Raw genomic sequence first — 56,023 nt, forward strand, 5'->3', positions numbered from 1 at the left:
GTGGACCGCGAGACGATCCAGGAGGCCGTGAAGATCGCATCGGTGATCCAGGCGGTCGGCACGACGCTGGACGCGGAAGCCGTTCTGGCCGAGTAGCCACCACCGACGGGCCGTCCACCCGACACAGGCGAAAAGGTCCGCCAACCCGGGTCGGCGGCCCTTCTCGCCTGTTCGGCGCCCGTCGCGGTCAGTCCTTGGCGGGAGGCCCGTACGGCGGAGTGGGGGCCGTGTCCAGGGCCGTCGCGCCGTGCGGCGGGAGCGTGTGGCGCAGGGCCTGTTCCTGGCTGTACGCGCGGAGGTAGCCGACCACCGTGTTGGTGACGGCGACCAGCGGGACCGCCACCACCGCGCCGCCGATGCCGGCGACGAGACCGCCTGTCGCGACCGTGAGGACGACGGCGAGCGGGTGCACCCGCACCGCGCGGCCGAGAATGAACGGCTGCAGCACATGGCCCTCGATCTGCTGCACCGCGAGCACGACGAGCAGCACCATCAGGGCGGTGAACACGCCCTGGGTGACCAGGCCGACGATGACCGCGAGCGCTCCCGAGACGACCGCGCCGACCAGCGGGATGAAGGAGAAGAGGAAGATGAAGACGCCGAGCGGCACGGCCAGCGGCACGTCGAGGAAGTAGATGCCGAGGCCGATGAAGATGGCGTCGATCATCGCCACGATCACCGTGCCGCGCACATAGGCGGTGAGGGTGCGCCAGGCGCGCGGTCCGGCACCGGAGACGCCGGGGCGGGCCTGCGCGGGCACCAGTTTCAGCCACCACTCCCAGACCCTCTTCCCGTCGTAGAGCAGGAAGAGCGTCGAGAACATCGTGAGCAGCATGCCGGTGAGGACCTCGACCATCACGGTGACGCCCTGCAGACCGGCGGAGGTGATCTCCTCGGTGTTGGTGCCGATCGTGTCGCTGAGGTTCTGGGCGATGTCGTTGATCTGCTGCTCGGTGACGTGGAACGGGCTGTCCAGCAGCCAGCGCTTGAGCTCCTCGATGCCGTCCCTGACCCGGTCGGAGAGGTTGTCGAGGTTGTCCATCACCTGCCAGACGACGAACCAGCCGATCAGCCCCATGATGACGAAGCCGAGGATGGCGGTGACGGCGGTGGCGAGCCCGCGCGGGAGGCCGAGGTGACGCAGCCGGGCCACGGTCGGCTGGAGCAGCGCGGTGATGAGGAGCGAGGCGACGAAGGCGAGCACGACCAGCTGGACCTCGCTGATCACCTTCATCAGCACCCAGAGCGTGCCGGCGAGGACGAGCAGCCGCCAGCCGGCCTCGGCCGCCACCCGGATACCCCAGGGGATGGCCGCAACCGGATCCGGCCGGGCGGCGATCGCAGGCGCGTACGAGGGGGGCGCGGGTACGCTCTCCGGCTCCGCCGGAGGGGCGGCCGGACCGCCCTCGGGCCGGCCCGGGCCGCCCTCGGCCGCGGACGCCTCGGCCTGCGCCCGTCGTTCCTGCAGCCGCTGCCCCATCCGGGACAGGCCGGCGCCGACCCGTTCCAGCCAGCCTGGCACTCTCGACATGATCTTCTCTCTTCCCCCCGACCACTCCCCCGGGAGTCACGGGCTCCCGACGGTACACGCACGGAGCCCCCCACCGTAGGACGGTGAGGGGCTCCGGACAGTTGAGCGCCGGCCTGCCGGCCACTGGCCTAGTACCAGTGGTTGGCCTGCCAGAAGTTCCAGGCGCCACAGGGGCTGCCGTAGCGCTCGTTCATGTAGTTCAGGCCCCACTTGATCTGGGTGGCCGGGTTGGTCTGCCAGTCCGCGCCGGCGGACGACATCTTGGAACCCGGGAGTGCCTGGACGAGACCGTACGCGCCGGAGGAGGGGTTCTGGGCCTGGTAGTTCCAGCTGGACTCGTGGTCCACGATGTTGCTGAAGCACTGGAACTGGTCGCCGGGGATCATCTGGCGGGCCATCGCCTGGACCTCGGCGATGCTGTAGGAGGACTGCACCGCGAAGCTGGTGGCGTCACGCGTGGCCGAACGGCTGGCGCGCTCCTCGGCCTCCTTGGCCTCGCGCTCCGCCTCGGCCTTCTCGTCGGCCGCTTCCTTCTTCGCCTGAGCGTCCTTGGCGGCCTGGAGACGGGCCGCTTCCTCGGCGGACTTCTGCGCTGCCGAGTCCGCGGCGGCGGCCTGCGCCTCCGCCTGCTGCGTCAGCGACGAGACCTGTACCTGGGCCTGCTGTCCGACGGGGATGTCCGCCAGGAGCGTCGTATCGGCTGCGGCCGCCTCGAAGTTGTCGTTCGAGGGCTGGGTGTTGCCCGAGGCCACGCCCACGACGGCGCCCACAGTGGTGACCGCGGTGGCCGATGCCACCGCGAATCCCCGGACCGAGATCCGGCTCACACGGTTTCCTTCCAGCATCGCCCGCTTAGGTGACCTCGCGGGCGAAATCGTGCCCCTGACGCTGGTCCCCCCACTGACGGTCACGGGGGACACGGGCCCGGTGGGCGACTCCCCTGGGGAGAGCGCCGCGTGGTTCTTCGGGCGGCATACGGCGGACGAGTCTTGAGTTGTGTGGTGCGACATCCCTGGAGATGCACGTGTGCCGTATGCGGGGCCTGACGGAAGCAAAACTTTGCCCGAACCCGATGCCGCAAGGCAATTAATCGTTACGTGTGAAAGCTCACACCCCTTTCGTCACAGGAGTTTTGGCGAAAGGGGCGCGCAGCACGGCGCCGCCCGGCTAAGCTCTCGCGCTTTGCCGGGCGGCGCCAACCCGAAGGAGGATATACGGCGTTGAATCGCCTCAGATCTGCCCGTCCTCCAGCATTTCGGTCACGAGCGCCGCGATCTGGGAGCGCTCGGAACGGGTGAGCGTGACATGGGCGAAGAGCGGATGACCCTTCAGTTTCTCGACCACGGCGACGACTCCGTCGTACCGGCCGACCCGGAGGTTGTCGCGCTGGGCGACATCATGGGTCAAAACGACCCGCGAATTCGCCCCGATCCGGGACAACACGGTCAGCAGGACGTTCCGTTCCAGTGACTGTGCCTCGTCGACGATGACGAACGCGTCGTGCAGGGAGCGGCCGCGGATGTGGGTGAGCGGCAGCACCTCCAGCATCCCGCGGCCCAGCACCTCCTCGATGACCTCGCGTCCCGCCACCGCCGAGAGGGTGTCGAAGACGGCCTGCGCCCAGGGGCTCATCTTCTCGGCCTCGGTGCCGGGCAGATAGCCGAGCTCCTGGCCCCCGACCGCGTACAGCGGCCGGAAGACCATCACCTTCTGGTGCTGCCGGCGCTCCAGGACCGCTTCCAGACCGGCACACAGGGCCAAAGCGGACTTTCCGGTGCCGGCCCGGCCTCCCATGGAGACGATGCCGACGTCCTGGTCGAGGAGGAGGTCGAGGGCGATGCGCTGCTCGGCGCTGCGCCCGCGGATGCCGAACGCCTCCCGGTCCCCGCGCACCAGGCGTACGTTGCCTTCGGCGGTGACCCGGCCGAGCGCCTTGCCGCGCTCCGACTGCAGGACGAGGCCCGTGTGCACGGGCAGTCCGGCCGCCTCCGGCACGTACAGCGTCTCCTCGCCGTACAGCAGGTCCACCTGTTCGGCGGAGAGGGACAGTTCGGACATCCCGGTCCAGCCGGAGTCCGTGATGGCGAGTTCCGCGCGGTACTCCTCGGCGAGGAGGCCGACGGAGGAGGCCTTGATCCGCAGCGGGAGGTCCTTGGAGACGACGGTGACGTCGTACCCCTCGGCCTGCAGGTTGCGGGCGACCGCGAGGATCCGCGAGTCGTTGTCGCCGAGGCGGTAGCCGGCGGGGAGGACGCCGGGATCCGAGTGGTTGAGCTCCACGCGCAGGGTCCCGCCGAGGTCCCCGATGGGGAGCGGTGCGTCGAGGCGGCCGTACCGGATGCGGAAGTCGTCCAGCAGGCGCAGCGCCTGACGGGCGAAGTAGCCGAGTTCCGGGTGGTTCCTCTTGGCCTCCAGCTCCGTGACCACGACGATCGGGAGCACGACTTCGTGCTCGTCGAAGCGGGCCATGGCACCGGGGTCGGCAAGCAGGACGCTGGTGTCGAGAACATAGGTGCGCCGGTCGTTGAGGCGGCGCTTTGTGCTGGTCACCACGGAAGGACGTACCCCCTCGGATCAGGTCGGGGTGCGACTGCGACAACGTCGCGGGGGGATGGGGCCGGGATCGGGCCGCGATGCGCGGGCCGGACACCGGCCCTCCGCGTCGTCCGCACACGTCCTGCACGGTCGTCCTGGTGCAAAGGGCCTCCCGGGCGAGCGGACTCCATGCCACTCGCTCTGGGAGGGATATTCCCTCGAACACGCGCCGCCATGCCATGGCATATGACGACGCGTGGGTGAACAGGCCTTGACCGAGTCCGCCGGAGGGCCCGTCAGGTGCCGTAGCGCCGGTGGCGGGCCGCGTAGTCGCGCAGTGCCCGCAGGAAGTCGACCTTGCGGAAGGCCGGCCAGTGGACCTCGCAGAAGTAGTACTCCGAGTGGGCGCTCTGCCAGAGCATGAACCCCGACAGGCGCTGCTCGCCGCTGGTGCGGATGACCAGGTCGGGGTCGGGCTGGCCACGGGTGTAGAGGTGCTCGGAGATGTGGTCGATGTCCACGATCTCGGCCAGCTCCTCGAAGCTGGTGCCCTTCTCGGCGTGCTCCAGGAGCAGCGAGCGGACCGCGTCGGCGATCTCCTGCCGGCCGCCGTAGCCGACGGCGACGTTCACGAGTATCCCGGTGTGGTCGCGGGTGGCCTGCTCGGCCTCCTTGAGCACCGACTGGGTGCGCGCGGGCAGCAGGTCCAGGGTGCCCACGTGGTGCACACGCCAGCGGCCGTCGGCGGCGAGGGCGCGCACGGCGTCCTCGATGATGCCGAGCAGGGGCACGAGCTGTTCCTCGGGTCGGTTCAGGTTGTCGGTGGACAGCATCCAGAGCGTGACGACCTCGACGTCGGTCTCGGCGCACCAGCCGAGCAGCTCCTGGATCTTGCTCGCGCCCGCCTTGTGACCCTGCTCGGGGGTGCCGCCGGACGCCTTCGCCCAGCGCCGGTTGCCGTCGAGGATGACGCCGATGTGCTTGGGCACCTGGGCATGGTCGAGGCGGCCCTCCACCCGGCGTGCGTAGAGCCTGTACACCAGGTCGCGCAAGTTCACCGATCTCACCTCTCGATTTCGTGCGGGCCCGTCCGTCCCCGACAGGGGGTGCCGGACGCCGGCCCCGGGGGAATGCGGCACAGCTCGACCCCTGAGCGTCGCGGCCGTCCCCGAAGCCGCCACATTACTGGGCGGGGGTCACGGCGGCCCAACCCGGTCTGTCACAAGTCCGTGATAAGGAGTGAGACGTGACTGAAACCCCCTCCTACCACCCGGCCGGCGACCGCTACGACTCCATGGAGTACCGCCGCACCGGCCGCAGCGGGCTCAAGCTGCCCGCGATTTCCCTGGGCCTGTGGCACAACTTCGGCGACGACCGCGCGCTGTCCTCGCAGCGCGCGATCCTGCGGCGCGCGTTCGATCTCGGTGTGACGCACTTCGACCTGGCGAACAACTACGGCCCTCCGCCCGGGTCGGCCGAGCTGAACTTCGGCAAGATCTTCGCGCAGGACTTCGCACCCTACCGTGACGAACTGGTCATCTCGACCAAAGCGGGGTATCTGATGCACCCCGGGCCGTACGGCGAGTGGGGCTCCCGCAAGTACCTGCTGTCCTCGCTCGACGCCTCGCTGAAGCGGATGGGCCTGGACTACGTCGACATCTTCTACTCGCACCGCTTCGACCGGAACACCCCCCTCGAGGAGACGATGGGCGCCCTCGCGTCCGCCGTGCAGCAGGGCAAGGCGCTGTACGTGGGCGTGTCGTCGTACAGCAGCGAGCAGACCGCCGAGGCCGCCGGGCTGCTGAGGGAGATGGGCGTGCCGGCCCTGATCCACCAGCCGTCGTACTCGATGATCAACCGCTGGACCGAGGAGGACGCGCTCCTCGACACGCTGGAGGCGGCCGGCATGGGCTGCATCTCCTTCGCACCGCTCGCCCAGGGCCTGCTCACCGACAAGTACCTCAAGGGCATCCCGGAGGGTTCGCGGGCCACCCAGGGCAAGTCCCTGGACCCGAACCTCCTCTCCGAGGACGTCGTGCGGCGGCTGCACGGGCTCCACGAGATCGCCCGGCGGCGCGGTCAGTCGCTGGCGCAGCTGGCGCTGAGCTGGGTGCTGCGGGACGAACGGATGACGTCGGCCCTGATCGGCGCGTCGAGCGTGGCGCAGCTGGAGGAGAACATCGGGGCGCTGGCCGGCTCGCCGCTGTCCGAGGAGGAGTTGAAGGAGATCGACTCCTTCGCGGTGGACACCGCGGGGACCAACATCTGGGCCGCCCGGAGCTGACCGAAAGCCGCCTGCCGGGGCGGGAAGAGAAAACGGGCCGGTCCGTGGGGGGATACGGACCGGCCCGAGGGGGGGTTTCCACCATAACCCTTCGTAAGGACTGGCGGGTGCAGCGACAGGCCGCAATTACGCTCCGAAAACACCGGACAGCGCTGCGAGCACGGGATCGAGCCGTTCCCTGTACTCCCCAAGGGGGACCCGCGCCCGAGGGCGCCCGGTTGACGGCCACCCCACCGGCACCTCAGGCCGCTGTCGTGCCGCGCTGTTTGAGGGCGATGATCTGCTCCATGAAGGTGTCTCCCCATGCGCCGAGCGGCAGCAGTGCGGTGTTCAGCGCCTCGCCCAGGCCGGTCAGTGAGTACTCGACGCGCGGCGGAACCTCCCGGTAGACCTCGCGGTGCACCACCCCGTCGGCCTCCAGCTCCCGCAGCTGCTGGATCAGCACCTTCTCGCTGACGCCCGGCACCTGCCGCCTCAGCTCCCCGAAGCGGGTGGCGCCGTGCGCGTGCAGCGCCCACAGGATCAGCGGCTTCCACTTGCCGCCGACCACGTCCACGGCCGCCTCGAGCCCGCAGCCGTAGGCCGTCCTGCCCTTGGCCATCGCCAACTCCTCCCCGTCACCGCCCGCTTGCCGGACCGTGTGCCGGACCGTGTGCCGGACCGGCCGTACGCTACGGCAAGGCGGACAGCCCTTGTCCTATTCCCGGCCTACGGTCCTGTCATGACGACCACACCTCGGGTGACCTGGGCCCCGGCCAACGCGCGGCGGATCGAGCGGCAGCACCTGGACCGTCCGGCCGACGGCTCCTCACCCGCCGCCGTGACCGGCGCGATGCTCGCCGCGCACGCTCAGGTGCTGTCGTCCGCGGAGCTGTCGGTCGCGCTGCGCCTGGCGGGCGCCACCCGGGCCGATGTGCGCGACGCGCTGTGGTCGGAGCACGCGCTGGTGAAGACGCACGGGCCGCGCGGCACCGTTCATCTGCTGCCGGCCACCGATCTGCCGATGTGGACGGGCGCACTGTCGTCGGTCCCGCCCGGCCCGAGCCCGATGCCGCCCGACGTGCGGCTGTCGCGGCGCCAGACCGACGAGGTCGTCGCGGCGATCGGGGACGCGCTCACGGGCACCGCGCTGACGGTGGACGAGCTGACCGACGCGATCGTGGCGCGCACCGGGCCGTGGGCCGGGGAGCGGGTGATGGAAGCCTTCCAGGACAAGTGGCCGCGCTGGCGCCAGGTGATGCACACGGCCGCGCACCGGGGGGTGCTGTGCTTCGGCCCGAACCGGGGCCGCAGAGTCACCTACACCAACCCCGGGGTCACCCCGATGGCCGGCCCGGCCGCGTCGGCGCGGCTCCTGCGGCGGTTCCTGTACGCGTACGGGCCGGCGACCCCGGCGCACTTCGCCAGGTGGCTGGGGGCGCCGAAGGCGTGGGCGGCGGACGTGTTCGCCTCGCTCGCGGTGGGAGGGGAGATCGAGGAGGTGCTGTTCGAGGACGAGCCGGCGTGGGTGGCCGGGGGCGACACCTCGTTCCCGGACGGGCCGGCGCGCGGGGTGCGGCTGCTCCCGTACTTCGACGCGTTCGCCATCGCCTCGTACCCCCGCGAGCGGCTCTTCCCCGGCGCGGCGTACCAGCGGGCGCTGGCCGGCGGGCAGGCGGGGAACTTCCCGGTGGTCCTGGTCGACGGGGAGGTGGCGGGGGTGTGGCACCACCGCCGCTCGGGGCGGCGGATCGCCGTGACGGTGGAGCCGATCGGGAAACTCGGCGCGAGGCAGCGGCGTGAGCTGGCCGGACAGGCCGAGCGGGTGGGTGAGGTCCTGGAGGGGACGGCCGCACTGACGGTGGGGCAGGTCACCGTCGGTCCGCACGCGTGAGCCGGAGCAGGGTGATGCCGTCGCGCCTGGCGACGAGTTCGTAGCCGTGCTTCTTCCGCGCGGCGGCCAGTTCCGCCTCCTGCTGCTCGACCGGGTAGGGCCAGTGGCCGGTGCGGTACGGCCAAGCCTCCGGGGCCTGCCGGTCGTGGATGATCCACTCGGCGGTCGGCGGGGGGAGGCGCTTCCTGTCGTACTCGTACAGCCGCCCCTCCACCGGGAAGGTCGGGAAGAGGACCACGGTGCAGCGCGAAGTGAGCTGCGGTACCAGCCGGTTGGAGGCGGCGACGGTCGCCCCGTCGGGGATCTCGGCGAGCAGGGCCCGGGCGGCCTCGATGTGCGGTGTGGTGCGCCAGGTGGCCCGCTGGAGGAGCTGGGCCAGCGGGAAGGACGGCAGCATCACCAGCGTCACGGCCAGAACGGTGGCGAGGGAGGCTCTGATGTGGCGGGCCGCCAGGGGATGGTCGCCGCCGCGCCAGCGGCTGAGCGCGTCGATCAGCCCGGCGATGACGATCGGCATCAGGACGGCGCTGTAGTGGAAGGCCGTGCCCCAGTGGAAGCCGTTCTGCGACATCATCCGCCAGGCCAGGGTGGGTACGGCGAGCAGCGAGAGCGGTGAGCGCAGGGCGAGCAGCGCGGAGGGGGCGAAGACCAGGACGAGGGTCATGGCCTTGATGTCGGGGCGCAGGGCGTCGAGCGGGGCGTGGGCGAGGGTGGAGAGCAGTGAGTCGTAGCCCTCGGCGAGGTTGCCGCCGTGGGCGTAGCCGCCGCCGGGGTGGAACGCGGGCAGCAGCAGCTTGATCTCCGCGGCGGCCGCGACCAGTCCGGCGGCGGCGGTGACGGCGCCGAGCCGGTGCGGCCCCTTGATGGCGATGTACACGCCGACGGCGGCGAGGGTCAGCCCGAGGTCCTCCTTGACGAGCAGGAGAGGGGCGGCCCAGGCGACGGCGGCGCGCCAGCGCCGGTGGGCGAGGGCTTCGAGGCACCAGGCGAGCAGCGGTACGGCGAGGGCGACTTCGTGGAAGTCGAAGGCGGCGGCCGATGCGATGCCCCAGCTCAGCCCGTACGCGGCGGCGACTGCGTGGGCGGGGCGGCGGCCGAGGGCCCGGGCGGCCCAGCGGGCGAGCGGGACGACGGCGAGGGCGAGCAGCGCGGACTGGGCGACGAGCAGGCACTGCGGGGACGGCCAGAGCCGGTAGAGCGGGGCGAGCGCGGCGAGGAGGGGGTGGAAGTGGTCGCCGAGCAGGTTGAAGCCCTCGCCGCGCAACGGGACGAGGGGGGCGCGGAATTGCGCGTAGGCGCTGATCGCCTGTTCGAAGATGCCCAGGTCGTAGCCGGTGGTCCGGAGCAGGGCGTGGCGGCGCAGGGCGACGGTCGCGTAGAGGGCGAAGAGGACCGCGGCCCACCCCCAGGGGAGGAGGGCCGCGGGGAGCCGGCGGATGGCCGGTGTTCCGGCGGGGCCTTTGGTGGGGGCCGGGACAGCGGTCCGCGCCGCCTCCCGGGCCTCATTGTCAGGGAATGTCCGCATACGCCCGCATGCTAGGGGGTGTCCGGTGGATCAGGCTGGATCAGGGAGCGCCCGCCGCGGAGCGGCCGAAGTCACTGCCGCGGCTTCGGACCCGAGGCGGAGGAGCGAGTCGACGCGAGGGAGGTACCTCCCCGGCCTTGGAGGCCACGGAGGAGCCGGCGCGCGTCGCGAGCCCGGCACGAGCCGGCGGACATCCCCGAGGGCGCGACCGCCCGGGCGGTCGGCGAGGTCGGCGCGGTCGGCGAGGTCGGCGCGGTCGGCGGGGTCGGCGCGGTCGGCGCGGTCTCGGGAGGGCCGTCTTCCTGGTGGCCGGCGGCGTCGCGGCCGGTCCGGCCGTCGGACACGGGCCGTTACGCGGGTACGGCGGCCAGCGCGCCGAGCAGGACGCCCAGGAACGCCCCGCCGATCATGAACGGTCCGAACGGGATGGCGGTCTTGCGGTTCGCCCGGCGCAGCACCACGAGCCCCAGCCCGTACACCGCACCGAACAGGAATCCGGCGAAGGCCCCCGCGAAGAGGATCCCCCAGCCGTACCAGCCGAGCGCCACCCCGAGGGCGAGGGCGAGTTTCACATCGCCGAAGCCCATGCCGTGGGGGTTGACGAGGAAGAGGACGAAGTAGGCGGCTCCGAGGGCGAGTCCGCCGAGCAGCGCGTCCGTCCACGAACCGGCGTGCGCGGGCAGCAGCGCGGCGCCCCCCAGCAGGGCGGCGGCAGCGGCGGCCAGCGGCAGGGTGAGCCCGTCGGGCAGCCGGTGCACGCGCAGGTCGACGGCCGCGAGCAGAACGGCGAAGGGCGCCACCAGCAGCCACACCGCGAGTTCGGGACGGGACCCGGTGGCGGCGGCGAGCGCGGCGCACGCCGCCGCGGTGACCACCGGGGTGGCGACGGCCGGTGCGACGGTACCGGCCGTGGACGCACCGCCCGGCTCCCCGCCCGGCCCGCCGGCGCCCGCCGGGACGGCGACCGCGCACGCCGCGCACCGCGCGGTGCCGAGCCAGCCGCGGGCGGGCCCGGTGAAGGGGTGTCCGGCCGGGCAGCCGTCCCGCCAGGCCTCCTCCGGCTCGACGGACAGCCGGTACGCGGCGCGCGGCACGAGCAGCCCGGCGGCGGCGCCCCACAGGGCGGCGAGGGCGATCAGCGTGGCGTACACGAGGCAGACCATAGGTCGGCGCGTCCCGCCGGTCATGGGCCCGTGGGCCCACTCCCGTGCGTCCGGGGCCCACGCTACGGTCGTCGCCCATGGGGAAATGGCGAAGCGGCACGGGCCTGTTGAGCGTTCCGGGCCGGGACGAGCCGGTACCGGTCGAGATCGCCGCGTCCTTCGGGACGCGCCGGCGTGGGCTGCTGGGGCGGGACGGCATCGAGGGCGCGATGCTCCTCAGCCCCTGCAACAGCGTCCACACCTTCCGGATGCGCTTCACCATCGACGTGGCGTACCTGGACAAGGAGCTGCGGGTGGTCGACGTGGTGACGATGCGGCCCGGCCGCCTCGGGCTGCCCCGGCCGCGGGCCCGTCACGTGCTGGAGGCGGAAGCCGGTGCGATGGAGCGGTGGGGACTGCGGCCGGGCGTGCGTCTCGCCGTCAGCTGAGCTTGGCGGCCTGGGCGGTGATCAGCGCGGGCGGCGTCCGCGGCGTGGCGGGTCCCTCCAGGTTCGCGGTGTAGAAGGTGGCCACCGTGGCGCCCGAGCGGACCACATGGAACACCAGCGGAACCGGATCGCCCTCGAAGTCGGCCGTCACCTGGTAGGCGAGGCTGTCGTCGCCCGCCCGCACGGGCGGCAGTTCCCGCACGCCGCGGTATGTGGACGGGCCGCTCGTCGTGCGGGTGGTGAAGCCGTCCCGGCACGCGCCGACCGCCGCCCTCAGCCGGCTGAGCACCGTGGCCGCGGCCCGCGCCCCGTGCGAGGTGAGGAACTCCGAGACGGCCGGCCGGCTCTCCGCGTTCGCCCCGGTGATCTGCCGGTACGCGGCGGCCCGCAGTCCAGGCTCCGGCTTGCCGTTGATCAGCGCGGTGAGGGGGAGGCACTCGGCCTTGTCGGGGATCTCGCCCCGGGCGGGCGGCGGCTCCATGACGGTCACGGTGTAGCCCGATACGTCGGCCGTGGCGAGGACGGCCTTCTCCAGCTCGGCCCGGCCGAGGACCCGGCCGCCGCCGGACGCGGGCGCGGCCTGCGGCGGAGTGGCTCCGGGTGGTGCCGGTGCCGCGGTACCGGGGGTGGCGGTATCGGGTGTCACGGCCGCCGGTGGCCGCGGGCTCGCCGGGCCCTTGTCCGCCCGGGCCCCGCCCGCGTTCTGGCCGCCGCACCCCGACAGCACCACCGCGAGAACGGCGGCGGCCGCCGCGATCGTCGTACGCCTGCCACACCTGCTCATGTCCGGACGCTAACAACGTGGTTCGCACCCGCGCATGGGCCCACGGGCCCAATCCCCGCCGGTCGCCGGCGCGCTACGGCGGCCCCGGCCCGAGCAGCGTGAACGCCCCGTACGCCCCCGAGGCGAGCGCCAGTGCCGCCAGCACCAGGACCAGGACACGGTCCCGCAGCCGCGCCAGGGCGACCGCCGCCGGGAGCAGCAGCGGGAACGCGGGCATGATCAGGCGGGGCCGGGAGCCGAAGTAGGCGGCGCCGACGAGCGAGACGACGACCACCGCGAGGGTGTAGACGAGCACGGGCAGCGGCTGACGCTGCTTCACGCACAGCCACACCACCCAGCCGAGCAGGACCAGCACCGCGCACAGCCCGACCCCCGCGAGCGGATGCGGCCCGGTCAGGTTCTCGCCCACGAACCGGGCGAGCGCCACGCCCCCGTCGATGCTGTTGCCCCAGGCGGCCTGCACGTCGAAATAGGCGGTGGCGCCGCCTTCCCGCACGGCGACGAACACGACGTAACCGAGCCAGCCCAGCGGCGCGAGGAGCACCCCCGCGGCCGTCCGGACGTCCAGCCGCCGCTCCTTGACGACCGTCACCACCGCCGTGACCCCGATCGCCGCGATCAGCGCGGCGGCCGACGGCCGGGTGAGCCCCGCCAGCACGGACAGGACGCCCGCCCAGATCCACCGGCCGCGCAGCACCGCGTACAGCGACCAGGCCGCGAGCGCGGTGAACAGCGTCTCCGTGTACGCCATCGACTGCACGAACGCCGTCGGGTACACACCCCACAGCACGGCCAGCACCACTCCGGCCCGCCGCCCCGCGCACCGGGCGCCGACCTCGTAGATCCCCCAGGCGGCGGCGAGCGACGCCGCCCAGGAGACGAGCAGCCCGGCCGTCGCGGCACCGACCGGCAGCACCTCCGACAGGCCCCGCTCCAGAGCCGGCAACAGCGGGAAGAACGCCAGGTCGGAGTGGACACTGCCGTCGGGGAGCCGGACCTCGTGGCCGTACCCCTGCTCGGCGATGCGGACGTACCAGACCGCGTCCCAGCGCCCCTTGAGCCGGTGGAAGGCGTCCTCTCCCGCCGCGGCGGCGGCGATCGCGAGGACCGCCACGCCCACCAGACGCACCGCGGCGTATCCGCCCAGTGCCACGGTGTGGCCGGACGCCGTCCGGACACGGGCCTGCTGATCCTGCTGTGGGGACATGCGATCGATTATGTCGACGGGCCGTCCCCACTCGGCCACGGCACCCGAACGGGCCGGCGGTGCCACCACCAGCCGCGGTCCAGCACCGCCGAACCGGATTTCGTCAGCGCGCCCAGCAGGGCCCCGCCGTCGTCCCGGGTGTGCTCGCGGAATACGGCGTCGGCCTCGGCCGCGGCCCCGGCGAGCGGCGCACGAAGCTCCGACGGAGCGGAGACCAGGTGCTGGGCCAGCCGGTCGCGGCAGCGCAGGTCCTCCAGGTACAGCTCCGCGGTGTAGAGACCCGTGGGCGCCCAGTCGGCCGCCATACGGCGCACCAGCCGCTCCCAGAGCAGCAGCGTCTCGCGTGCACGGTTGGCCGGGCTGTCGGCGGGCGCGGCCCGGTCCGGGTCCGTGGCCGCGACGAATGCCTCGGTGGTCGGCACGGCGATGCTCTCCGCGTGGAAGACCTCGGGCAGCAGGTGGACGCGGGCAGAGGGCAACTGCGGGACGGGCGCTTCGACCGCGTCCACCGTGTAGACCGGCTCGGCGTCGTCCGAGGCATACACCCGGGCGCGGGTCACCGTCCCCTCGGGCGTGGCGGCCCAGTACGCCGAAGGCGCCAGCAGATCGGTCGCCGGATACAGCACCGTCGTGCCGATCACTGCCGCGAGCCGCCTCGCCGCCGTCGGCTCGTCCGGCGGGCCGGGCACGGCGTCGGTGACCGAAACGTCCCAGGACAGGGCCAGGTCGCCGGTCATCGTCTCGTACCCGCAGAGCACCGCCGCTTCCCAGTCGCGGTTCTCCTGGTCACCGTCCTGGTCGGCGACGTCGACCCGCGCGGGCGGAACGCCGAGCACCCTGGCCAGCGCCGCCGCCATCGCGCCGGGCGCCGGACGGTCCACGGTGAGGAAGTTGTAGATCACTGATAGGTCCCGTCGTACACCTTCTTGGCCTTTTCCACGACCTCAGGATGGTCCTTGAAGCGGGGATGGTGCTTGAACGCCTCGACCTTGGACAGGTCGCCACCCGCTTTGGCGATCTCCTTCAGTGCCGCGTACTCATTGCGGTCCATCTCGACGAGTCCCGTGCCGGAGACGGGGAAGGTACGGCCATTCGGTTCGACCCGGTAGCGGCGGCCGTTGATCTCATAGGTGTTCCTGTCCTCGAGCAGCTTCGCCCTGCCCTCCGCGATGCCCTTGATGTCGTCCTGCACCGCCTTCTCGTTGCCCTTGAGGATGACGGTGTTCTTCTCGCCCACCTTCCCGTGCTTCGCCCCGGCGACGGTGTGCCGGTCGTGCGGCGGCTTCAGGGTCTTGCCGGCCGCAGGACCCTTCACGCCCGGGGCCGTCTCCCACTCGCACTGGTTGTTGTGCACCAGTGCGTACGCGGACGGGCCGAACCCGACGTAGTACGCGTGCAGGCCGTCGACCGTCAGGTCGTGGGTGACCTGACGCCGGGTGAACCGGGTGACCGCGACGACCTCCAGCGTGCCGCCGCCCGGAAGCCTGAGCGTGTCCCGGGCCGAGATCTCCCCCGCCTCCGCCCACCGCTTCTCGCCGGTCAGCCAGAACGGGTGCGTGTCGGTGGCCGTGACCGTCCCGGCGGACGTCGTCAGACGCGTGAAGTGCTTGTCGTCGTGCGTCGTGAACGTGCGGGTGACGGTGCGCGGCACGGTGAGCCCGCTGACGGGATCGGTCGCGACCACCGTGTCCCCGATGCGCACGGACTCGATCGGCACACCGATCCCCCCGGCGACGAGCACCCGGGTCCCGGGCGGGAAGCTGTGGCCGACCGGACACGTGATCGGTTTGTTCTGTTTGTCCGGGTCCCACTTCTTCTTCGCGTCGTTGAGCCGGTCCTGCGCCTCGGCAACCTTCTTGCGGTTCCTGACCAGCCCGGTGAGCCCGTCGTACAGATCGCCGCCGTGCTTCTTGAGCTTGCGGACCAGCTCGACGGCCTTCTTCCACTTCCACGGCGCGCCGTACTTCGCGGCCAGCTTGCCCACAGCGCCGCCGATCAGACTGGTCAGAACGTTGATCAGCGTCTCGGTGCAGGCGCCCGTGTCGCCCTTGGTGATGCAGTCGACGGCGTCCGTGATGCCGAGTTCCTCGGCGAGGATCTTGGCGAGCTCCTTGGCGGCCTCGATCGCCTTGTCCCGGTCGGCCTTCTCTGCGGCCTGTGCGTCCTGGAGGGCCTTGAGGGCCTGCTCGTACTCGATCTGGGCGGGCGTCCTGGTGTCACCGTCGGTGCCGTCGCCGGTGTCGGTGTCGGTGTCGACATCGGCGTCGCCCTCACCATCGCCGTCGCCGTCGGCGACCGGCTGTCCGGGATCGCCGCCTCCGGGGTCGTCCTGCGCCCGCGGCTCACCGCCGCCCCCGCAGTTGCCGCCCCCCGTGACGCGGCACACCTGCGTACGCAGTTCCTCGGCGATCGTCGGGCCGAGCCCCGTCGCCAGCAGCGCGCCCACGATGGCCACGACGACGGCGACGAGCCCGACGTACTCCAGTGTCGACTGCCCCGCCTGCGTCCTGCGCAGCCCCAGCAGTCTCGTCCCGGTACACGGCATCCATGCCCGCACCCGACGACGAACCCGACGTACGACCCCCGGAGACAACATACGGGCGACGCTAGAAGCCGCCGCGGCCCCAGTCTTGGGCCCGCGGGCCCAGGCCCGGGCTCAAATCCGCCCGCCCGGGCCCGTGGGCCCTCCACATCCGCCGGTGCAACCGCTGCCGCCGCTGCCGCCGGCCCGTCAGCTCCCTTCCGCGCCACGCTGGAAGGAGACCTCCACGCGGCGGTTCTTCTTGCGGCCCTCCTCGGTGCTGTTGTCGGCGATCGGGTACTGCTCCCCATAACCCCGGATCTCGTACGTGATCCCGGCCGACGCCAGCTCCTTCGACAGCACGTTGTGCACGGCCTCGGCACGCTGCTTGGACAGCACATCACCATGCGCGGCGGACCCGAGGTCGTCGGTGAAGCCGAAGACCCGGACCTTCTTGGCGTCCTGCTTCTTGATCTCCGCCGCGATGGCGGCGATCCGGGCGTTGGCCGTACCGGACAGGGCGGCACTGTCCTTGCCGAAGAGGACCTCCGCCTGCAGCGCGAACTTGATGTCCGCGTTCGTGTCCTCGCGCCGCTCCTCACCGGCGAGGTCCTCGACCACCGACTTGATGTCCAGCACCTTCGGCGCGGCGAGGGTCGCCCCGTCGGGCAGCTTCAGGTCCGAGTCATTGGGATCGACCTGCACGGGCGGCGCGGCGGACGGCGAGGGATACGGACTGTCCTCCGCGAACGCCTGACCGGCCGGCCCGAGCACGAGAACGAGCGCGCCGCTGAATGCGGCCACCGTGAGGCGGGTGGTGACGGCCCTCATCAGGAGATCTCAATCGGCGCGTTGGGGAAACCGGGGAACTGGAGGGCAACCGTCGTGGTGGTCTGCGGTGGCGCGGGGAACTGGGCGAAGAAGTCCATGCTCTGACCGGCGGCGATGCTGGGCTTGTAACCACTGGTGGTGAGTGGGCGGTTATCTGTGTCGCGCAGCACGTAGTAGCGCTTCTTCTCCTTCGAGTCCACCAGGGTCATCGCAGCCATTGATCGCCCTGTTCGCGCGACCTCGGTTTCCTGACCACTCCACTGCACGGGCGTGGTGTACAGCGAGCTGCCGTTGTTCTTCAGACGGCCACTCACCGTAACGAATCCACCGTCGTCACGCTTCACTTCGTGAATGACCATCTCAACGTCCTGGTCACCCTTGAGCGTGGCTAGGACCTTGCTCGTATCCGGATACGTCTTCCCCGGGTCGGTCGGTGCTCCAGTGTTGGCGGCAGGAGCCGAAGACTTGGCACTGTTGTCCTCCTTGGCCTTTGCGCCCTCGTCACCACCACAGGCGGCCGCCGTGAAGGCGAGGCTCACTGCCAGGAGGACAGCCACGCCAGTCCGGCGCACGGTCCCTACGTGCCGATTTCCCATGATCACTATTCCTCTGCGTTCGTCATTTCGCGGTGGGTCAGTCCTCGGCCAGCCTGACGCTGAAAAGATCCGACATCTCGGGCAGCAATTCCAGGTTTTCCGGATCGATGCTCCACGTTTCGCCGTCGCAGACGATTTCACCCGGAGAGACGGGCTGCTCTTCGCCCTCGTCCCCGTCATCCGGCGGGTCACCCTGCTCGTTGGCCTCGAAGGTGCAGCGTGGTTCCACCAGGGCGGTCGCAACGGCTTGCGCGTGCATGTCTTCCGTGCCGTCGATAACGCTGTCGCCCATCGACTTCTGCGACCTGACCTCGACGGTGAAGCCCCACCGCCCACCGCTCGCCCAGCCGCAACCGTCGCCGGAGATCTGGGCCTTGTTCTGCGCCGCGAAACGACCGGCGGCGGCACAGCCGTTCGCCGTGCCGATCACATCACCGTTGAAGACGTCGTCGAGGTAGTCGGGGTCCAGAATCCCCGCCAGGAAACCGTCCTCGAACTGGTCCCGGGACTCCCGTGCGGCAGCCAGCGCTGCCGCGTCGGCGGCGGACTGGGCACCATTGCGCGTGACGTCGGCCTGCCCGAACGCGAAGAAGACCAACGCAAGAAAGAGCAGGCCGACCACCGCCATGATGTACAGCGGTGCGGCCTGCCCTGACTCCTTACGAGTGGAGAATGAGATCACCCGCCGAGTACCTCGTTGATCTTCTCCGTGAACGTGTTGGCGATCTGCTCGCCCATCTTCGTGTTCATCACGGCCACCACGATCGCCACCACCAGAATCGTGATGCCCACGTACTCGATCGCGCCCTGGCCCCGGTCCCTGCGGGCCTTCATCTTCTCGACGCGGGTGTTGGCCCAGTGGCCCACGTAGACCTGCGTCGCGGCGACGGCCTTCAGCGTGGCGTCCTTCATCATGGTGTGGCCCTCCGTGTTCGGCGTGAGTCCTGGTGCCGTTCGCGGTACCGGCTTCCTCCTGGCCGGTCTCGCTGGCGGCAGACAGAACGTACGGCGGGCGCACGGTCGCCCACATGGGCCTGCGGGCCCAACTGCGGGCCCATTCGCGGGAGTGGGCCTGGCGGGTCATGCCGGGCCTCCTCGGTTCGCGGCGTGCCAGATGGCGATGGCCTCGCCCCGGCTGGTGGCGTTCAGCTTGGCGAAGATGCGGTTGATGTGGTTCTTGACCGTCTTCTGGCTGATGAAGCATGTGGCGGCGATCTGCTGGTTCGTCATGCCCGACGCGATCAGGTCCATCACCTCCACCTCCCTGTGGCTCAGCTCGGTGAGCAGCCCCGAGGAAGAATGTGCCACATTCGCTTGCGAAAGCGAAGGGTTTCGGGAAAGTCGTTGACCGCCCAACTGGGGGGCGCTTACGGCAGACTGCGGCGCGGATGCCGGTGATTCGTATGCGCCCGTGAACGCCTCGCCGAGGCCGTCCGGCAGTCCGCGGGGGCCGTCCGGGTGTGCGCCGTCGCGGACCGTGGCCAGCAGCGCGCCGGCCGCCGTGGGGGTGAAGTGGGCCCGGCCCTGTTTGATGTCCCGGACCGCGTCGACGAGCTGGTCCGCGGTGAACTCGCCGTGGACCAGGTAACCGCCGGCGCCCAGGCGCAGGGCCTCGTGGACGATCGCGCTCTCGCGGCTGTAGGTCATCATCAGGACCGGTGCGAGCCGGACCAGGTGCGGCAGGGCCGAGATGCCGTCCACACCGGGCATGCGGACGTCCAGCAGGATGACGTCCGGGCGGTGCCGCACCGCCGCGTCGTAGGCCGCGCGGCCGTCCCCCGCCTCCGCGACGACCTCGATGTCGTCACGGCCGGACAGCAGCACGGTGAGTCCGGCCCGGACGACCGGGTTGTCGTCCGCGACCACCACCCGGAGCGTCGGAGCGGCGGGCATCGGCGGGAAGTCTCCCGACGCCGACGCCGGTGTGTGATGCGACGACGTGTGCTGCGAGACCCGGGACTGCGCCTGCGTCCATTGCTCTCCCGAACTGCGCGAGATGTCGTCCGGCATGGGTGCGGCCTCCTCTCTCGTCTCTCTCGTGTCATGTGGTCATCTGTTCTCTGGTCATCTGGTCTCTGGTCACCTGCCGATGGGCTGCTGGGGGATGTACGGCAGGCTGGGTGTCGGCTGAAGGGCCCGTACGGGGATCTCCAGCCGTACTTCGGTTCCCCGGGCCGCTCTGCCCCGGCCGATGCGGATGCGGGCGCCGATGGAGGCGGCGCGTTCGACCATGCCGACGAGGCCGAAGTGGCCGGCCCGCTTGAGTTCGTCGAGGGTCGTGCCGGCGGGGAGGCCGCTGCCGTCGTCGTAGACGCTGACGCGCAGGACGTCGCCGACGACGCCGGCCGAGACGTCGAGGTAGCCCGGGCGGGCGTGGCGGTGGGCGTTCTCCATGGCCTCGGAGGCGATGGTGAGCAGTTGCCGGGCGACCACGTGGGGGACGGGCGGTGGCGCTGCCTGCTCGCCGATGCGGCGGAAGGTCGTGCGCAGGCCGTGGCGGCGTTCGAAGTCGGCGGCGCGGGCGGCGAGTTCCGCGGTGACGTCGACGCCGCTGCCGTCGAGGCCGGAGTCCCGGCGCAGGTCGGAGAGGAGTTCGCGGGACTCGGCGGCGGCGCGGCGGGCGGAGCGGGCGACGAGTTCCGCCTGGTGTTTGACGGTGAGCGGGTCCATGCGGTCGGCTCCGGCGGCGAGCCCGTCGGCGGCGAGGGCGACGCCGTGGAGGGTCTTGGCGACCGAGTCGTGCATGTCGCGTGCGAGCCGGGCGCGTTCCTGTTCGACGGCCTCGTGGACGGCGAGCCGGGCCCGGGCCTCGGTGAGGGCCTGGCTTGCGGCGCCGAAGCCGAGGACGAGGCCGCGCAAGGTGCTGCCCACCGCGCCGGTGATGAGGCACAGACCGGGCAGGAGCAGGGCGCCCGCGTTCAGGGCGGCCCGCTCGCTGACGGCGTAGGCGGCCGCCAGGACGAGGGACTGGCAGACGGCGAAGAAGGCGGCGCCGCGCCAGCCGTAGACGAGGCCGGCGAGGAGGGGGGTGCAGATGGTGACGTAGGCGAGGGTCGATTCGGGTGAGGCGGTGACGAGGAGCAGGGCGCCGAAGACCATGTCGACGGCGAGGAGCGCGGGGTGGCGGAGCAGGACGGGGCCGAAGCGTTCCCAGTCGCGCAGCAGGGCGTAGGACACCATGAAGGTGACGGTGACGGCGGCGACGACCAGCCAGGTGCCGAGGCCGGGGGCGACGTCGCCGAGGGAGAACGGTACGGCGAGCGCGATCATCGCCATGCGGAAGCCGAACACCTGGCGGCACATCGCCTGGAGGGCGTTCACCTGGATGGGCAGGGACGGCGCGCCGTCCGGGGGTCCGCCGCCGGCTGCGCCGCCGGCCGGCAGGGCGGCCGGTGCCGCGGCTTTTCTGTCCATGATCGCGGTCATCTCCTCAGCTGCCGCCGAACATGTCGTCGAAGTTGACGCCCGAGGCGTAGTAGAAGCCGACCGCGATGAGGATCATCGTGCCGGGCAGCATGAAGCTGGTGACGATGAGCGTCGCCTTGGGGACGGCCTTGGCGGCCTTGCGGCGGGCGTTCTGGGCGTCGGTGCGGCGCATGTCGTCGGCGATCTGGATGAGGGTGTCGACGATCGGCGCGCCGAGTTCCTCGCCCTGCTGGAGGGCGGAGACGAACATCGACACCTGTTCGGACTGGTTGCGTTTGCGGAGCTGTTCGAAGGCGTCGCGGCGGCTGACGCCCATGTCCATCTGGCGGAGGGTGATGCGCAGTTCGTCGGCCCAGGGGCCCGCGTACTTCTCGGCGACCCGTTCCAGTGCCTGGCGGAATCCGAGACCGGCGGAGACGACGACGGCGAGGACGTCGAGGAAGTCGGGCAGGGTGCGTTCGATGTCGTCCTTGCGGCGGCTGATGGCGGACCGGATGATGACGTCGGTCCAGAAGTAGCCGTAGACGAAGAAGAGGACGGCCAGTACGAGCTGGCCGTTCATCAGCATCGCGAGTGCGGCGAGGGTGCCGAGTCCGGTGTAGACGGCGCGACGGGCGGCGTACCGGTCGACAGTGAGTCCGCCGGGGTTGCCGGCCATGTCGAGCCTGCGGCGGACCTTGTCGACGCGCTTGGGGCCCATGAGGCGCAGGACCCGGTCGGCGTGGCGCATGCCGATCCGGTCGATGGCGGAACCGGTTGCGGTGGTGCGGGTGGCGCCGATCTCCAGGGCGATGGCGAGGTCACCGGGGAGTTTGGCGTCGGCGCGGTACATGCGGATGCCGTGGAAGATCCCGTACACGGCCAGTCCGGTGACGGCGGCGAGCAGCAGTTCCATGAGCCGGGTCCTCCTTTCAGATCCGGACGCGGGTGAGTCGGTTGATCAGGAAGAAGCCGAGGGCGTAGAGGCCGGCGGAGACGATGACGGCGACCTTGCCGGCGAAGGCGCCGGTCATGTCGTCCAGGGCGCCGGCCCGCATCGAGTTGATGATCATCAGGAAGCCGAGGCCGAGTACGGGGACCATCACGGCGGTGACCCTGACCTGGGAGAGGAGGGTGCTGACCTCGCGTCTGGTCTCCTTGCGCTCCTCCAGGGTCTCGGTGAGGTTGCGCAGGGAGGAGACGATGGTGCCGCCGGCCCGGTTGGACAGGATGAGGGTGGTGACGAGGACGGTCAGCTCGCGCGAGGGCAGCCGTTCGACCAGGTCGTTCAGTGCGTCGTCGAGGGAGCGGCCGACGGCGAGCTGGTCGGCGACGCGTTTGAGTTCCTCGCCGGCCGGGTCGTCGAGCTCCTCGGCGGCCATGGCGATGGCGGTGCGCAGGGCGAGGCCGGCCTGGGTGGCGTTGGCGAGGACCCGGGTGAGCTCGGGCAGCTGGTTGATGAAGCTCTCGGTGCGCTTGAGCAGTTGCCAGTTGAGGAAGGCGTTGGCGCCCCACAGGCCGATGACGGCGGCGATGAGGCCGAAGAACGGGGCGAAGACGGAGGCGACGACGAAGTACAGGGCGAGGAGTGCCGCGACGACGTAGACGACGTACTCGCCGGGGGTGAGGTCCAGGCCCGTCGCCGCGATCTTGCGTTCGATGCGCCGTCCGAGGGCCGTCCTCCGCAGTCGCCGGTCGACGCCGGCGAAGCGGCGGCGCCTGCCGGGCAGGGCGAGCGGGCCGGTCTGGGACATCCGGTCCACGAGGGCTTGTTGCTGTGCCTTGCCCGAGGTGTAGACGTGCACGCCGATGACGGCGCTCAGACAGGCGAGCAGGGTGACGCCGATCGTGAGGAGCGGGAGGTTATCCATGTCGGGTGTCCATGTCGGGGGCCTTCGGAGCGAGGGGGACGGGGGGACGGGCGGTGGGGGACGGACGCGGGGCGGGCGGGCCGCGGTGGCGGGGTGGACGAGGGTCAGGCGGCCGTCCTGCGCAGGGCGAGCTGTTCCTCGCTCTGGGCGACTCCGAAGGCGGCGGGAATGGCCTCGCTCTTCATGTAGAGGCGTTCGGCGACGCGGCGGGGCAGAGGGAAGTACTCGAAGTTGCCGTAGATCCGGCCGTCGACGGCCATCGGCTGGGCGTTGAAGCGGCAGACGGTGACGATGCGGTAGTCCTCCCGGCCGTGGGAGTCGACGATGGCGATCTCGGTGATCTTGCGTGCGCCGTCGGCGTTCCTGGTGAGCTGGACGATGACGTCGACGGCGCTGTTGATCTGGTCCTTGATCGCGACGAACGGGATCTCGACCTCGGACATGGAGCCGAGGGTCTGCAGACGCATCAGCGCGTCCTCGGCGCTGTTGGCGTGGACGGTGGCGAGGGAGCCGTCATGGCCGGTGGACATCGCCTGGAGCATGTCGAGGGTCTCGCCGCCGCGGACCTCACCGACGATGATCCGGTCGGGGCGCATGCGCAGGGAGTTGCGTACGAGGTCGCGGATGGAGACATGGCCCTTGCCCTCGACGTTCGCCGGGCGGGACTCCAGGGTGATGACGTGGGACTGCTGGAGCTGGAGCTCGGCGGAGTCCTCGATGGTGACGATCCGCTCGCCCTCGGGGATGAGCCCGGACAGGGCGTTGAGGAGCGTGGTCTTGCCGGTGCCGGTGGCGCCGGAGACGATCACGTTGAACCGGGCCCGGACGAGCCCGGCCAGCAGCAGCATCATGTGCTCGTCGAGCGACCCGAGGCTGATCATCTCCTGCAGGGTGAAGGCTCTCGGGAAGCGCCGGATGGTGAGGATGGGGCCGCTGAGGGAGAGCGGCGGGATGATGACGTTGACGCGCTCACCGCTCGGGAGGCGGGCGTCCACCATGGGGTTCGCCTCGTCCACCCGGCGGTTGACGGTCGACACGATGCGCTCGATCGTCTGCATGAGCTGTTCGTTGGACGAGAAGCGCAGGGGCAGCTGCTCCAGCCGGCCGCCGCGTTCCACATAGACCTGGTCGGGGCCGTTGACCATGATCTCGCTGATGGAGGCGTCTTCGAGGAGCGGCTCCAGGATGCCGAGGCCGAGTGCCTCGTCGACGACCCGGCGGATGAGCTGCGAACGCTCGACGGTGGAGAGGACCGGGCCCTCACGGCTGATGATGTGGCCGAGGACCCGCTCGAGGCGGGCCCGGCGCTCGGCGGCCGCGAGGGCCGACATCTCCGCGAGGTCGATCTCCTCGAGCAGCTTGGCGCGGTAGACCCCGACGAGGTGGTCGCTCTCGCTGTGACCGCTCGCCGGCTCGGGGCTGCTGATGCGCGCCCGCAGGCTCATGTCCTCAACTCCCTGTTACTGGTCGTACGTGACGGGCATGGTGGCGCTCTTGGTGACGCTGCCGAATTCGAGGCCGGGCACGAGGGACGGGATGCCGACGACGGCCTTGACGGTGACCTCGTCGCCGGATCCGGACGTGGTGAAGTCCGCCTCGAGCCAGTCGCTCATCGCCGACCTGCCCGCCTCCCGGGCGGTGCGTCCCTCTTCCTGCGACACCGCGCGCGCCGCGGCCCGCGAGGCGCTGCCCGCCTGCTGGGCGGCGTAGACCGCGATCCCGAGCTGGGCGACCGCGACGGCGACGAACAGCAGCAGGCCGAGCATGCCGACGTACTCGACGGCGGCCTGGCCGCGGTCCTTGCGAGGGGTACGCATGGTCACCACCCCCGGACGGGCTCGATCGGTGCGGACGCGTCGCCGGTGATCTCGATGGGTACGTCGAAGCCGCCCGGGAAGAGCAGCGGGACCTGCAGACGGGCCTGGGCCCGGTACATGTCGCCGTTCTCGCCGCAGTCGATGGTGGATGCCCATGACCCCGGCAGGTCCTCCCGGGCCGCCGTGTCGCAGGCCGCTCCCGCGCCCTGGTCCGCCACCGCTCCGGCCCGTGCTCCCTTGTCCGCCGCGTTGCCCGCCAGCGAGAAGGTGTAGCCGACCAGGGCGGCCTGCCAGAGCAGGGCGAGGGTCACCAGGATCAGTGGCAGTGTTCCGGTGAATTCGACGACCGTCTGCCCCCGGTCGTCACGTCGTGCCGTTCCTGGAAGTCCCATGGTTCAACGTGCCCCCTCGGCCCGATGAGTTGCCTGCAGGTGTCGCTCGTTCACTTGTTTCTGGTACGCAGAATGCCGATCGAACCGCGGTCGCCTCGGAACTTTCCCGGTTTCTCCACGCCCTCGGGTGCCTTGACGAGCCCGAGTTCGCCCGCCAGTCCCCAGATGGCCTGCTTCACCGAGGACTTGGCCTCCAGGTCCTGCATCCGGCCGGCGTCGACGGCCGACTGGAGTTCCTTGAAGCCGGCGGGGACGGCCACCCTGGCGACGCGGGTGCCGGTGATGCGTTCGACGAGGGGCGGCTGGATCTCGGTGTTCCGGGTGTGGCGGTTGACGACGGTCACGGTCTCCTCCGCCTTGCGGATCTGGAGCCGGTCCCAGAGCCTGACCATCCGCTTGGCCGCCCGGATGGTGACCACGTCCGGGGTGGCGACCAGCAGGGTGAGGTCGGCCATCTCGATCGCGGCGGCGTTGGCGCTGTTCATATGGGTGCCGCAGTCGATGACGACGATTTCGTAGCGGTGGCGCAGGGCGCTGACGATCTGGCGTACGGCCCGGTCGTTGACCTCCTCGCCCCGTTCTCCGTCGCCGGGGGCGAGGAGCAGCCCTATGCCGGTCTGGTGGGAGAAGAGGGCGTCCTGGAGCACGCGGGGGGAGATGTCCTGGATGCCGGCCAGGTCGACGACCGAGCGGCGGAACTGCACGTCCAGGTAGGAGGCGACGTCGCCGGCCTGGAGGTCGAGGTCGGCGAGGGCGGTGTTCATGCCGGACGCCCGGGCGGCGAGAGCGAGCTGGACGGCCATCACGGTCGTACCGACGCCGCCCTTGGCGCCGCTGACGGTGACGACCGTGCCGCCGGGGCCGGTGTACACGTCGCCCGAGCCGTGGCCGAGGTGGCGGCGGACGCCGACCGACCAGGCGGCCGCGGCCTGGACGCGCTGGGCGAGCTCCTCGTACGACATCGGGACGACGACGAGGCCGCGGGCGCCGGCGTCCATCGCGGCGGAGTAGAGCCCGGGGCTGCCGTCCGCGGTGACGAGGACGACTCCGACCGCGGGGAAGCGCAGCGCGACCTCCCGGATCAGCTCCAGGGCCGGGACCGGTCCGATCCGCTCGTGGACCAGCACGACCTCGGGAAGCTCGTCCAGGGACTCGGCGGCGAGCCGGGCCAGGGTGTCGAGCAGTGAGGTCGAGTCACCGACCGGCCCGCCCGGCTCCACGTCGGGGAGCTGGCTGAGCAGGGTGGTGATGGATCGGGCGGCGTCGGCGTCACCGACGGCCGGGAGGATGCGTGTGGTCATCCGGCCCTCACTTGTTCTTGTCTTCTTCGAGGGTGTACGTGCCGTCGCCGGGGCGCAGGGTGGTCGGGCTGCCGTCGGCGAGCAGGGCCAGCCGGACGTGGACGGCGAAGGACTCGGCGAAGGCGACGCGCTGGGCGTCGGTGGTGTTGAGGGCGAAGGTGATGGGCACGGCTTCGGTGGCGCGGCTGCCGCGGTCGTCCTTGCGGGGCTCCAGCGGGGTGAGCCGGCCGACGTCGATGACGCGGGCGTTGGACACGATGATGCGGGACTCGGCGAGGGCGCCCTTGCCCTTCCCCTCGTCGTCGAAGGTGGCGAAGATGTTGACGAGGGAGCCGGGGGTGATCTTGCCGGCGACGCCGGTCGCGGCGTCGATCATGATGGCGATCTCCTGCTGGCCGTTCTCCAGGGCCGGCCGCTTGACGATCATGTCGTCCTGGAGCAGTGAGCCCTTGCGGAGCTGGGTGACGGCGATCTTGCCGTCCAGCACGCCGAGGTCGGTGACGGCGTTGGCGGAGAGCCACCGCTTGGGCATCGTGACCTTTTCGAACTGGTTCGGCTGCAGGGCGGTGTAGGGGGCCACATCGGTCCTGACCCGGTACGCGGCGACTTCGGGACCGACCTTCGAATTCACGTCGCTGATCACCGAAAGCACGCCGGCGAACGCGCCGAAGGCGCAGAGCACGGAGAGGAGGAGAAGAATGATGCCGCGGCGTTGCCGTGAATTCATAGGAGGAACGACCTCGTTGGGGAGACGGTGGCTGACGGGCGGACGATCGGTCAATCAGAGCGGTGCTGTGCGCGGCGTCGACCCCGGGAGTGCGCCGCTTCCTTGTGCGCCCCTTGAGGCGGCGGATTACGACCCGTGGTGCATGGCCGTTCCCTGGTTCATGACACCGGGCGGGTACGTTCGGTTCTCGGCCGGGGCGAGTGGGGCGGAGCAGAATCCGCAGCGATCACCGATGAGTTCGATTCCGCACCAGGTGCACACCTCCCGCCGTACCGAGGAAACCAGTTGGTAGAGCACGGAGATGTCGGGCAGGAAGGCGGCGAACTCGATCATCTTGGCCGTTCCCCACCAGCCCGGGGAATACGCCGGGAGGGGTGCTTCCTGTACGCCCTGGACGCGCCAGGCCGGCGCGAGGGCCGAGGTGACCCAGTCGGAGGGCGACTGTCCCTTGGCGAGCATGAGCTGCGTGCCGAAGGCGGGGCCGGCGAGTTCGTCGCCGGCGCCGATCCGGACGAGCTGGGGGGTGGGGTTGGCGAGCACACCGAACTGCGAGCCGGGGACCCAGGACTTGGCGTGGGACTTGAGGCTGACGGGCACCCGGTCGAGCCGGGTCACCGAGTGGAGCAGCGCGCCCGCGTAGATGTAGTGCGAGAGCAGCCGGGCGGCGGAGGCGACGACGCCGGCGCTGAAGTCGCAGACGGACAGCTGCCGCAGTTGGCGGACCAGTACGGCCACGCCGAGCGGCGGCAGGTCGAGTTTGAGCAGCGCGATACGGTCGCTCTCCAGCACGGACCGGACGGTGTGCAGGCGCCGTTCGTGGGCCACCGGGATGGAGGAGGGGTACAGGGCGACGACATAGCCGTGCTGCTCGACGAGGACCTGCATGTCGGCGAGTGCGGCGTCCAGCGGCTGGGCGTCGGGGGCGTGCAGCAGGGCGGCGGTGGGCGTCTGGCGATCGGTGGGCGGCAGCACCAGATCAGCACTGGTGACAGCTATTGCGGTCGGCACGCTGGTTCCCCGTTCAGCTCCGGCCTACCGGGATACCGGCGACCGCAGTTACCTACTCTCCGTGCTCGTGCCCCAGCACTTTATCCACGTCCTACGAGGCAGAGAACACCTTTCAGGGAGCTCGACGGCAACGTGCACGCAATGCCCACGGATCAATTCGGGCGAAGCGGCCACGAGTTAACTCCTGTACCAGCACGGCACTTTGTCGAAGATCGACTCCGGTTTCCTCCCGAGCTCTTTCCATCCGCGCATGCCATCTACGGAGTGACGTTTCACCTGCGGAGTTCCGATTGAACTCCGGTGGGCCCACCCGCGGGACTGGGCCCGGATTGGGGCCCCAGGACCCACGCACCGCCCCCGCCCTTTACGTAATCTCCGCTTCCGGTCAGCCGAAAGAGTGACTTCAACGGGGGCTTCTGATGGGCCGAGTGCGTCGAATACCCGACCGGGGCGCCACCACCTCGGAGTACGTGGGCGTCGTGGTGGTCGCCGTCGCGATCGTCGGTGCGCTCATCGGCACCGGCGTCGACGCCTCGATCGCCGCCCGGTTCCGCTGTCTGCTGAGTTTCGGCGGCCCGTGCGGCCCCGGGGGTGAACCGGCGCAGGCGGGACCGAAGACGGACGCCGACTACGAGCCACCGCTCTGCCAGATCTCCGCGATCTCCGACAAGGCGGGGTCCAAGGCGAAGGTCCTGATCGTCGAGTGGGGCGAGGAGTACGGCTTCCAGCAGCAGACCTTCCGCGCCAACACCGACCAGAACGGCGACGGAAAGGTCGACGACGGCGATCAGCTGGTCATGATGACCTTCACGGACGCGGCGTCCGTGGCGGCCAAGAAGGACTGGAAGCCCGGCGCCAAGATCGGGAAGTTCGGTGCGGACAAGGTCGAACTGGGCGCCGGCATCAAGGTCACCAACGGCGACACCTGGGTCTTCCGGAGCGAGGCCGAGGCCAAGGAGTTCCGCGACGACATCGAGCGGCTGAAGACGTACGAGCTCGCCAACCGGCACACCAACGCGCGCGGCGGCGGTCTCGGCAGCAGCGTCCTCTATCTGTTCGGCAAGGGCCCCATGGCCGAGGAGGAGAAGCTGCGCGACCGCATCGAGGAGAAGCTGGGGAACCGCCACATCGGTCACGGCAAGATCGCGCTGGAGACCAGCGCGGCCGGCGGCCTGAAGATCGGCCCCGGCGACGAGAGGAAGCTCGGCGCCACCCTCGGCGGCACCTTCACGTTCTCACCCGAGGCGACCTGGACCGACAACGACTTCAAGGGCACCAAGTCGTACACGTACAGCGCGTCCCTCGAGTACGGCACGAAGGTGGGCTACGAGGCGGGGCCGGTCGGCGGGGAGTCGTCGGCGTCCACCACGCAGACCGGGACCATCACCGTCACCCACGACAAGAAGACCGGGGAGCTGGTGCGCATCGACATGACCCGGACCGTGGAGAAGGGCGCGACCAAGGACGGCGCCAAGGCCGGCGGCGACAACGGCAGGGAGAAGAGCGACAAGCGCGGCGGCAGCGGCGGGGTGAAGGGCGGAGACCACCCCACCGGTATCGAGGTCGTCACCCACTCCGTCGTGCTGAAGCCGGGCGCCGAGGGGGCGGCCGGGCGGAAGGTGGCCCAGGCGTGGCTGGACGGCAATGGGAAGTACGGCGCGCCCTTCGCGTATATGTTCGACGACCGTGCGCCGACGACCAGGCCGGGCGACGACGACCCGTTCGGTCGGCTGCTCTTCGACGAGGGCCTGTCCAGCCGGACGGCGTACACGGGGCGGACCGAGGCGGCCGAGTACGGCTTCGAGCTCAATCTGGGGCTGAGCCTGGGCTTCTCCGTCTCCACCGAGAAGAAGGAGGAGACCCTCGACAAGGCGCAGTTCCTGGGGGCTCCGAACGGAAACAGCCGGGCGTACGTGCCGTACAGCTACTGTGCGAACTGACCCCGGGGACAGGAGTGCCATGAGTGGGCAGAGCAGGGCCGGGTGGCTGGTGGCGGCCGCCGTGTTCACCGCCGTCGGCTGCGGCTCCCGGGCCGCCGACGGGAAGGTGCCGGAGGGCTGGGGGACGCTGCGGACACCCGCCGTCTCGGTGGCGCACCCGCCCGCCTTCGAGGAACAGGGCGACGCCGGGCGCAGCAGGCACAACGCGGCGGCCGCGACCCGCACCGACGGCGGCCGCACCACCGGGATGATTTCGGTGCAGCTGGGCTTCACCGACGCCGACTCGGCGGAGGAGGCGGCGATCGCCGCCGAGGCGGGCATCGCCCTGGGGTCGACACTCGGCGAGCAGAGGGACGTCGAGGTCGCGGGCCCGGAAGGGGCGCGGGCGGCGCGCCGGATCGACTTCGCGTTCACGGAGGAGGGCACCCGGTACGCCGGGGTGATCGTGGCCGGTCTGGACGCGGACAAGAAGGCGTACGCGGTGCGGGTCGACGTGGTGAAGGGCACGCTCGGCGCCCAGGACGTGAACCGGATCGTCGAGTCGATCACGGTCGCGGAGTAGGCGGGCGGCGTGGAGGTGCGCGGCGGTGACCATCCGCTCCGGCTGACGGGGGGCGAGGGATGAGCGCGCGGTACGGCCGGCCCCACCCGTCCGCGGGGCCGGAGGGGGGACGGGGCGCGGCGGTGTTCGCGCTGACGCGGGCATGGGCGGCCGGGATCGTGGTGCTGGTCGTCACGGAGTACGTGCAGGCCACGCTGGTGTACGGGCACCTGGCCACCGAGGCGCGACTGGAGTCGTTCTCGGGTCGGCTGACGCTCATTCACCTGCCGAACGCGGTGTGTGTGGCGCTGGCGGCATGGGCGGCGGGCCGGCTGCACCGGGAGCCGTTCCGCGAGGTGCCGGGATGGCATCTGGCGGCGGCCCTCGGGGTGCCGGTGGCGGCACAGGGGATGAACATGGCGCTGCAGTGGGAGGAGCTGGCGGCGGAGGGGCTGCTGATGTCCAACGCCGTGCTCGCGGTCGGGTGTGTGGCGGGGTACGCGGCGGACCGGCTGAGCGACGAGTCGTATACGAGTGGCCGTCAGAGGTCTTGACAACTCGATTGGTCTGGACCAGTTTTACGCCAGCGGTGGCCACCGTTTCCGTACCTCCCCACAACTCCCCCACCGGAGGCAGCAAGTGGACCGCTCTCGCAGACGCCGATGGCTCGGCGGAACCCTGGCACTCGCCGTGGGTTCCGGCCTGGCGCTCACCGGCGGGTCCGGCAGCGCGCACGCCGCCGACATCAATGTCGCCAGGAACGCCGGCTTCGAGGCCGGTCTCGCCAACTGGACCTGCTCCGCCGGCAGTGGCGCCGTCGTCTCCTCGCCGGTGCACGGCGGGACCGCCGCGCTCAAGGCCACCCCGGGCGGGCAGGACAACGCCCGCTGCGCGCAGACCGTCACGGTGAGGCCCAACTCGTCCTACACGCTCAGCGCCTGGGTGCGGGGCGGGTACGCCTACCTCGGCGCGAGCGGCACCGGCACCACCGACGTGTCGACGTGGACGCCGGACTCCGCCGGCTGGAAGCAGCTGACCACCCGCTTCACCACCGGAGCGAACACCACGTCGGTGACCGTCTACACCCACGGCTGGTACGGGCAGGGCCCGTACTACGCCGACGACATATCCGTCTTCGGGCCCGACGGGGGCGGTGGCGGCGATCCCGACCCGGTGGTGCCCGCGGCCCCTGCGGGGCTCACGGCCGGCCCCGTGACGTCCTCGTCGGTGGCGCTGAGCTGGTCCACCGTCTCCGGCGCGACCGGATACAACGTCTACCGGGACGGCACCAAGGTCCAGTCGGTCACCGGCACCTCGGCCACCGTGACCGGGCTGGCCGCCGACACCTCCTACGGATTCCAGGTCAGCGCGACCAACGCGGCCGGCGAATCCGCGAAGTCCGCCGCCGTGACGGGGCGGACCGCACCCGGCGGGACCGGCCCGGGCCCGGCCGTCCCGCGGCACGCGCTGACCGGCTACTGGCAGAACTTCGACAACGGCGCGACCGTCCAGAAACTGCGGGACGTCCAGGCGCAGTACGACATCATCGCGGTGTCCTTCGCCGACTCCACCGCCACGCCCGGCCAGATCGTCTTCCACCTCGACCCGGCCGTCGGGTACGCCTCGGTCGCGGACTTCAAGGCGGACATCGCCGCCAAGAAGACCGCCGGCAAGTCGGTGATCATCTCGGTCGGCGGTGAGAAGGGCAACGTCACCATCAACAGCGACGCGTCGGCGACGGCCTTCGCGAACAGCGCGTACGCCCTGATGCAGGAGTACGGCTTCAGCGGGGTCGACATCGACCTGGAGCACGGGATCAACTCCACGTACCTGACGAAGGCACTGCGCCAGCTGTCCGCGAAGGCCGGGCCGGGCCTGGTCCTGACCATGGCGCCGCAGACGATCGACATGCAGAACACCGGGACGGAGTACTTCAGGACGGCGCTGGCCGTGAAGGACATCCTGACCGTGGTCAACATGCAGTACTACAACAGCGGTTCGATGCTCGGCTGCGACGGCAAGGTCTACTCCCAGGGGTCCGTGGACTTCCTGACCGCCCTCGCCTGCATCCAGCTGGAGGGCGGCCTGGACGCCTCCCAGGTGGGCCTCGGTGTGCCGGCCTCCACGCGCGGCGCCGGCAGTGGGTACGTCGACCCGTCGGTCGTGAAGAACGCCCTGGACTGTCTGACGCGCGGCACCGGCTGCGGCTCCTTCAAGCCGTCGAAGACCTACCCCGCGCTGCGCGGGGCCATGACCTGGTCGACGAACTGGGACGCGACGGCGGGCAACGCCTGGTCGAACGCGGTCGGCCCGCATGTGCACAACCTGCCGTAGCGCATCCGCCCCGGCGGTCACGCGCCGGCGACGTCGCCCCGGCGTACCCGTCGCCGAAGCTCACATCGGCGGGCGGTTCGCCAGGTAGAAGTGCAGGACGGGGCCCAGCTCGGCCAGCCACTGGTCGAGCTGGGCCCGCTTGCGCGCGACGATCCGGCACTCGTACAGCATTCCGCCCGGGTGCCGGACGGCCACCATGAGCACATGGCCGTGCGGAGCGGGGGCGGCGTGCACGGTCGCGATCCCCGCCCAGGGCAGGTCCACGGTGTAGCCGCCCACTTCCAGGGCCACCCCGGACGGGTCGACGATGACGGAGTTGTGCTTGTCGTGGGCGACGAACTCCGGGCCGCCGAAGACGGGCTGCGGCTGCTGCTGCGGTACGGGTATCGGGGGGCCGAAGCCCGGCGGTGGCATGGTCATGCTGCCAGTATCCACCAGGGCCGTTCGCCCGCTCAGCCGCTGTCGGCGACCCGCTCCAGTGCCGCGTCCGTGCAGCTGTCGGCGTCCTCCTGCTCCATCAGCACCGGCTTCTCCGGGGTGCCGCCGACCACCAGGTACTGGGGCCGGGCCGGGCGGTCGTCCCAGAGGCCGCCGGCGGCGAACCCGAGCCTGACCCTGAGCTCCTCGCCGCCGCCGGGCCCGTCCTCGTCCCAGGTCCCGGAGCCGTCGAAGCGCCGATCGGGCGGATCTCCGCCTGCGTCGACGTCGCCGAGGTCGACGGGCCAGTTCCGCACCCCGGCGGCCGCCTTCCCCTCCTTCCCCGGCGGGGACAGCGTGATCTCCATCCCGTGGGGGCCACGGTAGGTGCCGTGCAGGAGGACCGCCGCCCCGCCGTCGAGGGGCCGCGGGCACTCCCGACCCAGATGGGTGACGGAGACGCAGCCCACGGGGACGAGCACCAGCAGGGCGAGGCCGAGAGAGATCTTCCGGGTCCGGGTCCGGAGGAGCCGGCGGGGCACGTTCGACATCTTCACGAGATCACGACCCCTTCGGATCCAGCCGCTCGGTCCAGGTGATCGTCTCCTCGATGTCCCGGGCGGGTCCGGTCTCGTGGTTGAACTTCTTCTGCCACGTCTGGTAGCCCGGCATGAAGGACTCCATGTCGGTGTCATTGGTGAGCGTGTACTGGACGATCAGCTTCCCGTCGTCGTCGATGCCCTTGACCTCGTAGTCGACGTCGTAGGAGCCGAGCAGGGACTGGGCCTCGTTGGTGTCGCCGCCCCACAGGTTGTCGATTCCCGACAGGCCGGCCATGTCCTTGGCGTAGGTGCCCACCTGGGTGAGGAAGCCGTCCGACGAGATCTTGTGTTTGACTCGGCCGACGCCGTTGCCGTTCTCCCACTCCTTGAGGGTGTCGGCCCTGATGTCCTTCATGCTGTCGCTCTGCCGGAGCTGCTCGGTGAACTTGTCACCCATGGTGAAGTGCTGGTCGTTGCCGCCGGTGCCGGTGACCCAGTCGGTGAGCAGGCCGCGCGGCGTGGTGTCGTTCCGCCCCGGATAGGCCTCCCACCCCTGCTGGTCGCGTTCGAGCGCGTTGATCCGCTCGATGCTGATGTCGCCGGTGTGGTCCACGTCGGAACGGACCTTCCCCCCGTTGAACCACCGGTCGATGCCGATGTTGTCCTGGGCGGTGAGCGCCAGGCGCTGGTCGACGAGGGAGCCCCGGCGGAGGATGTCGTTGATCTCCTTCTGCGCCTCGTCGATCTCCTTCTTCTCGTCCTTCTCCGGGCCGCCCACCTCGCACACGCCGTCCGAGACGACCTTGGAGAGGGCGCCGTCCTTCCCGACGTGCATGCCCTTGGCCCAGGCCCTTTCCACCGCGCCCTTCAGTTCCTTCTGGATGGCCGCCAGCTCGCCGGCACCGTCCTTGAGAGCGGCTTCCATCGCCTTGGCCACCTTGGCGGCGGCGGCCAGCTGGCGTTCGATGTCGTCGATCTGCGCCCAGGCATACGGGGCGGCCATGCCTTCCCAGTAGCCCTTGTCCTTGAGCAGCTTGAGGACCTCGTCCCGCATGCGCCGGGACAGCCCGTCGATCTTCCCGGTGACCTCCCCCCACTTCAGGGACAGCGTCGTCAGCTTGCCGAAGTCGGAGGTGAGGAGGTCCTGGTAGAGCTCCGGCATCAGAACCCCCACCTGTCGTAGACGGGGTTCTGGCCGATCCCCGGCCCCGGACGGAGACCGAGGCCGCCGGTGCCTCCGTTGCGGCGGAACCGGTCCTCCAGGCCCTGTTCATTGCCCTTGTAGTCCCGGGAGGCCAGGGTGAGGCTCTCCGAGATGTTGGCGATCCAGGCGCTCACCAGCCCGGCCTGCTCCTCCCAGTGCCGGGCCGAACTGATCAGCGCGGCACCGGTCTCCAGCTCTCCCACGGCGTTCCTGGCGGCGACCGTGTCGGTCTCCAGGGAGGCGGCCGCCTTGTAGAAGACGTCGTAGATCTCGTCCGCCTTTCCGGCGGCCGTCTCCAGGACCTTGGCCTCGATCTTCACATGTTGCGCGACCGGCCCGTGCACTCCCGGCGGCTGTGACCGCGCGGGCGGCTGCGGGGCTCCCGGGTCGTAGATGTTCGGCGCGCCGGGACCCGCCCCCAGCCCGCTGGGTGCGATCATCCCCGGTGCTCCCGGCGGCGCCCACAGGACGCTCTCCGGAAGAGCGTCCTTGCCTTTTGCCTCTTCGCTTGCCATGTGTTCCCCGTTTTCTTCCCCGTGGCCGTGCCGCGCACCCCGAGGTGCACGGCACAGCGGCTCGTCCATGGACTGGACCAACTGCCCACGACCCTACGGGAATCGAACAAGGAGTGGATCACCAAGGCAATTCGCGCACCTGCTGCACGCACAGCACCACGAACAGCACCCCGGCCAGGATCAGCATGCCGTTGCTGACCCAGCCGTTGCGCCATTCACGCGGGGTCCGGGAGGAGTTGAGCAGCCACACCAGGGTCAGGGCGAGGAACGGCATGAAGAAGGCACCGATCACGCCGTAGACGATCACCAGGCCGAAGGGCTGGTCCAGGAAGAGCAGGCTGATCGGCGGGAAGGTCAGCCACAGCAGGTAGGCGCGGAAGGGCAGCGACTTTTCCCGGGCCACCACGTTCGTCGCGTCGCCGCCGCCGCTCCCGCGGAAGTGGGACACGAAGTCGGCGAACATCAGGCTCACGCCGTGCCACACGCCGATGAGGGAGGTGAAGGAGGTCGCGAAGAAGCCGATCAGGAACAGCTTGGCGGTCGCCGCCCCGTAGCGGCTCTCCAGGATCTCGCCCAGGTCGAGCAGCCCCTTGTCGCCCTTGGCGAGCGCGACACCGGAGGAGTGCAGCAGCTCGGCACCGACGAAGAGCATGGCGACGACGAAGATGCCGGTGGTGATGTAGGCGACGCGGTTGTCGAGCCGCATCACCTTCATCCAGCTGGTGTCGGTCCAGCCCTTGGCATTGACCCAGTAGCCGTACGCCGCCAGGGTGATCGTGCCGCCGACGCCGCCGATCAGACCGAGGGTGTAGACGAGCGAGCCGTCCGGCAGGACCGGGGCGAGGCCGGCGACGGCGGAGCCGAGGTTCGGAGTGACCCGGATCGCGAGGTAGACGGTGACGGCGAACATCACGCCGACCAGGACGGTCATGACCTTTTCGAAGACCTCGTACCGGTTGAACCAGACGAAGCCGAGCCCGGCCAGACCGCACAGCACGGCCCACCACTTGAGGTCCATGAGGTCCGGGAACAGCGCGCCGAGCGGGAGGGCGCTGGAGGACATGGCGGCGGCGCCGTACACGAAGCCCCAGACGACGACATAGCCGACGAAGTAGACCGTGGTCCACCGGCCGAGGCTGCGCCAGCCGTCGAAGAGGGTGCGGCCGGTGGCCAGATGCCAGCGCCCGGCGGCCTCGGCGAGGGAGATCTTCACGAGGCAGCCGATGACGGCCGCCCAGAGCAGGGTGTATCCGAACTTGCTGCCCGCGATCAGCGTGGCGACCAGGTCGCCCGCGCCGACGCCGGTCGCGGCGACGACGATGCCCGGTCCGATGGAGCGCCAACTGGCTCTGCGCATTGGGGTGTCCGTGGTGCTGGAGGTGTTCGCGGTGCCTGCGGTGCCCGTGGTGTCCGCGCTGTCCGCCGTGTCTGCCATGCCTGTCCGCCTCTCCACTCGTCCCCTGATCAGATGCGGTGACCCGGTCACCAAAGCGGTTGCCGGGTGATCGCGCAAGGGGCCACGCGCCGGGAGGGAGCGCGCCCCCGTGGCCCGAGTGGGACCCTTGACGAGTGCATGCCACGGCCTCACGATGCCTCGCACGGGGACACCCACCCCGTACCCCCCACCGCAGGAGACAGCATGCGCCTTCGCATACGCGGCAGAAGGTCCGCCACCTTCACGGCCTTACTGGCGCTCGCCGTCGCGGCGCCGCTCACCGCCACCGCGACGTCCCCGTCCGCGTCCGCGGACGTCCCGGCCGCTCCCACGGCCACCGTGGAAGAGGTCGTCCGGCAGTACGAGATCCACGGACCGTCCACCCCGGCGGACCGCACCGCCCTCGCCGCCACCGGCGCCTCGGTCGACGAGGCCGACGATCACGCGGTCGTCGTCAGCGCCAACACCGAGCAGGCCGGACGGCTCCGGGCCCTCGGCTACAAGCTCGAAGCCCTGCCGGCCCCGCCGGCCCGCACCGGCGGCAAGGCCGTCGGCGCGATGGACTTCCCGCCCGCCGACTCCCGCTACCACAACTACGCGGAGATGAACGCGGAGATCAACCAGCGGCTCCAGCAATACCCGAACATCATGAGCCGCCGCGTGATCGGCAAGTCCTACCAGGGCCGCGACATCGTCGCCATCAAGATCAGCGACAACGTGGCGACGGACGAGAACGAGCCCGAGGTCCTCTTCACCCACCACCAGCACGCCCGCGAGCACCTCACCGTCGAGATGGCGCTCTACCTGCTGCGCGAGCTGGGAGCCGGCTACGGATCCGACGCGCGGGTCACCAACGCCGTCAACAGCCGTGAGATATGGATCGTGCCGGACCTTAACCCGGACGGCGGCGAGTACGACATCGCCACCGGCTCCTACCGCAGCTGGCGCAAGAACCGGCAGCCCAACGCCGGCTCCTCGTCCGTCGGCACCGACATGAACCGCAACTGGAACTTCAAGTGGGGCTGCTGCGGCGGTTCCTCGGGCTCCTACGGCTCGGAGACCTACCGCGGCGCCGCGCCCGAGTCGGCGCCCGAGGTGAAGGTCGTCGCCGACTTCGTCCGCTCCCGGGTCGTCGGTGGCAAGCAGCAGATCAAGGCGGGCATCGACTTCCACACGTACAGCGAGCTGGTCCTGTGGCCGTTCGGATACACCAACGCCGACACGGCACCCGGCCTGACGCAGGACGACCGCGACGCGTTCGCGGCCGTGGGCAGGAAGATGGCCGCGAGCAACGGCTACACGCCCGAGCAGTCCAGCGACCTCTACATCACCGACGGGTCGATCGACGACTGGCTGTGGGGCGCACAGAAGATCTTCGGCTACACCTTCGAGATGTACCCGAGCGGCTTCGGCGGCGGCGGTTTCTACCCGCCCGACGAGGTGATCGAGCGTGAGACGAGCCGGAACCGGGACGCGGTCCTCCAGCTGCTGGAGAACGCGGACTGCATGTACCGGTCGATCGGCAAGGAACAGCAGTACTGCGCGTAGGACATGAACGGCGTCGTGGCACGGGCTTCCCCGCCGTGCCACGACGGCCGGCCGGGCCGCGCTGCAGCCGTCCGGACGCCCCGGCTCGGCGCCACCACCGGGAAGCCCGCGACCGGTGCGTCACTCAGTCGAGTACCGCCAGGGCGTCGATCTCGATGAGGAGGCCGGCGGGGAGACCGACGTAGACCGTGGTGCGCGCGGGCGGCACCGTCAGGTCCTCGAAGTGGTCGTCGTAGATCTCGTTCATCTCGGCGAAGTGGTCGACGTCCGTCAGGTAGACGCGCAGCATCATCACGTCGTCCCAGGTCGCCCCGCCCTCCCGGAGGACCGCCTCGACGTTGGCGAGGGTCTGGAGGGTCTGTTCCCGCAGGGAGGGGCCGGCGACGGCCGGTGCCCGGCCGGGCACGGCGGGAAGGAAGCCCACCTGGCCGGCGACCTGGAGGATGTTGCCCTTCCTCACGCCGTGGGAGAACTTCGCGGGCGGGACGGTGTGAGTGGCGGGGGTGAGGGCGGTCTTCTCGGTCATGCGCTGTCCTTCGCGGGTGGGGTGGAGCCCGAGAGCTCGCGGCTGATGGCGTCCGCCGTGCGGCGCACCAGCGGGAGCAGGGCGAGCAGTTCGTCGGCGGTGACGACGACGTTCGGGGCGGAGACCGACATGGCGGCGACGACGCGGCCGTCCGCGCCGCGGACGGGGGCGCCGACGCAGTTGATGGACTCCTCGTGGCCGCCGAGGTCGGTGGCCCAGCCCTGTTCGCGTACGGTCGCGAGCTCCTTGAGGAACGCCGCGGCGTCCGGGATCGAACGAGGCGTGTACATGGGGTAGTCGAGCTTGGCCGCCAGGGCGCGCCGCTCGGGCTCGGGGAGGTCGGCGAGGAGGAGCTTGGCGACGGCGGCGACGGTGATCGCGACGGGTTTGCCGATCCGCGAGTACATCCGCACCGGGTAGCGGCTGTCGACCTTGTCGATGTAGAGGACCTCGCCCTCCTCGTGGACGGCGAGGTGGACGGTGTGCCCCGTCCGTTCGTTGAGCTCGACGAGGTGGGGGTGGGCGATCTCGCGGACGTCGAGGTTCTCGACGGCCTCCTGGGCGAGGGCGAAGAGGCGGGCGCCGAGGCGGTAGCGCTGGTCCTGCTGGCGGTAGACGAGACCGTGCTCGTAAAGGGTGCGCAGCAGGCGGAGCGCGGTGGACTTGTGCACGCCGAGCGCGTCGGCGACCTGCCCGAGGTCGGCGGGGCCCTGCGCGAGCAGCGGCAGGATGCTCAGCGCGCGGTCGACGGTCTGGCTCATGGCGTAGGTACCTCCTGGTCTTCCCCCGTCCAGCCGGGGCCCAGGTGCAGTGTCCCCCAGGCGGTGTCGTCGAGGGCGGCGAGGCGGTCGGCGTGCGGCGCCGCGGGCGGGCTGCCGAGGTCGCCGGGGTGGGTGAGGGCGGCGGCGGCCATGAGGTGTCCGTGCCGCAGCCGGTCCCGTACGGTCAGCCCGCGGAGGGTCGCGCCGATGAACCCGGCGGCGAAGGCGTCGCCCGCCCCGACGGGTGCGACGACGTCGACCCGGGGTGCGGGCACGAACGTGACGGTGTCGCCGGCCGGCGACGCGGGTCCCGCGGCCGCGGCGGCGCCCTCCGCGCACCGGGCGAACGCGGTGGCGCCGGCGCCGCCCTGCTTGACCACCAGCACCTCCGGCTCCGGCAGCGCCGCGCGGATGGCGGCCGCCCCGCGCAGCGACCACGCCGCCTCGGCCTCGTCCTCGCCGACGAAGACGAGGTCCGCGCCGCGGGCGAGGTCGAGGAGGACGCCCGGGCCGGCGGGGGCGCGCCAGAGGCCCGGGCGGTGGTTGACGTCGAAGGAGACCCGGGGGCGACCGGCGCGGCGGCGCAGCAGGTCGTGCATCAGGGCGAGGCAGTCGTCCGAGAGCGCGGCCGTGATGCCGGAGAGGTGGAGGATCCGGGCCGCCCAGAGGTCGTCGTACGGGACGGTGTGCGGGGACATCGCGGAGGCGGCCGAACCCGCGCGGTAGTACGCGACCTCGTGGGCGTCCGCGGCGCGGTCGGTCGCGGTGCGGAAGTAGATGCCGGTGGGCCGGTGCGGGTCGCGGCGCACCGCCGTGGTGTCGACACCGTAGGCCGCGACCGCCTCGACCAGGTGGTCGCCGAAGCCGTCGGCGCCGACGCGGCTGACCCAGCGCGCGCGGTGCCCGGTGGCGGCGAGGGCACAGGCGACGTTGGACTCCGCGCCGCCGATGGCGCGGGTGAAGGAGGGGACGTCGGCGAGGCGGCCCGGCCGGGAGGGCAGGAACGTGACCATGGACTCGCCGAGACAGACGACGTCGGTAGCGGTCACGCTGGGGGCTCCTCCCGGGGTCGTCCAGGTCCATTGACCCGGCGTCGGACCGGATGTTAGACAGCATTGAGCGACATACGCAATGAGTGTTGCACCTTGTGCAACAGCAGGAAGGACGCCCATGGCAGCCGAGCAGTTCGCCGCTCGCCTCAAGGACGAGAAGGTCGACCACCGCTTCAAGGGGCTCCCCGTGGATGCCGACGGGCTGACCGTGGGCGAGCTGGCGGCGCAGCGGCGCGACCTCTTCTCCGGCGGCTTCACGACGCCGGTCCTGGCGCTCTCCGCCGAGTCGCTGGAGCACAATCTGGCGGTCCTGGAGCAGTACTCCGAGCGGCACGGTCTCGCCTTCGCCCCGCACGGCAAGACGTCGATGGCGCCGCAGCTCTTCGCCCGCCAGATCGAGTACGGCGCCTGGGGCATCACCGCCGCCGTCCCCCACCAGGTCCGCGTCTACCGGGCGTTCGGCGTCCGGCGGATCTTCCTCGCGAACGAGCTGGTCGACGCGGCGGCCCTGCGCTGGCTCGCCGGTGAGCTCGACGCCGACCCGGACTTCCACTTCGTCGCGTACGTCGACTCGGTGCGCGGCGTGGAGCTGATGGACCGGGCCCTGGAGGGCGCCCGCCGCAAGGTCGACGTCGTCGTCGAGCTGGGCGCCGGCGAGGGCGCCCGTACCGGGGCGCGCACGGAGGCGGACTGCGAGGCCGTCGCGGACGCGGTCGCCGCCTCGGCCTCGCTGCGCCTGGTCGGCGTCGCCGGGTACGAGGGCGAGGTGCCGGACGCCACGTCCGGGACCGTCCGCGCCTGGCTGCACCGGCTGACCGCGCTCGCGGCCGAGTTCGACAAGGCGGGCCGGTTCGCACCGGACCTCGACGAGATCGTCGTCAGCGCGGGCGGCAGTGCCTGGTTCGACACGGTCGCCGAGGTCTTCGCCGAACTGCCGCCGCTGTCCCGCCCGGTCCTGAAGCTGCTGCGCTCGGGTGCGTACGTGTCGCACGACGACGGCCACTACCGCCGTCTGACGCCGTTCAACCGGGTGGCGGACGAGGGCGCGCTGCGGCCCGCGTTCCGGCTGTGGGCCCAGGTGGTGTCCCGGCCCACCCCGGAGCAGGCCTTCGTCAACGCGGGCAAGCGGGACGCCGCGTACGACCTGGACCTGCCGGAGGCGCAGGTCGTGCGCTCGGCGCGGGACGGGTCGGTCCGGCCGGCGACAGGCGTGACGGTGAGCCGGCTGTCGGACCAGCACGCCTGGCTCGACACGACGGACGAGGCGGAGCTGGAGGTCGGCGACTGGGTCGGCATGGGGCTGTCGCACCCGTGCACGGCCTTCGACAAGTGGCAGCTCATCCCGCTGGTGACGGCGGACGGCACGGTCGTCGACTACATCCGCACCTTCTTCTAGGGCGTGTTCCGCAGGTCCCGTCCGGTCGGGGCCCGCCCTCCCGGCAGACGACGCTACCTTCGAAACACGCCCTAGGAGTCAGGAGCACCGATGGACCTGGTCATCCGCGACGCGGAGGTCTTCGACGGCAGCGGAGGCCCCTCGTACCGGGCCGACGTGGCGATCGCGGGGGGCCGGATCGCGGCCGTCGTCAAGGAGGGTGCGGCCGCCGGCTGCCAGCGGCCGACCGGCCGCCGCATCCTGGACGCCGAGGGACTCGCGCTCTCCCCCGGCTTCATCGACATGCACGCCCACAGCGACCTGGCCCTGCTGCGGGACCCCGCGCACGAGGCGAAGGCCGCGCAGGGCGTGACGCTCGAAGTGCTGGGCCAGGACGGCCTGTCGTACGCGCCGGTCGACGACCGCACCCTCGACGAGGTCCGCCGGACCATCACCGGATGGAACGGCGGTGCGCCCGGGGACACGACCGTCGACTTCGACTGGCGGACCGTGGGCGAGTACCTCGACCGCCTGGACCGGGGCGTCGCGGTCAACGCCGCGTACCTGGTCCCGCAGGGGACGGTACGGATGTACGCGATGGGCTGGGAGGACCGGCCGCCGACCGAGGTCGAACTCACCCGCATGAAGCGGCTCGTGGCGGAGGGCATGGAGCAGGGCGCCGTCGGCATGTCCTCCGGGCTGACCTACACGCCCGGCATGTACGCCGGCGACTCCGAACTCACCGAGCTGTGCCGGGTCGTGGCGGCGTACGACGGCTACTACTGCCCGCACCACCGGTCCTACGGCGCGGGCGCCCTGGAGGCGTACGAGGAGATGGTCGGGCTCACCCGCGAGGCCGGGTGCGCGCTCCACCTGGCCCACGCCATCATGAACTTCGGCGTCAACGAGGGGCGGGCGCCGGAGCTGCTGACGCTGCTCGACGAGGCGCTGGCGGCCGGCGCCGACATCTCGCTGGACACCTACCCCTACACCCCCGGCTGCACGACACTCGCGGCGCTGCTGCCGGGCTGGGCGGGCGAGGGCGGCCCGGAGGCGGTCCTCGCCCGGCTGCGGGACGACGAGGTCGCCGAGCGGATCCGGCACCACCTCGAAGTCGTGGGCTCGGACGGGTGTCACGGGGTGCCCGTGGAGTGGGACACGGTGGAGATCTCCGGCGTGGCCGACCCGGCGCTGTCCGCCCACGTCGGCCGCTGGCTGGACGGCTGGGAGACCGCCCGCCGGCTGCTGATCGACGACGGTCTGGGCACCACGATCCTCCAGCACGTGGGTCACGAGGAGAACGTCCGGGCGATCATGCGTCACCCGGTCCACACCGGCGGCTCGGACGGCATCCTGCAGGGCGACAAGCCGCACCCGCGGGCGTACGGCACGTTCCCGGAGTACCTGGGGAAGTACGCCCGCGACCTGGGCGTCCTCACCCTGGAGGAGGCGGTCGCCCACCTCACGTCCCGCCCGGCCGCCCGGCTCCGCCTCCCCGACCGCGGCCTCGTGCGCGAGGGCTACCGGGCCGACCTGGTCCTGTTCGACCCGGAGACGGTCGCGGCCGGCTCGACGTTCGACGCCCCGCGCACCCTCCCGGTGGGCATTCCGCACGTCCTGATCGACGGCCGGTTCGTGATGGAGGACGGCCGGCGGACGGATGTCCTCGCGGGGAGGGCGATCCGCCGCACGGACACCCGCGGCGCCGCCCGGTGAGCCGGAGTTGCTACTGACGAGTAGTCGCTTTTTTACGACATCCTCACACCCAAGAGAGGGGCGCGTTCCGCATGAGCACATGATCACCCAACGCGACCCCGCCGCCTCCCCGCGCCCGCGATGGGTGCCGAGAGGACGGACTGCTTCGGTGACGTCGCCTGTACGGCGATGCGCGAGGGCACGACGGCCACCCAGGGCTTCGCCGGGCTCGCGGCCCACCTCCTGCCGGTGGTGGGCGCGGCCGGCCGGCGCTTCGTGCGCCGCGACCTCACCTGAGCCGCGGCGCGGCGGCGCCCGGCCCGCCGCCGAGGGGTCAGCCGCGGCGGCCGTGCTCCGGCGCCGGTTCCGAGGTGCCCTGTCCGTGGCGCGGGGCCGGGAGCCGGACGCCGGACTCGGGGTCCGCGGACGCGCGGCGGATCAGCAGGACGCAGACGACGGCGGTGAGGCCGGCGAGGACGAACCCGTAGGCGGGGGTGTGACCGGAGGGCTGGGTCTCGTAGACCAGCGCCGCCGACAGGACCGTCAGGGCCCGGGCGGCACGCCCGTCCCAGGCGGTGCCGGCGACCACGGTCATGCCCCACAGCAGGTACCAGGGCTGCACCATCGGGGAGAGGGCGACGAGCGCCAGCAGGGCCAGGCCCAGGGCGTGGACCGGGTCGAGGCGGCCCCGGGCGGCCCGGCGGGCGAGGTGGCCGATCAGTACGAGGGCCGTCAGCAGGCCCAGGGTCTGGACGGCGCGCTTGACCGGGGCGGGGTCGGCGCCGGTCAGCAGCCGCAGCAGCTGCCCGAGGCCTTCACCCAGGTCGCTGCTGACGGAGAGCGCGGTGTGGATGGTGCCGGCGACGCTCTGGGTGCCGAGCCAGCCGAAGCCGGTACCGGCCAGCAGCGTCGCGGCGGCGGCGACCGCCCCGGCGACCAGGCCGGGGCCCAGCAGGCCCTTCGCGACGCGGCCGATGGCCCCGTCTCGTGCGCGCTCCCCTCCGCCGGACGCCCGGCCCGCCAGGACGCCGATGAAGAGAAGCGCCACCGCGGCCGGGGTCTTGATCATCATGGCCAGGCCGACGAGCGCGCTGCCCACGACCCACCGGCCGTTCAGGGCCAGGACGACACCGGCCAGCATGAGGGCGATCATCGGTCCGTCGTTGTGCACCCCGCCGACGACGTGCATCAGCAGCAGCGGGTTCAGGGCGCCCAGCCACAGGGCTCCGGCCTCGCTCCGGCCGCTGTGGCGGGCCAGCCGGCGCAGCGCCCAGGCGATCAGGACGAGCGCGAGGACGGCGACGAGCCGCAGCGCGAGCACGGCGGGCACGATCCGGCCCCCGGTGAACCGGGCCACGGCCTCGGCGACGACCAGGAAGACCGGGCCGTAGGGGGCGGGGGTGTCGCGCCAGTGGCCGCCGACGCTCGCGGCGGCGTCCCCGCCGGGGCCGGCGGGATCCAGCACGGAGGGTCCCAGCCGGTAGACGTCGTGGCCTTCGAGGACCATCGCGCCCTGGGCGACGTAGCTGTAGACGTCTGCGCTGTACAGCGGGGGCGCGAGGACGAGCGGGGCGGCCCACCAGCCGAGCGTGACGAGGGTGTCGCGCACACCGGCGCCGGCGCCGCGGGCGAGCAGCCGTCCGTAGCGCCACCAGGCGACGACCAGCAGGGTCAGTCCGGCGTGGGCGAGCACCGCGGCGGCGATGGTCGCCGCGGACCCGTGGGGTACCCAGATCCCCCACGGGTCGCGAGCCGGCAGCGTTCCGGCGGCCCAGCCGCCCGCGGCGACCGCGACCGAACCGGCCGCGCCGAGCCGGCGGACTCCGGCAGCGCTCAATGACCACATGACCCGCCAACCTATCCGGCGGGGGCCGCGCTCCCGAACCGCGGGGCCGTAGCCGGCCTACGGCTTGGGCAGCGTGCAGCCCGGCCGGTTGAGGTCGATCTTGTTGCCGGTGCCGACGCAGGCGACGATCCCGTACGTCTGCTGGGCGTAGCTGATGCCCTGCCGCACGGTCACGGTGCCGTTCTCGTCGACCTCGCAGGGGTTGTTCAGGGTGCAGCGCCCGCCGCTCTCATTGCCCGTGTTGTTGACGGCGACGACCTTGCCGGTGGCCCCGTCGATCACCGGGGAGCCGGAGGTGCCCCCGATGGTGTCGCAGGCGGAGGTGTAGCGGACCGAGTCCTTCATGATCCACTGCGCCTCCTTGAGGCGGTACGCGAAGCCGTCGACGGCGCAGCTGTAGATGCGCTTCCAGTAGCCGGAGACGACCTTGATGGCGGCGCCCTGGGCCGGGCGGGAGGCGTTCAGCTCCAGCGCCTCGATGGAGTACCGCGCCTGTATCTGGGCGTAGGTGCTGGTCAGCTGGTAGAGGGAGACGTCGGTGTCGGTCATCGTGCCGTACGCGATCTTGCTCGCGCGCAGGGTGGCGACCTTGCTGCCGGCCGAGTTGAGCAGGCTGAAGGCGCGGCTGGAGGCCCGGTCGACGATCACCGTGCCGGGGCCGGGCATGCCGGTCTCCAGGCAGTGACCGTTGGACAGGACGAGCGCGGGGTCGGTCGGCAGGGACTGGGGCGGGCGGACGACGGAGCCGGAGCAGTTGCTGAGTGCGACGGTTCCGGCGAAGTCGACGGCTTTGACGGCGGGCGCCGGGGCGGGTGCCGGGGCCGCGCCGCGCCCGCCCGCGCCGGTGGCGGCGGCCGCGGGGGCGGCGCCGGCTCCGAGGAGGGTGAGGGCGAGCAGCGCGCCGACGAGAGGCCTTTTCATGTGGGGGTCCCCTCTGCGACTGATCTGACCGAAACGGAGCTTCGGTTTGTCATGTGCATTGTTGGGGGCCCACCAGGGGCGGGCAAAGACCGTTTCCGGCCCCGCGGGAACGTCAGTCCCGCGCCAGCACGCTGCCGAAGCCGGTGTTGACCGCCATCAGCCCGCCGTCGACCCGGAGCGTGGTGCCGGTGATCCACGACGCGTCGGGGGAGGCGAGGAACGCGACGGCCGCGGCGACGTCCTCCGGTTCACCCACCCGGCCCAGCGGATAGACACGGTCCGCGAGCTCCGCCAGCTCGCGCTCGCGGCCCGCCCAGGCGCGCGTGCGGATCGTGCCGGGGTTGACCTGGTTGACGCGGACACCACGCGGGGCGGCGTCGCCCGCCAGGGTGCGGGTCAGGGAGGTGAGCGCAGCCTTGGCCGCGCTGTAGGCGTGGCCGCCGAACGACTGCTCCGCGTTGACCGATCCGATGTTGACGACCGCGCCGCGCCCCGAGGCGGCGAGGTGCGGCAGGGCGGCCCGCGCGCACCGCACCGCCCCGGTCAGCGTGACGTCCATGGAGCGCCGCCACGTCTCGTCGTCCTCGTCCTCGAAGCGCGGCTCCTCCCGGATCCGCAGGAAGGCGTTGTTGACCAGCACGTCCAGGCGGCCGAACGCCCCGACCGCCCGGGCCACCGCCGCCTCGACGGCCGCCTTGTCCGCCACGTCGCAGCCGTGGGCCAGGGCCCCGGGGATGCCGGCGGCCGTCCCCGCGGCCGCCTCCTCGTCGATGTCCACGATCAGCACCCGCGCGCCCTCGGACGCGAATCTGCGGGCGACGGCCGCGCCGATGCCGCGCGCCGCGCCCGTGACCAGTACGCCGTACCCGGAGAAACGCTGCACGAAATCCATTGCCGGATCGTCTCGCGGCCGGGCCCTCGGCGGGGGCGAAGTGGCACAAAACACGAGGCGCCCCGCGCGGCGCCCCCGTAAGCTCGCGTTATGCAGGTGATCCAGTCCACGAAGCTCGCAGGCGTCTGTTACGAAATCCGGGGTCCGGTGCTCGAGGAGGCGATGCGACTGGAGGCCGCAGGTCACCGCATCCTCAAGCTCAACACCGGCAACCCGGCGGCGTTCGGCTTCGAGTGCCCGCCCGCGATCCTCGAGGACATGCTGCGCAACCTCGGCGAATCGCACGGATACGGCGACGCCAAGGGCCTGCTGTCGGCGCGGCGCGCGGTGATGAGCCACTACGAGACCAAGGGCATCCCGCTGTCCGTCGAGGACATCTATCTCGGCAACGGCGTCTCCGAGCTGATCCAGATGGCGATGCAGGCCCTGCTCGACGACGGTGACGAGGTCCTCGTACCGGCCCCGGACTACCCGCTGTGGACGGCGGCCGTGTCCCTCGCGGGCGGTACGGCGGTGCACTACCGCTGCGACGAGCAGTCCGACTGGATGCCGGACCTGGCCGACATCGAGCGCAAGGTCACGGACCGGACCAAGGCCATCGTCATCATCAACCCGAACAACCCGACGGGTGCGGTGTACGACGACGAGATGCTGCGCGGTCTCGCCGAGATCGCCCGGCGCCACAATCTGGTCGTCTGCTCGGACGAGATCTACGACAAGATCCTCTACGACGGCGTGACCCACACCCCGACCGCCGCGATCGCCCCCGACCTGCTGGTGCTGACGTTCAACGGCATGTCGAAGAACTACCGGGTGGCCGGCTACCGCAGCGGCTGGCTCGCGGTGTGCGGCCCCAAGGCGCACGCCACCTCGTACATCGAGGGGCTGACGATCCTGGCGAACATGCGGCTGTGCGCCAACATGCCGGCGCAGCACGCCATCGCCGCCGCGCTGCAGGGCAGGCAGTCGATCGAGGCGCTGGTGCAGCCGGGCGGACGGCTGCTGGAGCAGCGGGACGCGGCCTACGACCTGCTGGTCCAGATCCCCGGCGTGACCTGCGTGAAGCCGAAGGGCGCGCTGTACCTCTTCCCGCGCCTCGACCCGAACGTCTACAAGATCAAGGACGACCGGCAGATGGTCCTGGACCTGCTGCGGGCCGAGAAGATCATGGTCGTGCACGGCACCGGCTTCAACTGGCACGAGCCGGACCACTTCCGCATCGTGACCCTGCCGAACGCGACGGACCTCGCGGACGCCGTGACGCGGATCGGAAACTTCCTGGACGGCTACAGCCAGCACTGACGCGTTCACTTGAAGACACTCAACTTTAGACTGAATCCAAGGTAAGATGGTCTCCTGTCATCGAGCAGGAGGCCGTCCACCATGTACGAACCGATCCGCACCAAGTCGGTCCACCGGATGGCCGACGACGACCGGAAGCAGTACCCGCACCGCTCCCGCGAGGAGGAGCTGGACATCCAGCTCGCCGGGCACCTCTCGGCACTGCTCGCGGTCACCGACGAGCTCGGCGACGAGCGCGCTGCCGAGCGCATCGCCCAGCAGGTCGCCCGGCTCCGCGGCGCCCCGCCGGCCCGGCACGCCGGCCTCTCGGGCGCCGATCCGTCCACGCTGCACCGCCGCGCCCACGCACTCGCGGGCCGCGCCCTGGTCGTCGCCGCCTCCCGGGCCGACACCGCCGCCGCGATCCTGGCCGCCGAGCGCATGGACGCCCACACCGCCGCCCTCGACGCGCACCGTCGTCCGGTCGGCGCCCACTGACGGCCCCGGTCCGCTCCCGGGGAGGGCGCGGACCGGGTGCCACCCGTACCGCGCGGGCATGCGAAAGGCCCCCGGGGCGACGTCGCTGTCGCTCCGGGGGCCGAGGGATCGCGGCCGGCCGGGATGACTCCACAGGTCAGGGCGTGTCGGCCGGTCCGGCCGCGGGCCTGGGGTGAGGCGTGGGATCAGCCCAGGCGCTCGACCAGCGCGCGGTACTCGTCCCACAGCTCCTTCGGGGTGTGGTCACCGAAGGTGTTGAGGTGCTCGGGGACCAGCGCGGCCTCCTCGCGCCAGACCTCGGTGTCCACCTTGAGCAGGAACTCCAGGTCCTCCTCGGGCAGTTCGAGGCCGTCGGTGTCCAGGGCCTCCTTGGTCGGCAGGATGCCGATGGGGGTCTCGACACCCTCGGCCCTGCCGTCCAGACGCTCCACGATCCACTTCAGGACGCGGCTGTTCTCACCGAAACCGGGCCACACGAACTTGCCCGCGTCGTTCTTGCGGAACCAGTTGACGTAGTAGATCTTCGGCAGCTTGGACTGGTCCTTGCCCCGGGCCACGTCGACCCAGTGGGCCATGTAGTCGCCCATGTTGTAGCCGCAGAACGGCAGCATGGCGAAGGGGTCGCGGCGCAGTTCGCCGACCTTGCCCTCGGCGGCGGCGGTCTTCTCGGAGGCGACGTTCGCGCCCAGGAAGACGCCGTGCTGCCAGTCGAAGGACTCCGTCACCAGCGGCACGGCCGAGGCGCGGCGGCCGCCGAAGAGGATCGCCGAGATCGGCACGCCCTTGGGGTCCTCCCACTCGGGCGCGATGATCGGGCACTGCGAGGCCGGGACGGTGAAGCGGGCGTTCGGGTGGGCGGCCGGGGTCTCGGAGTCCGGCGTCCAGTCGTTGCCCTTCCAGTCGACGAGGTGCTTCGGCGCCTCCTCGGTCATGCCCTCCCACCAGACGTCGTTGTCGTCGGTGAGCGCCACGTTGGTGAAGACGGCGTTGCCCCACAGCGTCTTCATCGCGTTGGCGTTGGTGTGCTCGCCGGTGCCGGGCGCGACACCGAAGAAGCCGGCCTCGGGGTTGATCGCGTACAGACGGCCGTCCTCGCCGAACCGCATCCACGCGATGTCGTCACCGATGGTCTCGACGGTCCAGCCGGAGATCGTCGGCTCCAGCATCGCCAGGTTGGTCTTGCCGCAGGCGGACGGGAAGGCCGCGGCGACGTACTTCGACTCGCCCTGCGGCGGGGTGAGCTTGAGGATCAGCATGTGCTCGGCGAGCCAGCCCTCGTCACGCGCCATGACGGACGCGATGCGCAGCGCGTAGCACTTCTTGCCGAGGAGGGCGTTGCCGCCGTAGCCGGAGCCGAAGGACCAGATCTCGCGGGACTCGGGGAAGTGCGAGATGTACTTGGTCGAGTTGCACGGCCAGGGCACGTCGGCCTCGCCGTCGGCGAGGGGCGCGCCCAGCGTGTGGACGGCCTTGACGAAGAAGCCGTCCTCGCCGAGCTCGTCCAGGACGGCCTGGCCCATGCGGGTCATGGTGCGCATGGAGACGGCGACGTACGCGGAGTCGGTGATCTCGACACCGATGGCGGACAGCGGCGAGCCGAGGGGGCCCATGCAGAAGGGCACGACGTACATCGTGCGGCCCTTCATCGAGCCGCGGAAGATGCCCTTGTCACCGGCGAAGATCTCCCGCATCTCGGCCGGGGCCTTCCAGTGGTTGGTCGGGCCCGCGTCTTCCTCCTTCTCGGAACAGATGAAGGTACGGTCCTCGACACGCGCCACATCGGTCGGGTCGGACGCGGCGTAGTAGGAGTTCGGGCGCTTGACCGGATCGAGTTTCCTGAACGTCCCCTTGGCGACGAGCTCCTCGCACAGGCGCTCGTACTCCGCTTCGGAACCGTCACACCAGACGACGCGGTCCGGCTGCGTGATTGCTGCGATCTCGTCGACCCAGGAAACGAGTTCCCGGTGGTTGGTGGGGACGGTGCTGGGAGCCGCGTTTTCGCGCGCCACGATCGCTCCTTGTTGAGGGGTTTGAGGTTGTCTTGCCCCTTGGGGGCTGCGACCCGGATGCTTCGGTAGTGATCCCTAGGCGCTCATCCGGTGCCGACCGCACTCATCTGATCATCCGCGCCCTCTGCGCATATGTCCAGAGGGCCTCTCACGTGAGCATTGCCACTCGTCCCCGTCGATTACCGGCCCGTCGGTAACATTCCGCCCATGACTGCAGCCGCCGCGCCCGAAGTGACCGAGATAGAGCCAGCACCGGTGAAGCCGCGGTTGCGGGGCTGGTTGCACGCCGGCATGTTCCCCGCCGTACTGATCGCGGGAATCGTCCTCACCGCACTCGCGGACTCCACACGCGGCCGCATCGCCTGCGGGATCTACGTCGTCACGGCCTGTCTGCTCTTCGGCGTGAGCGCGCTGTACCACCGGGGCAACTGGGGGCCGCGCGCCACCGCGGTACTGCGGCGGCTCGACCACGCCAATATCTTCCTCATCATCGCCGGCACATATACCCCGCTGACGCTGCTCCTTCTCCCCGACTCCACCGGGCGGGTGCTCCTGTGGGCGGTGTGGGCCGCCGCGGTGGCGGGCATCGCCTTCCGGGTGTTCTGGGTGGGCGCGCCCCGCTGGCTCTACACCCCCTGCTACATCGCCATGGGCTGGGCCGCCGTCTTCTTCCTGCCCGACTTCATGCGCAAGGGCGGCATCGCGGTCCTGGTCCTGGTGATCGTGGGCGGACTGCTCTACAGCGCGGGCGGCATGGTGTACGGCTTCAAGCGGCCGAACCCCTCTCCGAGGTGGTTCGGATTTCATGAGGTCTTCCACTCGTTGACGCTGGCCGCGTTCGTCGTCCACTACGTCGGTATCTCACTGGTGGCCTATCAGCACGCCTGACCGACCGTGACCGGCCGGCGCCGCCTGACCGACAATGACCGTATGGCCGCCGATCCCCTGCTCGCCGCCGGGCCCCCGATGGGGCTGCGTGAGCGCAAGAAGCTCAAGACCCGTGCCGCGATCCGCCGGGCCGCGCACCGGCTGATCGCGGAGCAGGGGTACGAGGCGACCACGGTGGAGCAGATCGCGGACGCGGCGGAGGTGTCGCCGAGCACCGTGTTCCGCTATTTCCCCGCCAAGGAGGACCTCGTCCTCACCGGCGCGTACGACCCGCTCATGGAGAGGGCGCTGCGCGCCCGGCCTGTCGGCGAGGACCCCCTGGAGTCCCTGCGGTTCATCACCGTCCACGCGCTGACCGCCCTGCTGGAGGGCGAGCCGGACGAAATGCGCCTGCGCGGCAGGCTGATGGTGGAGGTCCCGGCCGTCCGGGCCCGGATGACCGAGGCCATGGCCGAGACCTCCGCGCTGCTGGCGCGCGCCCTCGCCGACCGCACCGGCCGGCCGGCCGACGACCTGGAGGTGCGGGTCTTCACGGGTGCCGTCATGGGCGCTCTGCGGGAGGCGACGCTCCACTGGGCCGAGCGCGGCCGGCGGGACGATCTGGTCGCGCTCGTCGACGAGGCCCTGGACTGCCTCGGGTCCGGCCTGAGGCTCCGGGGCCCCGTCCCGGGCCCGCCCGGCTGACCAGGCCGTCCGGCCGGTCACCCGGGCGGGCCCGTACGGCTATCGCGCCTTGGGCAGGCCCGTGTCCCCCCTGCCGCAGGCCAGGCCGTCCCGGTTCGGGTCGAGCCGCAGCGGGTCGTCCTTGCCGTTGACCCTCAGCCGCCCGTAGTCGTGGGCGGCCAGCCAGTCGCACCGGGCCTTCGTGGTGGGCCGCACCGCCTGCGGGAAGGCCGTGGGCACGCAGACACCCGCGGTGCCGTAGTGCCGGTCGCAGCCGGAGATCCGGGGGCCGACCGGCGCCGACGCCCGCTTCTTCTGCGGCTTCCTGGGTGCTGCCGCGAGGTCCCCGGCGAAGTCGTGGACGTGCGCCGACTTCTCGGCCTCGGCCGCCATCGCCGGGGGTCCGCCGAGGTGCACCCACCGGGCCACCGACGGCACGCCCTGGGCATCGACACCGAAGAGCATGTACCAGCCGGGCGGTGCCAGGTTCGGGTTGCCGGTGACGTTGAGGTCGATCGTGCGGTCGTCGATCACGCTCAGCGGCAGGTCCACGAACCGCTGGTTGGGGTCGGAGGAGTGCGTGACGGCCGCCGGGCGTATCAGCTCGGCCCGGGCGATCGGCCGGTCGACGGTGATCCGCTGGGTGTCGCCGTAGTTCCACCGGTCGTGGGTCACCGAGGTGATCCGCGGGCGCTCCCCCTTCAGCAGGTAAGGCGGCGTGTAGATGGACACGTCGTGGTTGTACGAACCGTTGCCCGGGTTGTCGCCGACGGCCATCACCCGGCCGTCCGGCAGCAGGAACGCCGAGGAGTGGTAGGTCCGCGGGACCGGGTCCGGCGCCAGTCCGGCCTGGTAGGTGTTGGTGACCGGGTCGAAGAAGGACGCCTCGTAGACCGGGTCGGCCCGGTCGTGCAGCCCGCCGCCGGTCTCCAGCACCTTCCCGTCGGGCAGCAGTACCGCCGAGACGAACATCTTGCCCTCGGCGCCGGTCTGCGGTCGCTTGCCCTGGCCCTGGTCCACCAGGCCCTGCGGGACGAGCGGGCCCGGGGTGTACAGCGGGTTCGGCTGCTTGAGGTCGATGATGTCCGTGAGGCGGTTGGCGGCGGGATTGGTCTCGTTGTTGCCGCCGCCGATGGTCAGCACCCGCTGGTCCTGGGCCGGGGGCAGCAGCACGCTCGCCGACTCGTCGCGCTGGTCCTTGTTCTGCAGGCCCGGCACGTCGGTGATGGTGTTGCGCTCGTAGTCGTAGATGGACGCCCCGGTGCCCGGGGTGCCGTTGCCGAAGACATGGCTGCCGGAGTAGAAGAGCCTGCCGTCCTGCATCAGGATCATCGACGGGTACAGGCCCCAGTACGACCAGGTCTGGTTGACCTCGCTGATCGGCAGCCACTTGTTCTGCGCGGCGGAGAACTTCTCCGCCGTCACATTGCCCGTGGAGTCCTCCTTCAGACCGCCGAAGGAGATGACGTCGCCGTTCCCGAGGATCGTCGCCGACGGGTACCAGTGGCCGTCGTGCATGTCGTTGGTCTTGATGTACGTCTCGGTCCCGGGGTCGAAGACGTACGAGTCCTTCAGCCCCTGGTAGCCGATCGTGCCGTCGGCGGACGGGTAGCCCTTGTTGCCGCTCATCACCAGGACCCGGCCGTCGGACAGCTGCACATGGCCGGCGCAGAACATGTCGACGGGCGTGGGGATGGTCTTGAACGAGCCGTTGGCAGGGTCGTAGACGGCGGAGGTGAAGGTGCCGGCCGCGAACATCTCCGGGTCGTTGCCGGACCCGGCGATCAGCAGCACCTTGCCGTTGTGCAGGACCACCGAGTGCATCGAGCGCACCGGGTTCTTGGTCGGGAGGACTTCCCACTTGCCCCTGGCGCACTCCTCGGCGGTGCCGGTGCAGACCGGGTCGGGCGCGGGCGGGGTGATCTCCTCCATCGTGTAGTCGTCGGTGGTGACGCTGCCGGTGCCGAAGACGGAGACGCCCCAGGCGATCCGGTCCGTGCCCGGCGGGATCTCGGGCGTGCGGACCTCCGCGCGGGTGTAGGACTCCGCGAGCGGCAGGGTCTTGAGGTCCGTCCAGTACTGCCAGCCGGCGGTGGTGTCGTGCCGGAACAGGGTGATCGCCGTGTCGGGGGTGGTCGACTTGTACCAGAGGGACAGGTCGTACTGCCGGTCGGCGACCACGGTCGGCGCGCACGCGTCGGACTCGGTGATCAGCGCCTTGCGGTCGCCGTCGACCCGGCGGGTCAGCTCGACCTTCATCGCGGCGGCGCCCGAGTGGGCGTCGCCCGTGGTGGTGAAGGAGAAGTCGTTGTCGCCCCAGCCGGACTTGTTCCAGCAGGACGGCATGTCACCACCGTCGGTGCCGGGCGTCTCGAACCCGGGGTTCTTGATGAGGTTGATGCCGGCCGTGGCCGGGGCCTGGGCGGCGGCCAGGAGCAGGCCGGAGGTCATGGCGCCGACGGCGAGCAGCGCCACTCCTCGGCGGCGCCGGCGGGCGGCGGGGGTCCGATTCACCGGTGGTTCCTTCCTGTGCGGCTCCCGCGTGCCCGGTACACCAGCGCCTCGGTCCCGGCGAAGCGCAGAAGGAACGTGGTCAGCAGCGCGAGAGCGGTGGCGGGCAGCACGGCCATGTGGAACTGCCCGACGAACAGGGCGATCATCGGGATGCGCAGCACCAGGTCGGCGTTGGCGAGGAGCGCGAAGCGCCCGACGCGGTCGGCCCAGTGCCGGTGGTGGCGGCGGTCGCGGAACAGCAGCACCTCGATCAGGAGGAAGTTCCAGGCGACACCGAGCTGGTTGGCGAGGATCTCGGCCGGCAGGTAGTGCACTCCGGCGCCCGTGAGCACATGGAGGGCGGCGAGGTTCGGTACGAAGCCGGTGAGGCCGACCAGCCCGAAGGCGACCATGCGGGCGAACGGGGTGGCGGTGCGCAGCCCGACGAGGTGGCGCAGGAACCGCATCCCCTCCTTCGCCGTCGACTTGGACTCCCCCGCGAACCGGTCCTGGAAGACGAACGGGACCTCGGCGACCGTGGCCGGGCGGCAGCGCACCGCCAGTTCGAGGAGGATCTTGTAGCCCAGGGGTTTGAGGGCCTCGGCGGTCACGGCGCTGCGCCGGATGGCGAAGAAGCCGCTCATGGGGTCGCTGATCCCGGCCAGCGCCTTCGGGAAGAGGCCCTTGGCCAGCCAGGTCGCGCCGCGGGAGACGGCGACGCGGTAGCCTCCGGCGAGTCCGGCGCGGCTGCCGCCGGGCAGATAGCGGCTGGCGACGACGAGGTCGGCGTCCTCCTTCTCGCCGGTCGCCACCAGGTCGGGGACCAGGGCGGGCGGGTGCTGGAGGTC

The 56,023-nt window shown here is 71.2% G+C and carries 54 protein-coding genes and 1 pseudogene (1 of these 55 cut by a window edge); 16 read left to right on the plus strand and 39 right to left on the minus strand.

All coding sequences use genetic code 11. The annotated features are described in order from the left end of the window. Positions 1-96 (plus strand): annotated as a pseudogene (locus ACY34K_RS02410) (alkyl hydroperoxide reductase); the annotation flags it as partial. Positions 97-187: 91 nt separating this feature from the next. On the opposite strand, the gene ACY34K_RS02415 reads toward ACY34K_RS02410, so the two are convergent. The 4 genes from ACY34K_RS02415 to ACY34K_RS02430 all read right to left on the minus strand — a co-directional run bounded on the left by ACY34K_RS02415 (position 188) and on the right by ACY34K_RS02430 (position 5,124). Further along, the gene (locus ACY34K_RS02415) at positions 188-1,531 is read right to left on the minus strand and encodes an AI-2E family transporter (protein WP_462742784.1); all 1,344 of its coding nucleotides are present in this window, start codon (positions 1,529-1,531) and stop codon (positions 188-190) included. Positions 1,532-1,659: 128 nt separating this feature from the next. Further along, positions 1,660-2,358 (minus strand): aggregation-promoting factor C-terminal-like domain-containing protein, encoded by a 699-nt coding sequence (locus tag ACY34K_RS02420; RefSeq protein WP_462742787.1) that lies wholly within the window; start codon positions 2,356-2,358, stop codon positions 1,660-1,662. Between the two features lie 403 nt (positions 2,359-2,761). After that, entirely contained in the window at positions 2,762-4,084 is a 1,323-nt protein-coding gene (locus ACY34K_RS02425) for a PhoH family protein (RefSeq protein ID WP_462742790.1), read from the minus strand. A 278-nt stretch (positions 4,085-4,362) separates the two neighbouring features. Beyond that, positions 4,363-5,124, minus strand: a complete 762-nt coding sequence (locus ACY34K_RS02430; protein WP_462742793.1) for an isoprenyl transferase — start codon at positions 5,122-5,124, stop codon at positions 4,363-4,365. 188 nt (positions 5,125-5,312) lie between these two features. Here ACY34K_RS02430 and mgrA point away from each other — a divergent pair, with 188 nt between their 5' ends. After that, complete coding sequence (gene mgrA / locus ACY34K_RS02435) at positions 5,313-6,350, plus strand: L-glyceraldehyde 3-phosphate reductase (protein ID WP_462742795.1); 1,038 nt, start codon at positions 5,313-5,315, stop codon at positions 6,348-6,350. 241 nt (positions 6,351-6,591) lie between these two features. On the opposite strand, the gene ACY34K_RS02440 is transcribed toward mgrA, so the two are convergent. Then, a complete protein-coding gene (locus ACY34K_RS02440) occupies positions 6,592-6,951 on the minus strand; it encodes a winged helix-turn-helix transcriptional regulator (protein WP_462742798.1) in 360 nt (119 codons plus the stop codon). Between the two features lie 120 nt (positions 6,952-7,071). Here ACY34K_RS02440 and ACY34K_RS02445 point away from each other — a divergent pair, with 120 nt between their 5' ends. Next, positions 7,072-8,223, plus strand: a complete 1,152-nt coding sequence (locus ACY34K_RS02445) for a winged helix DNA-binding domain-containing protein (protein WP_462742801.1) — start codon at positions 7,072-7,074, stop codon at positions 8,221-8,223. On the opposite strand, the gene ACY34K_RS02450 is transcribed toward ACY34K_RS02445, so the two are convergent. After that, positions 8,201-9,748, minus strand: a complete 1,548-nt coding sequence (locus tag ACY34K_RS02450) for a DUF2079 domain-containing protein (protein WP_462742805.1) — start codon at positions 9,746-9,748, stop codon at positions 8,201-8,203. The two genes, ACY34K_RS02445 and ACY34K_RS02450, sit on opposite strands and share 23 nt — an antisense overlap. Positions 9,749-10,098: 350 nt before the next feature. Continuing rightward, entirely contained in the window at positions 10,099-10,899 is an 801-nt protein-coding gene (locus ACY34K_RS02455; RefSeq protein ID WP_462742808.1) for a prepilin peptidase, read from the minus strand. A gap of 89 nt (positions 10,900-10,988) precedes the next feature. Between ACY34K_RS02455 and ACY34K_RS02460 the strand changes: the two genes are divergently transcribed. Continuing rightward, entirely contained in the window at positions 10,989-11,339 is a 351-nt protein-coding gene (locus ACY34K_RS02460; protein WP_462742810.1) for a DUF192 domain-containing protein, read from the plus strand. Here the strand turns inward: ACY34K_RS02460 and ACY34K_RS02465 are convergent. The 18 genes from ACY34K_RS02465 to ACY34K_RS02550 form a co-directional block, all read right to left on the minus strand. Continuing rightward, entirely contained in the window at positions 11,332-12,123 is a 792-nt protein-coding gene (locus tag ACY34K_RS02465; RefSeq protein WP_462742812.1) for a hypothetical protein, read from the minus strand. The genes ACY34K_RS02460 and ACY34K_RS02465 overlap by 8 nt on opposite strands. A 73-nt stretch (positions 12,124-12,196) precedes the next feature. Further along, entirely contained in the window at positions 12,197-13,330 is a 1,134-nt protein-coding gene (locus tag ACY34K_RS02470; RefSeq protein WP_462742813.1) for a hypothetical protein, read from the minus strand. A gap of 8 nt (positions 13,331-13,338) precedes the next feature. Then, complete coding sequence (locus tag ACY34K_RS02475; protein ID WP_462742816.1) at positions 13,339-14,232, minus strand: hypothetical protein; 894 nt, start codon at positions 14,230-14,232, stop codon at positions 13,339-13,341. Next, positions 14,229-15,875, minus strand: coding sequence for a polymorphic toxin-type HINT domain-containing protein (locus ACY34K_RS02480; RefSeq protein WP_462742819.1), 1,647 nt, complete (start codon positions 15,873-15,875; stop codon positions 14,229-14,231). Before ACY34K_RS02480 ends, ACY34K_RS02475 begins: the two co-directional genes overlap by 4 nt. 186 nt (positions 15,876-16,061) lie before the next feature. Continuing rightward, positions 16,062-16,682: an OmpA family protein gene (locus ACY34K_RS02485; protein ID WP_462742822.1), complete on the minus strand. Its 621-nt coding sequence runs from the start codon at positions 16,680-16,682 to the stop codon at positions 16,062-16,064. Continuing rightward, the gene (locus ACY34K_RS02490) at positions 16,682-17,221 is read right to left on the minus strand and encodes a hypothetical protein (protein WP_462742825.1); all 540 of its coding nucleotides are present in this window, start codon (positions 17,219-17,221) and stop codon (positions 16,682-16,684) included. Before ACY34K_RS02490 ends, ACY34K_RS02485 begins: the two co-directional genes overlap by 1 nt. A 94-nt stretch (positions 17,222-17,315) precedes the next feature. Beyond that, complete coding sequence (locus tag ACY34K_RS02495; protein ID WP_462742828.1) at positions 17,316-17,960, minus strand: pilus assembly protein TadG-related protein; 645 nt, start codon at positions 17,958-17,960, stop codon at positions 17,316-17,318. Further along, a complete protein-coding gene (locus ACY34K_RS02500) occupies positions 17,957-18,193 on the minus strand; it encodes a hypothetical protein (RefSeq protein ID WP_462742831.1) in 237 nt (78 codons plus the stop codon). The genes ACY34K_RS02495 and ACY34K_RS02500 overlap by 4 nt, the downstream gene beginning before the upstream one ends. A 165-nt stretch (positions 18,194-18,358) precedes the next feature. Continuing rightward, complete coding sequence (locus ACY34K_RS02505; RefSeq protein WP_462742834.1) at positions 18,359-19,288, minus strand: response regulator; 930 nt, start codon at positions 19,286-19,288, stop codon at positions 18,359-18,361. Between the two features lie 69 nt (positions 19,289-19,357). Then, on the minus strand, positions 19,358-20,692 hold the full coding sequence (locus ACY34K_RS02510; RefSeq protein WP_462742837.1) for a sensor histidine kinase: 1,335 nt from the start codon (positions 20,690-20,692) through the stop codon (positions 19,358-19,360). Positions 20,693-20,708: 16 nt separating this feature from the next. Continuing rightward, the gene (locus ACY34K_RS02515; RefSeq protein WP_462742839.1) at positions 20,709-21,599 is read right to left on the minus strand and encodes a DUF5936 domain-containing protein; all 891 of its coding nucleotides are present in this window, start codon (positions 21,597-21,599) and stop codon (positions 20,709-20,711) included. Positions 21,600-21,615: 16 nt separating this feature from the next. Then, complete coding sequence (locus tag ACY34K_RS02520; protein WP_462742843.1) at positions 21,616-22,554, minus strand: type II secretion system F family protein; 939 nt, start codon at positions 22,552-22,554, stop codon at positions 21,616-21,618. A 104-nt stretch (positions 22,555-22,658) separates the two neighbouring features. Then, positions 22,659-23,999 (minus strand): CpaF family protein, encoded by a 1,341-nt coding sequence (locus ACY34K_RS02525; protein WP_462742846.1) that lies wholly within the window; start codon positions 23,997-23,999, stop codon positions 22,659-22,661. A gap of 15 nt (positions 24,000-24,014) precedes the next feature. Then, the gene (locus tag ACY34K_RS02530) at positions 24,015-24,371 is read right to left on the minus strand and encodes a TadE family protein (protein WP_462742849.1); all 357 of its coding nucleotides are present in this window, start codon (positions 24,369-24,371) and stop codon (positions 24,015-24,017) included. Between the two features lie 2 nt (positions 24,372-24,373). Then, a complete protein-coding gene (locus ACY34K_RS02535; RefSeq protein ID WP_462742851.1) occupies positions 24,374-24,763 on the minus strand; it encodes a TadE/TadG family type IV pilus assembly protein in 390 nt (129 codons plus the stop codon). Positions 24,764-24,813: 50 nt separating this feature from the next. Further along, positions 24,814-26,064, minus strand: coding sequence for an AAA family ATPase (locus ACY34K_RS02540; protein ID WP_462742854.1), 1,251 nt, complete (start codon positions 26,062-26,064; stop codon positions 24,814-24,816). A gap of 7 nt (positions 26,065-26,071) precedes the next feature. After that, on the minus strand, positions 26,072-26,791 hold the full coding sequence (gene cpaB / locus ACY34K_RS02545) for a Flp pilus assembly protein CpaB (RefSeq protein WP_462742857.1): 720 nt from the start codon (positions 26,789-26,791) through the stop codon (positions 26,072-26,074). Positions 26,792-26,917: 126 nt separating this feature from the next. Then, positions 26,918-27,799: a hypothetical protein gene (locus tag ACY34K_RS02550; protein ID WP_462742860.1), complete on the minus strand. Its 882-nt coding sequence runs from the start codon at positions 27,797-27,799 to the stop codon at positions 26,918-26,920. Between the two features lie 419 nt (positions 27,800-28,218). Between ACY34K_RS02550 and ACY34K_RS02555 the strand changes: the two genes are divergently transcribed. The 4 genes from ACY34K_RS02555 (at position 28,219) to ACY34K_RS02570 (ending at position 32,614) form a co-directional block, all read left to right on the plus strand. Further along, complete coding sequence (locus ACY34K_RS02555) at positions 28,219-29,739, plus strand: hypothetical protein (protein ID WP_462742863.1); 1,521 nt, start codon at positions 28,219-28,221, stop codon at positions 29,737-29,739. A 19-nt stretch (positions 29,740-29,758) separates the two neighbouring features. Beyond that, entirely contained in the window at positions 29,759-30,301 is a 543-nt protein-coding gene (locus ACY34K_RS02560; protein WP_462742866.1) for a hypothetical protein, read from the plus strand. 59 nt (positions 30,302-30,360) lie between these two features. Then, positions 30,361-30,834, plus strand: a complete 474-nt coding sequence (locus ACY34K_RS02565; protein ID WP_462742868.1) for a hypothetical protein — start codon at positions 30,361-30,363, stop codon at positions 30,832-30,834. An 85-nt stretch (positions 30,835-30,919) separates the two neighbouring features. After that, positions 30,920-32,614, plus strand: coding sequence for a chitinase (locus ACY34K_RS02570; protein WP_462742871.1), 1,695 nt, complete (start codon positions 30,920-30,922; stop codon positions 32,612-32,614). 60 nt (positions 32,615-32,674) lie between these two features. Here ACY34K_RS02570 and ACY34K_RS02575 read toward each other — a convergent pair whose 3' ends face one another. The 5 genes from ACY34K_RS02575 to ACY34K_RS02595 form a co-directional block, all read right to left on the minus strand. Further along, positions 32,675-33,034, minus strand: coding sequence for a hypothetical protein (locus ACY34K_RS02575; protein WP_462742874.1), 360 nt, complete (start codon positions 33,032-33,034; stop codon positions 32,675-32,677). A gap of 32 nt (positions 33,035-33,066) precedes the next feature. Beyond that, the gene (locus ACY34K_RS02580) at positions 33,067-33,588 is read right to left on the minus strand and encodes a hypothetical protein (protein ID WP_462742877.1); all 522 of its coding nucleotides are present in this window, start codon (positions 33,586-33,588) and stop codon (positions 33,067-33,069) included. A gap of 4 nt (positions 33,589-33,592) precedes the next feature. Continuing rightward, the gene (locus ACY34K_RS02585; RefSeq protein WP_462742880.1) at positions 33,593-34,735 is read right to left on the minus strand and encodes a hypothetical protein; all 1,143 of its coding nucleotides are present in this window, start codon (positions 34,733-34,735) and stop codon (positions 33,593-33,595) included. After that, entirely contained in the window at positions 34,735-35,217 is a 483-nt protein-coding gene (locus ACY34K_RS02590) for a hypothetical protein (protein WP_462742883.1), read from the minus strand. The genes ACY34K_RS02585 and ACY34K_RS02590 overlap by 1 nt, the downstream gene beginning before the upstream one ends. A 193-nt stretch (positions 35,218-35,410) precedes the next feature. After that, a complete protein-coding gene (locus tag ACY34K_RS02595; RefSeq protein WP_462742885.1) occupies positions 35,411-36,727 on the minus strand; it encodes an Nramp family divalent metal transporter in 1,317 nt (438 codons plus the stop codon). A 204-nt stretch (positions 36,728-36,931) separates the two neighbouring features. Here ACY34K_RS02595 and ACY34K_RS02600 point away from each other — a divergent pair, with 204 nt between their 5' ends. Beyond that, the gene (locus ACY34K_RS02600) at positions 36,932-38,275 is read left to right on the plus strand and encodes a M14 family metallopeptidase (RefSeq protein ID WP_462742888.1); all 1,344 of its coding nucleotides are present in this window, start codon (positions 36,932-36,934) and stop codon (positions 38,273-38,275) included. 124 nt (positions 38,276-38,399) lie between these two features. On the opposite strand, the gene ACY34K_RS02605 is transcribed toward ACY34K_RS02600, so the two are convergent. From ACY34K_RS02605 to ACY34K_RS02615, 3 genes are read right to left on the minus strand one after another with little or no spacing between them, the layout of a single operon-like run. Next, positions 38,400-38,801: a RidA family protein gene (locus tag ACY34K_RS02605; RefSeq protein WP_462742891.1), complete on the minus strand. Its 402-nt coding sequence runs from the start codon at positions 38,799-38,801 to the stop codon at positions 38,400-38,402. Beyond that, positions 38,798-39,562 (minus strand): IclR family transcriptional regulator, encoded by a 765-nt coding sequence (locus tag ACY34K_RS02610; protein ID WP_462742894.1) that lies wholly within the window; start codon positions 39,560-39,562, stop codon positions 38,798-38,800. Before ACY34K_RS02610 ends, ACY34K_RS02605 begins: the two co-directional genes overlap by 4 nt. Beyond that, positions 39,559-40,611 (minus strand): sugar kinase, encoded by a 1,053-nt coding sequence (locus ACY34K_RS02615; protein ID WP_462742897.1) that lies wholly within the window; start codon positions 40,609-40,611, stop codon positions 39,559-39,561. The genes ACY34K_RS02610 and ACY34K_RS02615 overlap by 4 nt, the downstream gene beginning before the upstream one ends. A 121-nt stretch (positions 40,612-40,732) precedes the next feature. On the opposite strand from ACY34K_RS02615, the gene ACY34K_RS02620 reads away from it, so the two are divergent. The 3 genes from ACY34K_RS02620 (at position 40,733) to ACY34K_RS02630 (ending at position 43,981) form a co-directional block, all read left to right on the plus strand. Then, entirely contained in the window at positions 40,733-42,010 is a 1,278-nt protein-coding gene (locus ACY34K_RS02620) for an alanine racemase (RefSeq protein ID WP_462742900.1), read from the plus strand. Positions 42,011-42,100: 90 nt separating this feature from the next. Next, a complete protein-coding gene (locus ACY34K_RS02625; RefSeq protein WP_462742903.1) occupies positions 42,101-43,705 on the plus strand; it encodes an N-acyl-D-amino-acid deacylase family protein in 1,605 nt (534 codons plus the stop codon). Between the two features lie 120 nt (positions 43,706-43,825). After that, positions 43,826-43,981, plus strand: a complete 156-nt coding sequence (locus ACY34K_RS02630) for a hypothetical protein (protein ID WP_462742905.1) — start codon at positions 43,826-43,828, stop codon at positions 43,979-43,981. Positions 43,982-44,018: 37 nt separating this feature from the next. On the opposite strand, the gene mptB is transcribed toward ACY34K_RS02630, so the two are convergent. The 3 genes from mptB to ACY34K_RS02645 form a co-directional block, all read right to left on the minus strand. Next, positions 44,019-45,530, minus strand: a complete 1,512-nt coding sequence (gene mptB / locus ACY34K_RS02635) for a polyprenol phosphomannose-dependent alpha 1,6 mannosyltransferase MptB (RefSeq protein WP_462742908.1) — start codon at positions 45,528-45,530, stop codon at positions 44,019-44,021. A gap of 57 nt (positions 45,531-45,587) precedes the next feature. After that, positions 45,588-46,451: a S1 family peptidase gene (locus tag ACY34K_RS02640; RefSeq protein ID WP_462742911.1), complete on the minus strand. Its 864-nt coding sequence runs from the start codon at positions 46,449-46,451 to the stop codon at positions 45,588-45,590. A gap of 112 nt (positions 46,452-46,563) precedes the next feature. Beyond that, complete coding sequence (locus ACY34K_RS02645) at positions 46,564-47,343, minus strand: SDR family NAD(P)-dependent oxidoreductase (protein WP_462742914.1); 780 nt, start codon at positions 47,341-47,343, stop codon at positions 46,564-46,566. Positions 47,344-47,433: 90 nt separating this feature from the next. On the opposite strand from ACY34K_RS02645, the gene ACY34K_RS02650 reads away from it, so the two are divergent. Both ACY34K_RS02650 and ACY34K_RS02655 read left to right on the plus strand, forming a co-directional pair. Next, positions 47,434-48,645, plus strand: a complete 1,212-nt coding sequence (locus ACY34K_RS02650) for a pyridoxal phosphate-dependent aminotransferase (protein ID WP_462742916.1) — start codon at positions 47,434-47,436, stop codon at positions 48,643-48,645. An 81-nt stretch (positions 48,646-48,726) separates the two neighbouring features. Further along, the gene (locus ACY34K_RS02655) at positions 48,727-49,122 is read left to right on the plus strand and encodes an SCO4983 family protein (RefSeq protein WP_462742919.1); all 396 of its coding nucleotides are present in this window, start codon (positions 48,727-48,729) and stop codon (positions 49,120-49,122) included. 185 nt (positions 49,123-49,307) lie between these two features. Here the strand turns inward: ACY34K_RS02655 and ACY34K_RS02660 are convergent, their stop codons facing one another. Continuing rightward, the gene (locus tag ACY34K_RS02660; RefSeq protein WP_462742922.1) at positions 49,308-51,131 is read right to left on the minus strand and encodes a phosphoenolpyruvate carboxykinase (GTP); all 1,824 of its coding nucleotides are present in this window, start codon (positions 51,129-51,131) and stop codon (positions 49,308-49,310) included. Between the two features lie 207 nt (positions 51,132-51,338). Between ACY34K_RS02660 and trhA the strand changes: the two genes are divergently transcribed. Next, positions 51,339-52,019, plus strand: a complete 681-nt coding sequence (trhA, locus tag ACY34K_RS02665; RefSeq protein ID WP_462742925.1) for a PAQR family membrane homeostasis protein TrhA — start codon at positions 51,339-51,341, stop codon at positions 52,017-52,019. Between the two features lie 42 nt (positions 52,020-52,061). Next, positions 52,062-52,703, plus strand: a complete 642-nt coding sequence (locus tag ACY34K_RS02670) for an acyl-CoA-like ligand-binding transcription factor (protein WP_462742928.1) — start codon at positions 52,062-52,064, stop codon at positions 52,701-52,703. Positions 52,704-52,742: 39 nt separating this feature from the next. On the opposite strand, the gene ACY34K_RS02675 is transcribed toward ACY34K_RS02670, so the two are convergent. Next, positions 52,743-55,133 carry a galactose oxidase-like domain-containing protein gene (locus tag ACY34K_RS02675; protein ID WP_462743996.1) on the minus strand — a complete coding sequence of 797 codons (2,391 nt, stop codon included), beginning with the start codon at positions 55,131-55,133 and terminating at the stop codon, positions 52,743-52,745. A 59-nt stretch (positions 55,134-55,192) separates the two neighbouring features. Then, positions 55,193-56,023, minus strand: partial view of a glycosyltransferase gene (locus ACY34K_RS02680; protein WP_462742930.1) — the 3' portion only. The gene runs 342 nt beyond the window's last position; only the last 831 of its 1,173 coding nucleotides appear in the window; the start codon falls outside the window, past its right edge; it ends in the stop codon at positions 55,193-55,195.

Source organism: Streptomyces sp. STAM6 (genome assembly GCF_054963715.1).

Excerpts from the sequence above, each read along its gene's own strand:
- ACY34K_RS02415 (WP_462742784.1), bottom strand. The coding sequence starts at position 1,531 with ATGTCGAGAGTGCCAGGCTGGCTGGAACGGGTCGGCGCCGGCCTGTCC.
- ACY34K_RS02440 (WP_462742798.1), bottom strand. The coding sequence starts at position 6,951 with ATGGCCAAGGGCAGGACGGCCTACGGCTGCGGGCTCGAGGCGGCCGTG.
- ACY34K_RS02445 (WP_462742801.1), top strand. The coding sequence starts at position 7,072 with ATGACGACCACACCTCGGGTGACCTGGGCCCCGGCCAACGCGCGGCGG.
- ACY34K_RS02450 (WP_462742805.1), bottom strand. The coding sequence starts at position 9,748 with ATGCGGACATTCCCTGACAATGAGGCCCGGGAGGCGGCGCGGACCGCT.
- ACY34K_RS02460 (WP_462742810.1), top strand. The coding sequence starts at position 10,989 with ATGGGGAAATGGCGAAGCGGCACGGGCCTGTTGAGCGTTCCGGGCCGG.
- ACY34K_RS02465 (WP_462742812.1), bottom strand. The coding sequence starts at position 12,123 with ATGAGCAGGTGTGGCAGGCGTACGACGATCGCGGCGGCCGCCGCCGTT.
- ACY34K_RS02470 (WP_462742813.1), bottom strand. The coding sequence starts at position 13,330 with ATGTCCCCACAGCAGGATCAGCAGGCCCGTGTCCGGACGGCGTCCGGC.
- ACY34K_RS02480 (WP_462742819.1), bottom strand. The coding sequence starts at position 15,875 with ATGCCGTGTACCGGGACGAGACTGCTGGGGCTGCGCAGGACGCAGGCG.
- ACY34K_RS02485 (WP_462742822.1), bottom strand. The coding sequence starts at position 16,682 with ATGAGGGCCGTCACCACCCGCCTCACGGTGGCCGCATTCAGCGGCGCG.
- ACY34K_RS02500 (WP_462742831.1), bottom strand. The coding sequence starts at position 18,193 with ATGATGAAGGACGCCACGCTGAAGGCCGTCGCCGCGACGCAGGTCTAC.
- ACY34K_RS02505 (WP_462742834.1), bottom strand. The coding sequence starts at position 19,288 with ATGCCGGACGACATCTCGCGCAGTTCGGGAGAGCAATGGACGCAGGCG.
- ACY34K_RS02510 (WP_462742837.1), bottom strand. The coding sequence starts at position 20,692 with ATGGACAGAAAAGCCGCGGCACCGGCCGCCCTGCCGGCCGGCGGCGCA.
- ACY34K_RS02515 (WP_462742839.1), bottom strand. The coding sequence starts at position 21,599 with ATGGAACTGCTGCTCGCCGCCGTCACCGGACTGGCCGTGTACGGGATC.
- ACY34K_RS02520 (WP_462742843.1), bottom strand. The coding sequence starts at position 22,554 with ATGGATAACCTCCCGCTCCTCACGATCGGCGTCACCCTGCTCGCCTGT.
- ACY34K_RS02525 (WP_462742846.1), bottom strand. The coding sequence starts at position 23,999 with ATGAGCCTGCGGGCGCGCATCAGCAGCCCCGAGCCGGCGAGCGGTCAC.
- ACY34K_RS02530 (WP_462742849.1), bottom strand. The coding sequence starts at position 24,371 with ATGCGTACCCCTCGCAAGGACCGCGGCCAGGCCGCCGTCGAGTACGTC.
- ACY34K_RS02535 (WP_462742851.1), bottom strand. The coding sequence starts at position 24,763 with ATGGGACTTCCAGGAACGGCACGACGTGACGACCGGGGGCAGACGGTC.
- ACY34K_RS02540 (WP_462742854.1), bottom strand. The coding sequence starts at position 26,064 with ATGACCACACGCATCCTCCCGGCCGTCGGTGACGCCGACGCCGCCCGA.
- cpaB (WP_462742857.1), bottom strand. The coding sequence starts at position 26,791 with ATGAATTCACGGCAACGCCGCGGCATCATTCTTCTCCTCCTCTCCGTG.
- ACY34K_RS02555 (WP_462742863.1), top strand. The coding sequence starts at position 28,219 with ATGGGCCGAGTGCGTCGAATACCCGACCGGGGCGCCACCACCTCGGAG.
- ACY34K_RS02560 (WP_462742866.1), top strand. The coding sequence starts at position 29,759 with ATGAGTGGGCAGAGCAGGGCCGGGTGGCTGGTGGCGGCCGCCGTGTTC.
- ACY34K_RS02565 (WP_462742868.1), top strand. The coding sequence starts at position 30,361 with ATGAGCGCGCGGTACGGCCGGCCCCACCCGTCCGCGGGGCCGGAGGGG.
- ACY34K_RS02575 (WP_462742874.1), bottom strand. The coding sequence starts at position 33,034 with ATGACCATGCCACCGCCGGGCTTCGGCCCCCCGATACCCGTACCGCAG.
- ACY34K_RS02585 (WP_462742880.1), bottom strand. The coding sequence starts at position 34,735 with ATGCCGGAGCTCTACCAGGACCTCCTCACCTCCGACTTCGGCAAGCTG.
- ACY34K_RS02590 (WP_462742883.1), bottom strand. The coding sequence starts at position 35,217 with ATGATCGCACCCAGCGGGCTGGGGGCGGGTCCCGGCGCGCCGAACATC.
- ACY34K_RS02595 (WP_462742885.1), bottom strand. The coding sequence starts at position 36,727 with ATGGCAGACACGGCGGACAGCGCGGACACCACGGGCACCGCAGGCACC.
- ACY34K_RS02600 (WP_462742888.1), top strand. The coding sequence starts at position 36,932 with ATGCGCCTTCGCATACGCGGCAGAAGGTCCGCCACCTTCACGGCCTTA.
- ACY34K_RS02605 (WP_462742891.1), bottom strand. The coding sequence starts at position 38,801 with ATGACCGAGAAGACCGCCCTCACCCCCGCCACTCACACCGTCCCGCCC.
- ACY34K_RS02610 (WP_462742894.1), bottom strand. The coding sequence starts at position 39,562 with ATGAGCCAGACCGTCGACCGCGCGCTGAGCATCCTGCCGCTGCTCGCG.
- ACY34K_RS02620 (WP_462742900.1), top strand. The coding sequence starts at position 40,733 with ATGGCAGCCGAGCAGTTCGCCGCTCGCCTCAAGGACGAGAAGGTCGAC.
- ACY34K_RS02625 (WP_462742903.1), top strand. The coding sequence starts at position 42,101 with ATGGACCTGGTCATCCGCGACGCGGAGGTCTTCGACGGCAGCGGAGGC.
- ACY34K_RS02630 (WP_462742905.1), top strand. The coding sequence starts at position 43,826 with ATGGGTGCCGAGAGGACGGACTGCTTCGGTGACGTCGCCTGTACGGCG.
- mptB (WP_462742908.1), bottom strand. The coding sequence starts at position 45,530 with ATGTGGTCATTGAGCGCTGCCGGAGTCCGCCGGCTCGGCGCGGCCGGT.
- ACY34K_RS02640 (WP_462742911.1), bottom strand. The coding sequence starts at position 46,451 with ATGAAAAGGCCTCTCGTCGGCGCGCTGCTCGCCCTCACCCTCCTCGGA.
- ACY34K_RS02645 (WP_462742914.1), bottom strand. The coding sequence starts at position 47,343 with ATGGATTTCGTGCAGCGTTTCTCCGGGTACGGCGTACTGGTCACGGGC.
- ACY34K_RS02650 (WP_462742916.1), top strand. The coding sequence starts at position 47,434 with ATGCAGGTGATCCAGTCCACGAAGCTCGCAGGCGTCTGTTACGAAATC.
- ACY34K_RS02655 (WP_462742919.1), top strand. The coding sequence starts at position 48,727 with ATGTACGAACCGATCCGCACCAAGTCGGTCCACCGGATGGCCGACGAC.
- trhA (WP_462742925.1), top strand. The coding sequence starts at position 51,339 with ATGACTGCAGCCGCCGCGCCCGAAGTGACCGAGATAGAGCCAGCACCG.
- ACY34K_RS02670 (WP_462742928.1), top strand. The coding sequence starts at position 52,062 with ATGGCCGCCGATCCCCTGCTCGCCGCCGGGCCCCCGATGGGGCTGCGT.
- ACY34K_RS02675 (WP_462743996.1), bottom strand. The coding sequence starts at position 55,133 with ATGACCTCCGGCCTGCTCCTGGCCGCCGCCCAGGCCCCGGCCACGGCC.